Below are 55,945 nucleotides of genomic sequence, written 5' to 3' on the forward strand. Positions count from 1 at the left end.
CGAGCCGTGGAACGGCGGCTACAAGGACGACGTCCAGCAGTTCGGCAAGCAGGACATCCACCTGCTCGGCTGGACCGGTGACTACAACGACGCGGGCAACTTCGTCGGGACGTTCTTCGCCCGGGAGAAGAAGGAATTCGGCTTCGCCAACCCCGAGCTGTTCAAGACGCTGGCGCAGGCCGACGCCTCGCCCGCGGGTGACCAGCACGCCAAGGCGTACCAGCAGGCCAACAAGCAGATCATGGACTTCCTGCCGGCCGTCCCGATCGCCTACCCGTCGCCGGCCATCGTGGTCGACGCCAAGATCAAGGGCGTCGTGGCCAGCCCGCTGACCGACGAGCGTTTCAACAACGTCACCACCGGCTGACCTGCTGCACCACCACTGAGCAGCCGGGCCGAAGGGGGCAGGCACCACCGCGCCTGCCTCCTTCGGCCCACGTTCCCGGGCTGTACCCAAAGGACTACTCGTGCTCCGTTTCATCGTGCGCCGGGTGCTACAAGCGATCCCGACGTTGTTGATCCTGTCCATCCTCGTCTTCGCCTGGCTGCGGTCGCTGCCCGGCGGTCCGGCGGCCGCGTTGCTCGGCGACAAGGCCACCCCGGAGAAGATCGCCGACCTGAACCACGTGCTCGGCCTCGACCAGTCGATTTTCCTGCAGTACTTCAAGTTTCTCGGCCGCGCGATCACCGGTGACTTCGGCAGCTCGCTGGTCTCCGGACAACCGGTGATGTCCGAGATCGGCACGTTCCTGCCCGCCACCATCGAACTCGGCCTGTCCGCGATCATCATCGCGGTGGTGCTCGGCATTCCGTTCGGCTACCTGGCCGCGCGGTTCAAGGGCGGCATCGCGGACAACGTGATCATCGTGCTGACCCTGGTCGGCGTCGCGGTGCCGATCTTCTTCCTCGGCTACATCATGCAGGACCTGCTCTCCGCGCCGCTCGGGCTGCCCTCCCAGGGCAGGCAGGCGCCGGGGATCGACGCCACCGCGGTCACCAACTTCGCCGTCCTCGACGGCGTCCTGACCAGCGAGTGGGACGCGGTCTGGGACGCCATCAAGCACCTGGTCCTGCCTGCCTTCGCACTGGCCACGATCCCGCTCGCGGTGATCACCCGGATCACCCGCGCCTCGGTACTGGACGTGTTCAACGAGGACTTCATCCGCACCGCCAATTCCAAGGGCCTGACCGATTCGGTGGTGCGGCAGCGGCATGTGCTGCGCAATGCGCTGCTGCCGGTGGTCACCACGATCGGCCTGCAGACCGGGGCGCTGCTCGGCGGCGCCGTGCTGACCGAGCGGGTGTTCAACTTCCGCGGCCTCGGTTTCCTGCTGGCCGAAGGGATCGAACGACGGGACTATCCGCGGCTGCAGGCGCTGCTGCTGTTCGGCGCGCTGGTCTACGTGGTGGTGAACATGCTCGTCGACATCTCGTACGGGCTGATCGACCCGAGGGTGCGTGTGCGGTGAACACTCTGCTGAACAAGAAAAAGGAACCGATCGACAAGCTCGCCGCGAGTTCGGTGAGTGGGCGGAGCCTCGGCGCCGAGGCGTTCCGCCGGATGCTGCGCAGCCCGGTGGCCATCACCGGTGGCGTGATCACCCTGCTGTTCCTGCTGCTGGCCATTTTCGCGCCGCTGCTCACCCCGAAGGACCCGCAGACGCGGTATCTGCAGGACCAGGTTCAGCTCGGCCGCGGCATCATTCCCGGCGCACAGCCCGGTTTCCCGCTCGGCGTGGACGATTTCGGCCGCGACTTCCTGTCCCGCCTGCTCGTCGGCGCGCAGCAGACGCTGCTGGTCGGGGTGCTGGCCACGGTGATCGGCGTGCTGCTCGGGGTGATCATCGGCGGTATCGCGGGCGCGTTCGGCGGCTGGGTCGACACCGTCCTCATGCGACTGGTCGACGTGCTGCTCGCGTTTCCCTCGCTGCTGCTGGCGATCTCCATCGCGGCGTTGTTCGCGAAGCCGAGCCAGTGGACGGTGATCCTCGCCGTGTCGATCATCGGCGTGCCGATCTTCGCCCGGCTGCTGCGTGGATCCATGCTGGCGCAACGGGAAGCGGACCACGTGCTGGCCGCGACCTCGCTCGGGGTCAAGCGTGGCACGATCGTGTTCCGGCATATGCTGCCCAACTCGCTCGGCCCGGTGATCGTGCAGGCCACGCTGACCCTGGCCACCGCGATCCTGGAGGCCGCCGCACTGTCCTTCCTCGGCCTCGGCGATCCGGACCCGACCCGGGCGGAGTGGGGGCTGATGCTGGGCAACGCCTCGCGCCAGTTCCTCGACATCCGCCCGGAGCTGGCGTATTACCCGGCCGTCGCGATCATCGTGGTGGCGCTCGGGTTCACGCTGCTCGGCGAGTCCCTGCGCGAAGCCCTCGACCCGAAGAACCGGCGGTGAATCCCGATGGCACTCCTTGAAGTCCGCGACCTGGAGGTCGTGTTCCAGCGCAGGGGCGAGCAGCCGTTCACCGCGGTGGACGGCGTCAGCTTCGACGTCGAGCCCGGTCAGACGGTCGGGCTGGTCGGCGAGTCCGGCTGCGGCAAGTCGGTGACCTCGCTGGCGATCATGCGGCTGCTGGCCAAGCGCGGCAACCGGGTCGGCGGCTCGGTCCGGTTCGAGGGCACCGATCTGCTCACCCTGTCCGACCGGCAGATGCGCGATCGCCGTGGCCGTGATCTCGGCATGGTGTTCCAGGACCCGCTGTCCTCGCTGAACCCGGTCATCCCGATCGGGCTGCAGATCACCGAGGTGCTGGAGCGGCACCGGGACCTGCCCCGCAGGAAGGCCCGGATCGAGGCCACCGAACTGCTGGACAAGGTCGGCATCCCGGACCCCTCGCGGCGGCTTTCCGAGTACCCGCACCAGCTTTCCGGCGGGATGCGGCAGCGCGCGCTGATCGCGATCGCGCTGGCCTGTCGTCCGCGGCTGCTCATCGCCGACGAGCCGACCACCGCGCTCGACGTGACCATTCAGGCGCAGATCCTCGCGCTGCTGCGGGAACTGGTGCGTGACACCGGTACCGCGCTGATCATGATCACGCACGATCTCGGCGTGGTGGCCGGGCTGTGCGACGAGGTGAACGTGCTGTACGGCGGCCGGATCGTGGAGCGCAACCAGCGGCACGAGCTGTTCGCGCAGCCGCGGCACCCCTACACGCACGGCCTGCTCGCCTCGATCCCGCGGCTGGACGAGGGACGCGGCGAGAAGCTGGTGCCGATCCGCGGTTCGGTGGCCGACAACATCCCGTGGCAGGGCGGCTGTGCCTTCGCGCCGCGTTGCCCGAACGCCGTGCCGGCCTGCCGGGAGGGTGCCCCGGAACTCGTTCCGGATCGCACCGGCCTGCTGCGCTGCCACAACCCGGTGGAGCCCGTGGTGGCCGCCGGAGGAGGGACCCGATGACGGTGTCGAATCCGCAGACCCCGGCCGCCTCGTCGCCCGCCGGTGAGGTCCTGCTGGAGGTCACCGACCTCAAGGTGCACTTCCCGATCAAGCGCGGGGTGGTCGTCGACCGGACGGTCGGGCACGTGTTCGCGGTGGACGGGGTGGATCTGGCCATCCGGCGCGGCGAGACCTACGGCCTGGTCGGGGAATCCGGCTGTGGCAAGTCCACCCTCGGCCGCGCGATCCTGCGGTTGACCGAGCCGACCGGCGGCCAGGTCGTCTTCGACGGCACGGACGTGGCCCGGCTCAAGGGCGAGCGGCTGCGCCAGGCCCGGCGGCGGATGCAGATGATCTTCCAGGACCCGATGTCCAGTCTCGACCCGCGTCAGTCGGTCGAGTCGATCCTGCTCGAGGGCATGCACGCGCACGGCCTCGACCGGGACAAGGAAGCCACCGGGCGGCGGTTGCGGGAGCTGCTCGCCGCGGTCGGCCTGCCGGAGTCCGCATTGCGGAAGTACCCGCACGAGTTCTCCGGTGGCCAGCGTCAGCGCATCGGCATCGCGCGGGCGCTGGCGGTGGAACCGGACCTGATCGTGGCCGACGAGCCGGTGTCCGCGTTGGACGTTTCGGTGCAGGCGCAGGTGGTGAACCTGCTGGAGGAGCTGCAGCAGGAGCTGGGCCTGACCTACCTGGTGATCGCGCACGATCTGGCCGTGGTGCGGCACATCTCCGACCGGATCGGCGTGATGTATCTCGGCGCGCTGGTCGAGGAGACCGGTTCGGCGGAGCTGTACGAGAACCCGCTGCACCCCTACACACGGGCGCTGCTGTCCGCGATCCCGGTGCCGGATCCGGTGGTCGAGGACAGCCGCGAGCAGATCCTCCTGGCCGGTGACCTGCCGTCCCCGGCCAACCCGCCGAGCGGCTGCCGCTTCCACACCCGGTGCCCGTGGCGGCAGGCCACCCTGTGCGACACCGACCGTCCGCAGCTGCGCGAGATCGGGGACGGGCACCGAGTGGCCTGTCACTACGCCGAGGACGTCCGCGACGGCCTGATCCAGCCGCACAAGGTCGAACCGGAGCTGGTCGAAGCTTCGGTGAACCCGGACGCCGCCGCGCCGGATGTGGGGTCGGTGACCGAGATCCTCTGACGCCGGGTGGGGAGCCGTCCGGCGCGACGGCTCCCGCTCAGGGCTGGAGGTCGACCGCGGCGCGCATCGTGCCGTCCATGGAGAACGGCGTCGAGTTGTGCTCGTGCACGATGCGCCAGCCGTCGTCGCCGTGGCGCAGGACCAGTGTGCTGCGGCACCACGGCGTGAACGGTTCGCTCGCCCCCTGTGACACGGCGGACACCTTCGCCAGTGCGGTCACCACGGCCAGCTCACCCGAAGTGGTGGTGGCTTCGTCGTGATACGTGTAGGAAACCGGGCTCGCGAACGAGCCGAACCACTGCGTGAGGTACTCCGCGGAGTGCGTAGCGGCGGCGCGAGGTCGAACTTCACCGCGCCGGGGGCGTGGCCGGCCCCCAGCCGTGCCGGGTCCTTCGCCTGCATCGCGGCGGTGCGCTCGGCCAGCAGTTCGCGGATCTCTTGCTCGGACCGGGGTTGCCTTCCGCAAGACATCCGACAAACGCCGTTTTTGTATGTTATGTCCAGAAAAATCTGTCTCAAGATGGACCCCACCCCCGACTGAAGGGTGACGCCGGTCGGTGGCGGTCCCCGGTACGCTGCTCAGTACCGGTATGTAACAGGCGAAAAGCAGGGAGTTTGGCGCACGTGAGTATCGAGCACTGGCTGGAGGCGATTCCGCCCATCTCGGTCTACCTGCTGGTCGGCCTCGTGGTGATGATCGAGAGCCTCGGCGTCCCGCTGCCCGGCGAGATCGTGCTGGTGAGCGCGGCGCTGCTGGCGTCCTCGCACGCCGGTCTGAACCCGCTGTGGATCGGCGGACTGGCCACCGCGGGCGCGATCATCGGCGACAGTATCGGCTATGTGATCGGGCGCAAGGGCGGCAAACGGCTCTTCGCCTGGGCGGGCCGCAAGTTCCCCAAGCATTTCGGCCCGTCCCATATCGCGAACGCCGAACGGATGTTCCAGAAGCGCGGGATGTGGGCGGTGTTCTTCGGCCGCTTCGTCGCGGTCCTGCGCATCCTGGCCGGTCCGCTCGCCGGTTCGCTGAACATGCACTACCCGCGCTTCTTCATCGCGAACGCGCTGGGCGGGATCGTGTGGGCGGGTGGCACCACGGCGTTGATCTACTACCTCGGTGTGGTCGCGGACCAGTGGCTGAAGGGCTTCCAGTGGGCCGCGCTCGGCGTGGCGCTGGTGATCGGCGTGGTGGTCACCATCGTGCTGAAGAAGCGGATGAGCCGCGCGCACCCGGAGGAGCACGAGACCACGGAGAAGAACGACGCGGTCGCCTGAATCGCAAACTGTGAAGGGGCCCTTCACGGACTCTGAGTCTGTGAAGGGCCCCTTCACAGCATTACCTCGGCGGACGCGTTCCCTCGAAAAACCCGGACGTAAGCTGTCCGGGTTTCCGGGGAAGCTGGTGTTCAGCCGACGAAGGGAAGCATCGAGATGAGCGGGGAACTGTCCGGCAAGGTCGCACTGGTGGCCGGTGGCACACGCGGGGCGAGCCGGGCGATCGCGGTCGAGCTCGGCCGGGCCGGGGCGCAGGTCTACGTGACCGGCCGCAGCAGCCGGGCCGGGAAGTCCGAAGTGGACCGTCCGGAGACGATCGAGGGCACGGTGGAGCTGATCGAGGCGGCCGGCGGCAAGGGCACCGCGGTGCGGGTCGATCACCTGGACAGCGCCGAGGTGGCCGCGCTCGCGGCGCGGATCGAGGCCGAGCACGGCCGGCTGGATCTGCTCGTCGACGGGATCTGGGGTGGTGATCCCCAACTGGAGTGGGGCAAACCGGTCTGGGCGCACGCGCTGGACAAGAGCCTGCGGATGATCCGGCTGGCGATCGACGCGCACCTGATCACCAGCCACCACCTGCTGCCGCTGCTGATCCGCCGCCCGGGTGGGCTGGTGGTCGAGCTGACCGACGGCACCGCCGAGTACAACGCCGCCTACCGCAAGGGCACCGCACTTTCCTACTACCTGGCCAAAGCGGCCGCGCATCCGCTGGCGGCCGGGGAGGCGGCGGAGCTGGCGGAGTACGGCTGCCACGCGGTCGCGTTCACGCCGGGCTGGCTGCGTTCGGAAGCGATGCTCGACATTTACGGTGTCACCGAAGAGAACTGGCGTGAGGCGACCGCCCGTCAGCCGCATTTCGCGATCTCCGAGACGCCGACCTTCGCGGGGCGTACGGTTGCTGCGCTGGCCGCTGATCCGGATCGTGGCCGCTGGAGTGGTCAGACTGTCTCAAGTGGACAGTTGGCGGCGGTGTACGGGATTGACGACGTGGATGGCAGCCGCCCGGATGCGTGGCGGTATGTGGTGGAAGTGCAGGACACCGGAAAGCCCGCGGACGTGACCGGCTACCGCTGAGTCACCGGTTCCGCTCGGCCAGCATCCGGCCCACCGCGGCGACCAGCCGTTCGGCGCGCATTACCCGGGTCCCGAAGCTTGGCGCCCAGACTGAAGTCCGTGAAGGGGCCCTTCACGGACTCTGAGTCCGTCAAGGGCCCCTGCACAGCCATACCGCAACCAGAGCATCGGGCGTGGATCAGCGGTGTGCCCGGTTGACCGCGCTGACCACCGCGCGCAGCGAAGCGGCGACGATCGACGGGTCCACGCCCACGCCCCAGAACACGCGGTCGGAGATCGCGCATTCGATGTAGGACGCGGCCCGCGAGTCGTCGCCGGGGCTGAGCGTGTGCTCGCTGTAGTCCAGCAGCCGCAGGTCGTAGCCCACAGTGGACAGTGCGTCGAAGAACGCCGCGATCGGGCCGTTGCCGCGGCCGGTGATCTCGTGTTCGTCGCCCTCGACCCGCACCGTGGCCTCGATGTCGTACTCGCCGCCGCCGTTGTCGGTGACTCGCTGCTTGACCAGCTCCAGCGGGGTGGCGGGGTCCAGGTACTCGGCGGAGAACGCGTGCCACATCGTCGCCGGGGCGACCTCGCCGCCCTCGGTGTCGGTGTAGGCCTGCACCACCTTGGAGAACTCGATCTGCAGCCGCCGCGGCAGGTCCAGCTGGTGCTCGGCCTTCATGATGTAGGCCACGCCACCCTTGCCGGACTGCGAATTCACCCGGATCACGGCCTCGTAGCTGCGGCCGACGTCCTTCGGGTCGATCGGCAGGTACGGCACCTCCCAGGCGAACTCCTCGACCGGCGTGCCCGCCTTGCCCGCGGCGTCCTTCAGTGCGTCCAGGCCCTTGTTGATCGCGTCCTGGTGGCTGCCGGAGAACGCGGTGAACACCAGGTCCCCGCCCCACGGCGAACGCTCGTGCACCGGCAGCTGGTTGCAGTATTCGACGGTCCGCTTGATCTCGTCCATGTCGGAGAAGTCGATCTGCGGGTCGATGCCCTGGCTGTAGAGGTTCATGCCCAGCGCGACCAGATCCACGTTGCCGGTGCGCTCGCCGTTGCCGAACAGGCAGCCCTCGATCCGGTCCGCGCCCGCCTGGTACCCCAGCTCGGCCGCGGCGATGCCGGTGCCGCGGTCGTTGTGCGGGTGCAGCGAGAGAATCACCGAGTCACGGCGGGCCAGGTTTCGGCTCATCCACTCGATCGAGTCGGCGTACACGTTCGGGGTGGCCATCTCGACGGTGGCCGGCAGGTTGAGGATCACCGGCTTTTCCGGCGAGGGCTGCCAGATCCCGGTGACCGCGTCGCAGACCTCGACCGCGTAGGACAGCTCGGTGCCGGTGTAGGACTCCGGCGAGTACTGGAAGCGGAAGTCCGTGTCCGGCTGCTTCGCCGCCAGTTCGGCCACCATTTCCGCACCCTGCGTGGCGATCTTCTTGATGCCTTCGCGCTCCTCGCGGAACACCACGCGGCGCTGCAGGATCGAGGTCGAGTTGTAGATGTGCACGATGGCCCGCGGCGCGCCTTCGAGCGCCTGGAAGGTGCGCTCGATCAGCTCCGGGCGGCACTGGCTCAGCACCTGGATGTGCACGTCCTCCGGGATCGCGCCCTCTTCGATGATCTCGCGGACGAAGTCGAAGTCGGTCTGCGAAGCGGCCGGGAAGCCGACCTCGATCTCCTTGTAGCCCATGCGGACCAGCAGGTCGAAGAACTTGCGCTTGCGCGCGGGCGACATCGGGTCGATCAGCGCCTGGTTGCCGTCGCGCAGGTCGACCGCGCACCACAGCGGGGCACGCTCGATGCGCTTGGCCGGCCAGGTGCGGTCGGGCAGGTCGATGTTCTCCACCAGCTGGTGCCACGGCCGGTAGCGATGCACCGGCATGGACGTGCCGCGCTGGGTGTTCCAGGACGGTTGCCCGGCGGGCGCGGGACGTGAGGGCTTGCGAATACGGCTGGTGGACGTGCGGGGATCGGTGCTCATTGCTGGGAATTCTCCTGAGGAGGGGTGCGGTTGACCGGCACCACGAAGCCCCGCGACGAGGAGCCGGTCCGATCAGGCCCCGTCGCGGCAGCGAAGCAGGAGAGCGCAAGCCACGGGCACACCATAACCATGAGCAGGGCCGATTGGGAAGCCGGTGGTGCGATCGAACTGTGACCTCCCGGTGCACGTCCGGGGGTTACCCGCGGGTAGCGGCAGGCTCGGCGACGTGCCATGCTTCCCGGCATGGGCGAGCACACGGAGGCGGCGCAGAAGGAGGAAACCGAGGCGCGTGCGAAGCGGGCTCCGGTGAACTGGCGCCGCACCCGGGAGCAGGCGTGCGGCTTCCTTGCCTCACTCGTGCGCTGGACCGGCCTGGCCTTCGCCGCGATTCTGGTGCTGCACGTGATCTTCGTGATCGGCTCGGCCAACACGGCCAACGGCATCGTCTCGTTCGTCTCCAGCTGGGCCGGCGGCCTGTCACTCGGCTTCCGCGACCTGTTCACCCCGAGCGACGAGAAGCTGCGTGTCCTGGTGAACTTCGGGATCGCGGCGATCTTCTGGCTGATCGTGTCCGGCCTGCTGGCGAGGATCCTCCGCCGCATCGGTGGCGCGGGCGCCTGAACGGCCAGGGGGCACGGCGGTCACCTGTCCCTTGACCCCCGGGCGGATGCGCGCGTTTCCCTTGGGGGACAAGGAAAGCGTGCTGCATCCGGGCGACGGCCTCGTTGCGGTATGGGTCACCCCTTCGAGGCATTCGGGATTCGCCGGTTCGCAGACCTCGCGCACCATCTGCAGACGCGGCCGGGGCTGGGGCTGCCGGTGATGTGCTGCGCCGGCGGGATCGGGACCGGCACCCTGCTGGAGGCGGCATAACGCGGCGGGCTGGTGATTGGGTGGCGCTACGGCATGCGGGCGGGAAGGAGGTGCCCGGCTAGGATGACGACCGTGGGTTCTCCAGGGCGGCGCCGGATCGACGAGATCGGCGACGAGAGTCGTCGGCGGATTCTTGATGCTGCCGAGGAGCTGTTCGCGGAGCGTGGGTTCGACCGCACGTCGTTCATCGACATCTCCGAGCGTTCCGGCATCAGCCGGGGCAGTATCCCGTGGCATTTCAAGAACAAGGATGGCCTCATGGTGGCCGTCGTCGAACGCGCCATGGACCGGTTCAGGGAGTCGGTGCGTTTCGACGACGCGCTGCCGGAGTTGGCCGAAGTCTTCCAGGACTACGCGAAATGGGTGCGGGGCGGCCAGCCGACGCTGCTGTTCATGATGCTGACCGAGGCGCTGGGCAGCGCCGGCGGTGTCCGCGCCCAGTACCAGGAGTTCTTCGCACGCAGTCGCAAGGGCCTCGAACTGTGGTTGCGGGTTCAGCGGCCCGAGGGCGTCGATCCGGCGTTCGCGGCCAAGCAGGAGCGGGACTTCGCGTCCGCGGTCCATGGGGCGATTCTGGGCATCCACCTCGGGGCGCTGATCGACCCAGACGGGGTGGATCTCGACGGATCGTTGCGCGCGATGGCATGCCTGCTGGGCAGGAACGTCGCGGATGTGTGGCGGGAGCAGCCCGCGCCCGCCAAAGTGCGGGCAGGCGCCGCGAACAAGCGCAACGGTACGGGTTCGCGCAAACGCCGCTCCTGAGTCTTCCCGTCGGTAGCGGCGCCATTCGCGAACGCGTCCGCCCGCGCTTTGGTGCGCCATTCCACCCCGGTTGCGTATTCCCGGTCGGGGTGACAGCGTCACCTCTGTATCATTCAACATAGAGTTGGTGACTTTGTTCGCCACGGAGGTGCCGAGCTGAAGTAGCAGTGATTACGCCGTTGTCGGTCATCCGTGTGGGTGGCGTCACAACGCCGGCGTCCCCCACCCGTCCCCGAAGGCGAACTCCGCCAGCGGCAGCCGCCGCCGGGGCGCCAGCTCCCGTTCCACCCGCTTCGGGTCGTCCAGCACCGAAGCGTTCGCCGCGGACCCCACCGCGATCGCGACCCGCGGTATGGCGTCCTCGGGCAGGCCGAACGACGTGCGCACCGCGTCCGGGGAGAAGCCCGCCATCTGGTGCCCGATCAGACCGAGGTCGACCGCCTGCAGCACGAGGTTTTCGCTGGCCAGGCCCAGTCCGTACTCGGCGTAGGGCACCTCGCCCTTCTCGTTCGCGGTCACCATCACCCCGACCAGCAGGGCGCTGGCGCGAAACGCCCAGGCCTGGTTGCCGGAGTTGAGCGCCGCCAGGATACGGGCGAACGCCTGGTCGCCGCGGCGGCCCACGAGGTAGCGCGCGGGCTGGGTGTTGCCGAAGGACGGCGCCCAGCGCGCGGCCTCCAGCAACGCGGTCAGCTGCGCGTCGGTGATCGTGGCCGTCTCGTCGTAGGCACGGGGGCTCCAGCGCTCGGCAATGGCCGGCGCGACGGGGACGCTCGTCTCGGCAGGTTTACGCACGCTGCGCACGGTAGTCCCCCGGTAGTGCGCTCTATCACTCCGGCGGAAGCTCTCCGAGTATTCCGCTGGCGTCAAGGAAGATTTACTTCCGAACGGCGCTGCCGGGGCGGCCTGCATCACTCGATGGGGTGGCGGGTGGAGGCCGCGCCGGTAGGCTTTGTCCAAATGAAGGGACGCGGGGGCTCCTCGGTGCCCGCCAAGGAGCAGACCCGGCCCGTCAAGGAGGTTCGGGCGTGGCCCTCGTGGTCCAGAAGTACGGCGGGTCGTCGCTGGAAAGTGCCGACCGGATCAAGCGCGTGGCGGAACGCATCGTCGCCACCAAGAAAGCCGGCAACGACGTGGTGGTCGTCTGCTCCGCGATGGGTGACACCACCGACGAGCTGCTCGATCTGGCCCAGCAGGTGAATCCGGCGCCACCGGAACGGGAAATGGACATGCTGCTCACCGCCGGTGAGCGCATTTCGAACGCGCTGGTCGCGATGGCCATTTCCGCGCAGGGCGCGCAGGCCTGGTCGTTCACCGGTTCGCAGGCGGGCGTGGTCACCACGTCGGTGCACGGCAATGCACGCATCATCGACGTCACGCCGAGCCGCGTCACCGAGGCGCTGGAACAGGGTTACGTCGCGCTGGTCGCCGGTTTCCAGGGCGTGGCACAGGACACCAAGGACATCACCACCCTCGGCCGCGGTGGTTCGGACACCACCGCGGTGGCGCTCGCCGCCGCGCTGAACGCGGACGCCTGCGAGATCTATTCCGATGTGGACGGTGTGTACACGGCCGATCCGCGAATCGTGCCGGACGCGCGGAAACTCGACACCATCCCGTATGAGGAGATGCTCGAACTGGCGGCGAGCGGGTCGAAGATCCTGCACCTGCGTTCGGTCGAGTACGCGCGCCGTTACGGTGTGCCGATCCGAGTCCGTTCTTCCTACAGCGACAAACCGGGCACCACGGTGGCCGGATCGATCGAGGAGATCCCCGTGGAACAAGCGCTGATCACCGGTGTGGCACACGACCGCTCGGAGGCCAAGATCACGGTCACCGGGGTGCCGGATCACGCGGGCGCCGCGGGCAAGATCTTCCGCGTGGTCGCGGACGCCGAGATCGACATCGACATGGTGCTGCAGAACGTGTCCAGCACGTCCTCGGGCCGCACCGACATCACCTTCACGCTGTCGAAGGCCAACGGGGCCAAGGCTGTCAAGGAACTGGAACGGACCAAGGCGGAGATCGGCTTCGACTCGGTGCTCTACGACGATCACGTCGGCAAGGTCTCGCTGGTCGGCGCGGGCATGCGGTCGCACCCCGGGGTCACCGCGACGTTCTGCGAGGCGCTGGCCACCGCGGGCGTGAACATCGAGATCATCAACACCTCGGAGATCCGCATCTCGGTGCTGATCCGGGACGCGCAGCTGGACGAGGCGGTGCGGGCGATCCACGAGGCGTTCGAACTCGGCGGCGACGAAGAGGCCGTCGTCTACGCGGGGAGTGGTCGCTGATGGCCGGGCTGCGGATCGGCGTGGTCGGGGCCACCGGCCAGGTCGGCGGCGTAATGCGCAAGCTGCTCGCCGAGCGGGATTTCCCGGTCGAGCAGATCCGGTACTTCGCCTCGGCCCGCTCGGCCGGGAAGGTGCTGCCTTGGCGCGGGCAGGAGATCACGGTGGAGGACACCGAGACCGCCGATCCGTCCGGTGTGGACATTGCGCTGTTCTCCGCCGGTGGCGCCACCTCGCGGGCACAGGCACCGCGGTTCGCCGCGGCGGGCGCGCTGGTGATCGACAATTCCTCGGCCTACCGCGGGGATCCGGACGTGCCGCTGGTGGTCAGCGAGGTCAACCCGGAGGCGATCAAGGAGGCACGCAAGGGGATCGTCGCGAACCCCAACTGCACCACCATGGCCGCGATGCCGGTGCTCAAGCCATTGCACGACGAGGCGGGCCTGCGGCGGCTGATCGCGAGCACCTACCAGGCGGTGTCCGGCAGTGGACTGGCCGGCGTGGACGAACTGGCCGCGCAGGTGAACGCGGTCGCCTCGCGGGCGGCCGGGCTCACCCACGACGGGTCCGCTGTGGACTTTCCGGCGCCGGCCAAGTACGTCGCGCCGATCGCGTTCAACGTGCTGCCGATGGCGGGCTCGGTGGTCGGCGACGGGACCGCGGAGACCGACGAGGAACAGAAGCTGCGCAACGAAAGCCGCAAGATCCTCGGTATTCCGGACCTGCTGGTGTCCGGTACCTGCGTGCGGGTCCCGGTGTTCACCGGGCACGCGTTGTCGGTGAACGTGGAATTCGCCCGGCCGATCTCGCCGGAACGAGCCACCGAACTGCTCGCGCACGCACCGGGCGTGCAGCTGACCGACGTGCCGACGCCGTTGCAGGCCGCCGGTGCCGACCCGAGTTTCGTCGGCCGTATCCGCACCGATGCGAGCGTGCCGGACGGCCGGGGCCTCGCGTTGTTCCTGGCCGCGGACAACCTCCGCAAGGGCGCCGCGCTGAACGCGGTGCAGATCGCCGAATTGGTCGCCCAGAACCGTTGAGCCGAAAACAGAACCGCCCGGCCCCGAGCGCAGCAGGGTCCCGGCAAAGTTGGTCGGGGACCCGTGATCAGCAGAGAGCCGTGGCTGCCGCGTCATCATCGGCGGTACCTGCCCTCTTCATCGATTCGCCCGGCAGCAGGCGAAGCTGAGGTGTTCGAGATACGCGACCACCTCGTGGTGTGCGCCGGACCTGTCTCGGGTCTGTGAAGGGCCCCTTCACAGACCTCCGCGGTCTGCGCATGGCCCCTCACACCGACTTTGCCGACACCCTGCCGAGCGCAGGGGCCGGGCGGTTCTTCACTTCCGCGATTTCGGCTGCCGGGGACGGATCGGCCGCATCCCGAACGCCGCCCGCATTTCCGGCTTCTGCCACGGCCGCAGCACGCTCTGCATCAGGAAGCCCCACAGGATCAGCCCGACCGGCGCACCCGCGGCACCCCCGGAGCCCTTGCTGAGGGTCAAGGAGAGGATCGTGCTGATCAGCAATACCGCCATAAAGGCGCATTCCAGCCAGATGATCGCCATCGCGATCGCGCGTTCGCGCCTGCCGAGCAGCACACTGCACACCACCAGCGCGATGAGCAGCACCGTGTTCACCGAGATGATCACCAGCGGCCAGACGACGCTGCCGGCGTCGTCCGTGCGTGTGGCCAGATATCCGACCAGGACGGCGAGCGCGAGATAGAGCACGGCCTGGCCGGTGATGGCCAGGCGGATCGTCCGGATCCCGCGGTGCACTTCCTGTTCCGCGTTCTCGCCGGACCTGGGCGCGGGCTGGTAGGGGTTCGGCTGGACCACGACGGGGACCACCTCTCTCGGCTGTGACCGGCCAAGGGAACCACAGATGCCACGGGAGGGGTCCCGTATGCGAAAACCCGTTGTCGCCCTCGCTCCGTCCCGGAATGCTGAGGGGGAGAATCCTAGTCAGGAAAGGGAAGTCATGTACACGGCAGTGGGCGGTGCGCGGGTGGAGATCCGGATGTGGGCGGACCCCGCATCGGTAGAGGATCAGGCGATGCGCCAGCTCCGGAATGTGGCGAATCTGCCGTGGGTGCACGGTGTCGCGGTGATGCCGGACGTGCACTACGGGAAGGGCGCCACGGTCGGCAGCGTGATCGCGATGCGCGACGCGGTGTCCCCGGCCGCGGTCGGCGTGGACATCGGCTGCGGGATGAGCGCGGTACGCACCTCGCTGACGGCGGCCGACCTGCCCGAAGACCTCGGCAAGCTGCGTCGGCGGATCGAATCGGCCGTGCCGGTCGGGTTCAGCCTGCACAAGACGCCGGTGAACCCGGCCAAGGTGCACGGCGTGGGCGGCTGGGAGCAGTTCTGGAGTGCGTTCGGCGAGCTGCACGAGGGGGTACAGGGCCTGCACAGCAGGGCCGCGCGGCAGATCGGCAGCCTCGGCGGCGGCAACCACTTCATCGAGGTCTGCCTGGAGCAGGGCGGCGCCGACGAGGGCCGGGTCTGGCTGATGCTGCACTCCGGTTCGCGCAACATCGGCAAGGAGCTGGCGGAGCGGCACATGGCGGTCGCGCGGAAGCTGCCGCACAACCGTGACCTGCCGGACCCGGATCTGGCGGTGTTCGTCGCGGACACCCCGGAGATGACCGCCTACCGGCGAGACCTGTTCTGGGCGCAGGACTACGCGGCCCGCAACCGGGCGACCATGGTCGCGCTGGTGAAGCTCGCGGTCTCCGAAGTACTGCCGGGCACCACGTTCGACGACGCGATCAGCTGCCATCACAACTACGTCGCCGAGGAGCGTTACGAGGGGGCCGACCTGCTGGTCACCCGCAAGGGCGCGATCCGGGCGGGCTCGGGGGACCTCGGCATCATCCCGGGCAGCATGGGCACCGGCTCGTACATCGTGCGCGGGCTCGGCAACACCGCGTCGTTCGAGTCGGCTTCGCACGGCGCGGGCCGGCGGATGTCCCGGACCAAGGCGCGCAAGACCTTCACCGCGGAAGACCTCGCCGCGCAGACCGCGGGAGTGGAATGCCGGAAGGACGCCGGGGTGGTGGACGAGATCCCGGCTGCGTACAAGGACATCGACTCGGTGTTGCGGGCGCAGACGGATCTGGTCGAAGTGGTCGCGCACCTCAAGCAGGTGGTGTGCGTGAAGGGGTGAGCACGTCCTGCGGGCGAACCGGTGCCGGTTCGCCCGCAGGACCGCTACCCTTCCCCGTATGAAGAGGTGGGGAGCGGTCGTCGCATTGGCGATCGGGGGGATGCTGCCGGCCGGGTGCGCGGAGGTGGACTCGGCGATCGATCAGGCGAATTCGGCTGTGGACAAGGTGTCCGCGTGCACCGAGGCACTGGGCCTGACGGACCTGAACCCGCTCGTGGACCCGGCGAAGCTGGAGGCCCGCGCGGAGGACAAGGAACGCCGCCTGCGCACCCTGGCCGGCGACGTGCAGGACCAGGACGTGAAGCACGCGCTGACCGGGATGGCGGACTCGTACCTGCAGGTCCAGAAGGAACGCATCGAGGACGCCGGTGTGGTGGCCCAATGGGCCAAGCACAACCTGGCGAAGCTGGACACCCTGCGCAAGGTCTGCACCTGAGAGGCGCCCGGATCAGCGCCGGGCGCGCACGCTCGCGGCCAGCGCCGGGAGCTTCACGGGGCGGCCGCGCAAGGTCCACAGCAGGCCCAGCGCCGCCAGCAGCAGCCCACCCAGGCCGGCCGCGGCGAAGCCCCACGCCGGGCTTGCGTGGTCGATCGCGAAGCCGACCACCGGGCTGCCCGCGGCGAGCCCGAGCCGGGTGGACGCGTCTTGCAGGCCCATCGCCTCGCCGCGGACGGCGGGCGGGGCGAGCGAGCTGACGGTCTCGGTGGTCGCGGCCAGAGTCGGCGCGCACGCCAGGTTCGTCGGGATCAACGCGAGCATCAGCAGCCACCACGGCTGTTCCCACAGCCCGACCGGGATCACCAGCACCGTCAGCAGCATCACCAGCACACCCTGGGACAGCGAGCGCCGGACCCCGCCGTGCACGATGCCGCCGAGCATCGACGCTGCGCACATCACCACGATGACCAGGCCGGTCCAGCCGCCGTCACCGTGTGAGCGCAGGGAGGCCAGCGTCGCGACCTCCGTGCCGACCAGGCAGAACATCGCGCCCGCAGCGACCAGGAGGGTGGCCACCAGCCGTGCGGAGAGCCACGACCGCAGCGGAGGCCGTGTCACGCCGGCCGGGCCCGGTTCGTCCTCGTCGCGGATCGGCGGGTTCAGCAGGTAGGTCAGCAGCGAGGTGAGCCCGAACAGGACGCCGAGCCCGCTCAGCACGAGCGTCGCGGGCAACGCGGTGATGGCCGCGATCCCCGCCGCCGGGCCGATCATGAAGGTGGCCTCGACCAGGATCGTGTCCAGAGAGTAGGCCGCCCGCCGCTGCTCCGCGGGCACCAGCGCGGTCAGGATCTGCCGGGCCAGCGAACCGGCGGGCATGCACAGCAACCCCTCGGGCAGCGCACACGCCACCAGTACCGGATACGACAGGTGCGGCGCGGCGAACCAGAACGCGGTCGAGGCCGCCCCGCAGGCGGCCACGACCGGACGCAGCCCGTACCGATCGATGCACCGCCCGAGCACCGGCGCCCCGAGCGCGGTACCGAGCGTGGAAGCCGCTCCGACGACGCCCGCTTCGCCGTAGCCGCGGCCGAGATCGCTGACCACGTACAGGGTCAGCGTGACACCGGTCATGGTCAACGGCAGCCGGGCGAAGAACATCAGGATGACGGAGGAACGGACCCCTGGCATGGCCAGGATCCGGCGGTAGGGCTGGAACGGCACGTGCCCCATGAGAGCAAGAGTTGGTACGCTCGTGCAAGTTTTTTTGCCGTGCGGCCGGGCGCGTGACCCGCTCGGCGCAGCCTGACGGCCGGTCCTCTCGGCGAAATTCCGGCCTTTCACTTCGAGATGCACATCCGGCGAACTGCGTGTCCCGGCCGGAACGCGACCCGGAATACTCCCGTTCCGAACCGGAATTTCCCAGCTCGCCGTGGAAATCCGGAGGCCGGAAATCCGAGCCGGATCACCTGAATGTCTGCCGCATTTCCCCTCCGCCAGGTCGGTGCGGGCCCTCGGCCGCGGCTTCCGGGATCGGTCCCCGGTCAGGGTGTCGGCAACGTCGGTGCGAGAGGCCCTTCGCCGACCGCAGAGGTCCGTGTGAGTCCGTGAAGGGCCCCTTCACAGACCCGAGACAGGCCCCGGCGCACTCCGCGAGGTGGTCGCGTATCTCGAACACCTCCGCTTCGCCCCGCTGCCGGGCGTGATCGATCGAGATGGCAGGCGCCGTCGATGATGACGCGTCCGCCACGGCTCACTCTGCTGATCACGGGTCCTCGACCGACTTTGCCGGGACCCTGGTACCCCGGTGGCGGTGCGTGCGTGGGGGACACCCCCACTCGGCCCAGTGGCGACACGCGGTTCTCCGGAGTGACGGGGGTTATCGAGGGCGAACTTGCCCTATGTGAGTGAGTGGGCCGGTTCATTCGGGGCTCTCGGCTACCGCCAGTAATATTCGGCATCGATCCCGATGATCTCCGGGGGGATGCGCAAGTGATCTGCGTTCATCCCTTGCGGGCCTATTCCCGGCAGCCGGATTCGGCACGTAAGGGTTAGGAAAACTCACTAACCGGTGATCGGGTGGTGCCGGGCCGACACGGCGGGTATCGATTTATCCGTCAGGTCCCTAGAGGCCAGGAGGTAGGAATGACAGGCAAGATCGGGCGGATTCTCGCCGTGGTAGCCGCCGGCAGTTTGCTTGCGGTGAGTTCCTCGGGGATCGCTTCCGCGAGCCCGGCGGGTGGCAAGGGCACTTCGTCCACCCAGGCCGTCGCCGCGCAGGTGTTGCAGCTGCGCGACGACCTGACCAAGGTGGCGTACGCCGGCGACGTCGGGCTGACCAGGGGCGATCTGGAGAAACTGAGCCCGGTGCTCGGGGATCTCGCGTCCGGCAAGCGTTACCAGATCCAGTCGGAGACCCAGCAGCTCTCGTCGGCGGCCAAGGAACGCGCGGACGAGTCCAACCGGTTGCTGGCCGACCCGACGGCCACCCCACGGCAGCTGCCGCCGCTGCCCCTGCCGCCGGTCCCGGACCTGCCCGGTCCGTTGAAGATCGTGAGCGACCTGCTCAAAGCCGTGCTCGGTGCGGTGACCGGAATCCTGGGCGGCCTGCTCGGCTCGCTGCCGGTGCCGCCGCTGCCGGTGCCCGCGCTGCCCGTGCCGGTTCCGGGCAAGTAACCCGCGAGCAGCTGGGAACACCCCGTGGACGGTGCCGCCGGAAATCCGGCGCCACTGTTCACGGGGTGTTTTTCGGTCCCGCCAAAGCCTGGCGCAGCGCGCCGGCCAGCTCGGCCACGGCCTCACGGGAACGGGTGCCGATCCCGGTGAAGCTCAGGTACCCGTGGATGAGGTCGGATTGCCTGCTCAAGGCCACCGGAACGCCCGCGGCGCGCAGCTTTTCCGCGTACGCCTCGCCTTCGTCGCGCAGCGGGTCGAACCCCGCGGTGGCCACGTACGCGGGCGGCAGCCCGCTGTGATCGGGCGCGAGGAGCGGCGAAAGTCGCGGGTCCGCCCTGTCGACGCCTTCGGGCACGTAGTGCCCTTGGAACCAGGTGATCCCTGAGTCGGTCAAGAGCAGGTTCTTGCCGAACAGCATGTGCGACCGCCTTCGCGTGGTGAGATCGACGGCCGGGTAGATCAGCATCTGGAAGACCGGCGCCGGACCGCCGCGGCGGGTCGTCTCCAATGCGACGACTGCCGCCAGGTTCCCTCCCGCGCTGTCCCCACCGACGGCGATGCGGTCCGGGTCGGCGCCGAGATCCGCGGCCTTGGCGTGGGCGAAGTCGAACGCGGCTATCGCGTCATTCACCGGAACCGGGAACGGATGCTCCGGCGCCAGCCGATACTCGATCGAAAGCACCCGCACGCCGGCGTGTTTTGCGAGGTAGCGCACCGCGTTGTCGTGCGTTTCCCGGCTGCCGACCACCCAGCCGCCGCCGTGGTAGAAGACCAGCATCCCGGACGGTTCGGCCGGCCCGGCCGGGGTGTAAAAGGTGGCCGGCAGCGCGGCGCCGTCGGAGGGGATCGACACCTCGCGGGTCACGACTCCGTCGAGCCGCTTGCCGTTGATCACCTGCTGCCCGTTTTCCATTTCGGCTCTGGCCGCCTCGATCTCGCGTTCGCCGAGCCGGGTCCCGGACACCTTCTGCAACTTCAGCAGCACCTGCGCGTCGAGTGCGAGTTCTTGGCCGTCGAGGCGCACCGCCCGCCCGGCGAACAGCCTGCGCAACGGCCGGGGCAGGGCGTACACGAGCTGTGCGGCTGCAGCCTGGGCGCGGACGAGGGGCGGCTTTGCCACGGGGCCTCCTGAATGCCGGAACGCCGAGGTTACTACGAGTAGGTTTCCGGTCCGCCGCCTGTGTGATCCAGGACTCCGTCTCGGATACTGGTCCTCCACTTAACTGGAGCAGTTAGCCTGGGAAGGTCAGGCGGCGAGACCACTTTCGGGTGGTTGTGGTGGGAAGGAACGGTGGCCGTGACGTCAGCCAGCCCGGTCCGGGTGCTCGGTATTGGCGGTTCGCTGCGCGACGGCTCGCAGTCGGAGCGGGCGTTGCGGATCGCGCTCGGCGCGGCCGGGGAACTCGGGGTCGAGACCGAGCTGATCCCGGGCCCGCAGCTGGTGCTCCCCTTCTACGACGCGGCCGTCTCCGAGCGGACCGAGCAGGCGGAACGGCTGGTCGAAGCGGTGCGCCGGGCGGATGGGGTGATCGTGGTTTCGCCCGGTTACCACGGTGCGCTGTCGGGGCTGGTCAAGAACGCTCTCGACTACATCGAGGATCTGCGCGAGGACACCCGCCCTTACCTGGACGGCCGCGCGGTCGGCCTGGTCGCCGTCGCCCACGGCTGGCAGGCGGCGGTCACCACGCTCGAACAGCTGCGCACGATCACGCACGCGCTGCGTGGCTGGGCCACTCCGCTGGGCGGCTCGATCAACGCGGCGGAGACCAAGTTCGACGAGGCCGGCGGCGCGTCCGACGAGAAGGCCCTGCGCACGCTGCGGCTCATCGGCACGCAGGTCGCCGAGCATGCGTTGCTGCGCTCGCGCCGAGGGGATCCGCCCACCCGCCGTTCGTAGTGAGAACTGCCATCCCCGGCACTGAATCGTGGGTGCGGGGCGTTGCTCTCGTCGAGACGCTTCGCAGCGAGGCGTTCCGACGAGGAGGTAGGCAACGGATGGCTGACGCGATTTACACCGCAGCGGCGACCGCACGCGGAGAAGGCCGCAACGGCGAGGTGACCTCGTCCGACGGGGTGATCGACGAGTCGTTGGCGATCCCGAAGGAGATGGGTGGTCCCGGCGGGGACAAGACCAACCCGGAGCAGCTGTTCGCGGCCGGCTACTCGGCCTGTTTCCTCAGCGCGCTCCAGTCCGTCGCCCGGCTGGCGAAGGTCAAGCTGCCCGCGGCCACGGTGACCGGTGAGGTCAGCGTGTACAAGCAGGAGGTGGGCTTCCAGCTCGGCGTCCGGCTGAACGTGTCGCTGCCCGGACTGGCGCAGGCCGACGCGGACCAGCTCGTGGCGCAGGCGCACCAGGTCTGCCCGTACTCGAACGCGACCCGCGACAACATCGAGGTGGCGCTGAGCACCACCGTCTGACCCGTTCGGTTCGCGGCACCCCGCACCCGCCTGCGGGGTGCCGCCCGCGGCCAGCCGCAGTAGGTTCACAGCCATGGTGCTGCATCAGGGGAACACACAACGGGCGGACCGGAAACCGGGCACGAATCCGATGTACGCGGGCGCGAATCCGGCGCTCGCCGCGGAGTTCACCATGCCGCACGACAAGCTGCGCGACGATTCGCTGCCGCCGGACACCGCCCTGCAGCTGGTGCGCGACGAGCTGATGCTCGACGGCAACGCGCGGCTCAACCTTGCCACCTTCGTCACCACGTGGATGGAGCCGCAGGCCCGCGAGCTGATGGCGGACTGCGTCGACAAGAACATGATCGACAAGGACGAGTACCCGCAGACCGCCGAGCTGGAGCGGCGCTGCGTGAACATCCTGGCCGACCTCTGGCATGCGCCCGATCCGGCGAACATCATGGGCTGCTCGACCACCGGATCGTCGGAGGCCTGCATGCTGGCCGGGCTCGCGCTCAAGCGGCGCTGGTCGAAGCTCGGCCGCACCGGCAAGCCGAATCTGGTGATGGGCGTGAACGTCCAGGTGTGCTGGGAGAAGTTCTGCGAGTACTGGGAGGTCGAGCCGCGCCTGGCGCCGATGTCGGGCGACCGCTACCACCTTTCCGCCGAGGAAGCGGTGAAACTCTGCGACGAGAACACCATCGGCGTAGTGGCGATCCTCGGTTCCACCTTCGACGGCAGTTACGAACCGGTGGCCGGGATCGCCGCCGCGCTCGACGAGCTGCAGCAGCGCACCGGGTGGGACATCCCGATGCACGTGGACGGCGCGTCCGGCGCGATGATCGCCCCGTTCCTGGACGAGGATCTGGCGTGGGACTTCCGGCTGTCGCGGGTGGCTTCGATCAACACCTCCGGGCACAAGTTCGGCCTGGTCTACCCCGGTGTCGGCTGGGTGGTGTGGCGGGATCGCGCGGCGCTGCCCGAGGAACTGGTGTTCCACGTCAACTACCTCGGTGGCGACATGCCGACTTTCGCGCTGAACTTCTCCCGCCCCGGCGCCGAAGTAGCCGCGCAGTACTACACCTTCGTCCGGCTCGGCCGGGAAGGTTTTCGTGCGGTGCAACAGGCTTCGCGAGACGTGGCCACGTATCTGTCCGCGGCGATCGCCGCGCTGGGGCCGTTCGAGCTGCTCACCCATGGCGACCAGCTACCGGTCTTCGCGTGCACCACCCGGCCGGAAGTGACCGCGTTCGACGTGTTCGACGTTTCCCGCAAGCTGCGTGAGCGTGGCTGGCTGGTGCCTGCCTACACGTTCCCGGAGGACCGGACCGATCTGGCGGTGCTCCGCATCGTGGTACGCAACGGGTTCAGCCACGACCTCGCGGATCTGCTGCTCGCAGATCTCGCCCGGGTGCTGCCCGAGCTGCAGAAGCAGGACCGGCCGGAGCACGACCGTTCCGTCTCCACGGCATTCCACCACTGAGCGTTCCGCCCGGTTCTCGATTGCCGCACCGGGCCTGGGCCGTCCGGGCCGGGGAAGACCCGGACGGCCCAGTGCTCAGCGCAGGCCGAGCGCCCGGAGGGCGAAGCAGACCTCGATCGAGGTCTGCTTGATCGTTTCGGCGATCACCAGCGAGCCGTGGCCCGCGTCGTAGCGGTAGAACTCGTGCGGAGCGGCTCGGGCGCCGAGGCGGTCCAGGTAGTTCTCGATCTGGCGGATCGGGCAGCGGGGATCGTTGTCCCCGGCGAGTACCAGCACCGGGGCGGCCACCGCGTCGACGTAGGTCAGCGGCGAGCATTCCCGGTACACCGCCGGCACCTCGGCCGGGGAGCCGCCGAACAGGGCGCGGTCGAACGAGCGTAGCTGCTCCATCTCGTCCTCGTAGGCGGCCACGTAGTCGGCCACCGGCACCCCGGCCACGCCGGCCGCCCAGCGGGTGGGCTGCGTGCCCAGCGCCAGCAGGGTGAGATAGCCGCCCCAGGACGCGCCGTTCACCACGCATTTGTCCTTATTGGACAGTCCACTGGAGACGGCCCAGTCGTGCACCGCGGCGACGTCCTCCAGCTCGGTCAGGCCGGGGCGGCCTTCGATCGCGTCGCGCCAGGCCGAGCCGTAGCCGGTGGAGCCCCGGTAATTCACCTCGACCACGGCGAACCCGGCGTCCAGCCAGGTCGCGCGGTAGGCGGAGAACCGGTCCTCGTCCGCCGCGTGCGGTCCGCCGTGCAGGGAGAACACCGTGGGCAGCGGCCCGTCCGGCGCCCCGGCGGGGCGGGAGACCAGCGCGTGGATCCGGCCGCCGACGCCCTCCACGAACGCGTCGGCGACCGGCGAGGAGCCCGGGGCCGGTTCGCCGGGTGGCTTCAGCAGCACCGAATCGGCACCGTCGGTGGTCCGCACCCGCACCGCGGCCGGCTCGGCCGCGCTGGACCAGGAGTACTCGATGCTGCCGTCCGGACGCACCCCCGCGCCGCCGATCCGGCCCGGCGGAGTGTCTACAGAGGACAGCTCGCCGGTGTCGAGGTCGTAGCGGTACAGCGAGCTGCGGGCCTCGTGGAAATGCACCACCAGCAGCGCGCGGGCGTCCGGGTACCAGTCGGCGACGACCTCGCCGGGCAGGTCGATCTCCAGCTCGGTCTCGGTGCCCGCCCGCACGTCCCACAGGAGCAGCTCCTCGCGGCCGCGGCGTTCGTGCAGGACCAGCAGCCGCTGGTCGCCGGGCACCGGGGAGAACTCGAGCGCCTGCAGGCCCTTGCCCTCGCCGTCCCACTTGTCCGCGACGGTGGTGAAACCTTCGGTGGACAGCACTCGCAGCGCCGGGTGCCGGGAGTCGCCGTGCTCGGAGTGCGTGATCGCCAGCAGGCTCTCGTCGCGGGACAGCGAGGCGATGCCCGCGTCGTCCTTGTGCTGGTAGAAACGCTCGGTGCGGCCGTCGATTTTCGCGAACAGTGCGCTGCCGTCGTCGGTGGAGACGCCTGCCGCGATCACCCTGGTGCCGATTTCCAGCCCGGCCGGGTAGCCGTCGTGGACGTCCGGCAGCGCTTTGACCGCGGCCGAGCTGTCCCCGTCGAAGGGCTGGCTCCGCCAGGAGCCGAACTCGTCGCCGTCGGTGTCGTCGAACCACCAGATCCGCGAGCCGTCCGGCGACGGGGTGGCGTGCAGGGTGCCGTTGGGGCGGTCGGTGACGCGGCGGTGACCGTCGGTGGCGCGATCCCACGCGTAGACCTCCCACACGCCGCTGGCGTTGGAGACGTAGATGTTCGCGCCGGGGGCGTCGCGGGCCCACTCGGGTACCGAGATGCGGGGTGCGTGGAAACGGGCTCGCCAGCGGTTTTCGGGTTCGGCCTCGTCGAACAGGCGGTCCGGGACCACTGCGGACGGATACTGGTTGCCTGACTGCGTGCTCACCCCTCGATCCTGCCACCTTCTGGCCGTACTGTGTGCGGAGTGCTGGAGGGTTACGTGCCGGGTCACGGTGAGGATGCGTGGTCGATGATGGCCGCGCGCACCGCTGCGGAACGAGCGGCGTTCGCCCGCCCGCTGTTCGCCCCCGGGATGCGCGTGCTGGACCTGGGCTGCGGCCCCGGCTCGATCACCCAGGACCTGGCCCCGGACGCGCACGTCATCGGACTGGACACCTACCCCGCCGTGCTCCCCATTTCGTCCACAGTGGACTACATCGCCGCCAGCGCATACGCCCTGCCCTTCCCCGACGAGTCCGTCGACGCGGTCTTCTCCCACGCCCTCTTCGAGCACCTGGCAGAACCATTGGCCGCACTGGCCGAAATCCGCCGCGTCCTGGTCCCCGGCGGCCGACTCGCACTGTCCACTTCAGACTGGAGCCGGGCCAGGGTCCACCCCCGCAGCGCCAACGTCGACGCCGCCCTGCGCGGCCACTACCTGATCCGCCGCCGCGCCGGCGGAAACCCCTTCGCCGGCCGCACCATCGGCACCCTGGTCGCCGAAGCAGGCTTCACCACCATCACCGAACGCTCCCGCTTCCGCGAAGACCTGCCCTACCGCTCACTGGCCACCTACATCGAATCCCGCCTGGCCGCCGCCCTCGCCACCCCCGCCCACCCCGACCGCGTCCAGCTCACCTACGCCGCCCGCTCCGCCTGGTCCTGGACCCGCACCGCCGGCCCCGGCGATTTCCTCCAATGCTGGCAAGAACTAACCGCCACCCGCTAACCCCACGCAGCACTGCAAAGGCCACCTTCAGAGCCACCGGGGTACCAGGGTCCCGGCAAAGTCGGTGTGAGGGCCCTGCGCAGACTGCGGAGGTCCGTGAAGGGTCTGTGAAGGTCTGTGAAGGGACCCTTCACGGACTCTGAGTCTGTGAAGGGTCCCTTCACAGACTTCGGGACAGGTCTGGCGCACAGCGCGAGGTGGTCGCGCCTCGAATAGCTCCGCATCGTGCGTTGCCGGGCGTGATCGACGAAGAGGGCAGGTGTCGTCGATGATGACGCGGCAGCCACGGCTCTCTCTGCTGATCAGGGGGGCCTCGACCAACTTTGTCGGCCCCCTGGCCCCAGCGTCCGTGAAGGGCCCCTTCACGGACTTAACCAGCCCCCACACCGCAACCGAACTCACCAACCCGCCCACTACCGGGGGTCCAGGGGGCTCGCCCCCTGGCGGGGGTTCGGGGGTCCGACCCCCGAAAAACACCGAGGGGCCCGCGAAATCGGCGCTTCCTGCCGATACACGGACCCCACGGGACCACTCGTCGGGGTGGCGGGATTTGAACCCACGACCTCCTCGACCCGAACGAGGCACGCTACCAAGCTGCGCCACACCCCGAGATACTGCTGTTTAACGGGTCGTGGAGAAGTCTAGCGGACGGGTTTTCCGGTCTTGCGGCGGGCTGGTTTCCGGGGGTCGGTGGTCCCGGATCCGCGGGGGACCAGCGTCAACAGGCTGGCTTCGGGTGGGCAGGCGAAGCGGGCGGGGGCGTAGGGGGAGGTGCCGAGTCCGGCGGAGACGTGTAGCCACATGTCGGCTCCCCAGCGGGAGGCGCCGCGGGCGCGGGTGCGGTCGAGTTCGCAGTTGGTGACGAGTGCGCCGTAGCCGGGGAGGCGGAGCTGGCCGCCGTGGGTGTGCCCGGCGAGGACGAGGTCGTATCCGTCGGCGGCGAAGGTGTCGAGTACGCGGGGTTCGGGCGAGTGGGTGACGCCGAGGCGGACGGCCGCGGTCGCGTCGGCCGGGCCGGCGATGTCGGAGTAGCGGTCGCGGCGCAGGTGCGGGTCGTCGACGCCGGCTGCGAATACTGCCCGTCCGCCGACGTCGACGGTGTGGCGGACGTGGGTGAGGTCGGTCCAGCCGTGTTCGAGGAAGGCCGCGCGCAGGTCGCGCCAGGGCAGCTGGTTGCCGTGGATGCGTTTCTTCTTGCCGAGGGGCATGAGGTAGCGGGCCGGGTTCTTGGGTTTCGGTGCGTAGTAGTCGTTGCTGCCGAAGACGAACAGCCCCGGCCGGTTGAGCAGCGGGCCGAGCGCGCGCAGCACCGAGGGCACCGCGGTCCGGTGCGAGAGGTTGTCCCCGGTGTTCACGACGAGGTCGGGCTCGAGTTCGCCGAGGGCGGCGACCCAGCGTTGCTTGCTCTGGTGTCCGGGCAGCATGTGCAGGTCGGAGACGTGCAGGATGGTGAACGGCCGGGTGCCGGGGGCGAGTACGGGCAGTTCGGCGGTCCGCAGCGTCCAGCGTCGCCGCTCGATTCCGACTGCGTAACCGAGGGTGGCGGTTCCTAGGGCGATGGTCCCTACGGCCAACCGCTTCGCGTTGTCTCCGGACGTCCTGGCATTACCGAGCGTACTCACGACCTGGAGGATACGTGTTCGGACGGGTCGCCCGCTGCGGCCGGTGGTTCACGGTTTTTGACCTGCCCCGCTGGTGCGACGCCCGGCGCTGGGGGAGCGGCCAGGATCAGGGCTCGACGCGGAGGCCGAACGGTGCTGGCCGCAGCCCTGTGGCGTCAGCGCCTGGGAACAATTCCGTTGGTCTCGCCGTCAATTGCTGTTCACGGCCAGGGGAATGGTGGAATGTATGGCCGCGAGGGTTTGTCCGGTGGAAGCGTAACGGCGGCCGCGAAAACATTCCCGGCCGCCTGTCTCTGACCGCTGCAACTGAATTCGGGGTGCGCAGGCTCGATTTTCATCCAGCTCCGCGCACCCCGATTAGCTACCTCAATGCCCCGTGTACTTCGGATCCTCCGGCGGCAATTGTGCGATCGGCTGGTCGCCCAGAATGTTCTTCATCGCCCCGAACCAGGTCTGTGCCGGGGTCACACCACCGAACATGTTGGCGTTGCTACCGCAGGTGGTGACATTGCCGACGCCGTTGAAACACAAGCCGCCGCTGCCGGTGGTGCGGAAGACCATGGCTGCGCCGGCCAATTGCGGAGTGCCGGCGACGAAGGTGGCCGAGCCGTTGTTCTGTGAGGTTCCCGTCTTGCCGATCATCGGGCGGTCCCAGCCCACTGCGGCGGCCGCCTTCGCCGAAGTGCCGCCGGGCTGGTCGTCCTTGCTCATGCCGATCGCGAGGGTGTTCGCGAGGCCTTCCGGGACGACCTGCTCGCATGCTTCTTCCTTGACCGGCACGGTCTTCCCGTCGCGGCCGGTCAAGGATGCCAGTGGCGTCGGTGGACACCAGACGCCGCCGCTGAGCAGGGTCGCCGCCACGTTGCCGAGTTCCAGCCCGCTGGTCGGGCTGAAGCCGAGGGTGAACGCGCCGTAACCGGGGGTCTTGTCGGTCGGCCCGTACGCCTTCGACTGCGGCACGCTCTTCGGGTCCTTCGGATCCACCTCGGCACCGTTGGTGTCGCTGGCCATTGTGTTGCGCATGCCCAGCTTGGTCGCCATGTCGATGACCGGTCCGGTGCCGCCGAGCCGGTCTTCCAGTCCGACGAACGCGGTGTTCGGCGAAGTCGCCAGTGCCTCCTGCAGCGAACTCGAACCGGGGGAGTTCTTGCTCGCGTTGCTCACACAGTACCACTTGGAGTTCAGCGGCGGCCCGGTCGGCGGGCAATGTGAGCCACCACCGGTGAACACGTGTGAGGTGTAACTGCTGCCTACCGGGATGTTGCTGTAAATCCCGGCGATGCCCTGGTTCAGCACCGCCGCCGAGGTGAAGATCTTGTAGCTCGATCCCGCGCCACCGGTGTTGTAGACCCCGGAGGGCAGTGCGAAGGTCGTCTGCCCCTGATCCTGGTCGATGCCGTAATCCCGGTTGGCCGCCAGCGCGACCACCTCGTGCCGGTCCTTTCCGGGTTTGACCAGCGAAAGCGTGTTCGCCACATTCTTCTGTGTCTTGGACACCTGGGTCTCCGCGGAGACCTTGGCCTCGTGGTTGGCCTTTTCGTCCAGCGTGGTCTTGATCGTGTACCCGCCGGTGTAGAGCTGGTCCTTCGACATTCCCGATTTGATCAGGTAATCCTCGACGTATTGGCAGAAGAACCCGTTCTCCGGCCCGGCGCCGGTGCAGTTCGCCGAGGGCTTGGCCGGGGTGTCCGGGGTCACGCCGAGTGGTTCGGCCTTGAACCGGTCCGCGTCCGCCTTGGCCAGCTTCTGGTTGCTGACCATTCGGTCGAGCACCAGGTTGCGCCGCTTGGTGGCCTTGTCCGGGTGGTTCCACGGGTCGTTGACGATCGGGTTGTTCACCAGCCCGGCCAGCAGCGCGGCCTGCGGCACGGTGAGCTTCTCCGGCGTGGTGTCGAAGTAGGCGTGCGCGGCGGCCCCGATGCCGTAGATCTGCCGGGAGAACTCGACCACGTTGAGGTAGCCGGTGAGGATCTGGTCCTTCGACAGCTTCGTCTCGAGGTTGATCGCGATGCGGGCCTCTTTGAGCTTGCGCGAGAGGCTCTGCTCGCGCGCTGTGTCCTGGCCCGCCTTGTCGTCGCGGTAGACGACGTTGATCAGGTAGTTCTTCACGTACTGCTGGGTGATCGTGGACGCGCCCTGCGTGTCACCGCCCGCGGTGTTGGACACCGCGGCACGCAGCGTGCGGGCCCAGTTCACGCCGTGATGCTCGTAGAACGCCTTGTCCTCCGCGGACAGCAGCGCCCAGCGCAGGGAGTCGTTGATCTCATTGGGTGCGACCGGGATGCGGTACTGCTTGTACAGCGTCGCGATCGGCTTGCCCCCGGAGTCGGTGACCGTCGTCACCAAGGGTGGCGGCACGTCGGCAAGATTGGACGAAGTCTGCTCGACTGTCTCGCTTGCCTGGTTCGAGATCACGCCGGCGGCGCCCACCACCGGGAAGAGGATTCCCGCGGTCAGCACCCCCGCGAGCAGGCAGAGGCCGAGGAGCTTGAACAAACCGTCCCTTTTGCGCACAGGGGCCAGGGTACTGAAGGCCCGTGGCGGTTTCGTGACCTCACACCCGCTACTGGCCGGTAAGCAGGGCAAACCGGGCGTCATTCGGGTGTGATCCGGTCGGGTACGGGAAGAGAATTCAAGTTTGGGCTTGGCGAAGGGAACCGTCGCCCCCTACAGTCCGTCAACGTCTCACGTACATGCCGACAGACGGACCAGCACGGGTGGGAGCCGTGGTGGTCCGGACGGCGGCAGCGGCACCGGGGAGGTGCCGTCACCGACGTGCGGCGCAGTGGGAAAACGCTCGCGGGGGTGGGAGCGGGGAGCTTCGCCTTCGCTGGTGCCATACACCAGATGAGGGAGCTGGGGGTATGCAGACCAAAGAGTCGAGCTGGCGGGTCAACGCTTCGTGCCGGGACGCCGATCCGGATGGATTGTTCGTCCGCGGCGCGGAGCAGAACCGGGCCAAATCCGTGTGCATGGGCTGTCCGGTCCGCACGGAATGCCTGGGGGAAGCGCTCGATGGCCGGATCAATTTCGGCGTCTGGGGCGGCATGACGGAACGGGAACGGCGGGCATTGCTGCGCCGTCGCCCGGACGTCGAAAGCTGGACCGGACTGCTCGAAGCGGCCAAACGGGACGCGCTCGCCGCCGCGGCGGGCTAGCCGCGCGTTGCCGGCCTACTCGGATCCCCGTCGCACCCGCGGCGGGGATCCGAGTTGTGCGCGGTAACCGAGCGTGCGTTACGCCGTCGTGCCCAGTGTCGTGCCGATGTCGCGTAGGCCTGCCAGGTCGTGCACGTCGCCGGCGAGGGCGGGCACCTGGACCAGCGGCACCTCCGGATGCGCGCGGGTGAACCGGGCGAGCAGCCGGTTCTCGCGCTCGGCCAGAGCCACGCGATCCGCGTGCAGGCGCAGTACGGCCTCGGCGAGTGGGGCGTTGTGCACCGATTCCGCCGCGGTCAGCGCTTCCGTCGCGGACAGCGGCGCGAGCACCGGATGCGTGCGGTTGGCCACCAGCCCGGCCAGCGGCATCGCCTCACCGGCGAGGCGCTCCACGAAGTAGGAGGCCTCGCGCAGCGCGTCCGGCTCCGGCGCGGCGACCACCAGGAACGACGTCCCGGACGAGCGCAGCAGCTCGGCGGTCTTGCGGGCGCGCTCGCGGAACCCGCCGAACATGCTGTCGAAGGCCTGCATGAACGCCGAGGCGTCGGCCAGCAGCTGGCCGCCGATGATCGTGGACACCGCCTTCGCGAACATCGAGAACCCGGCACTGACCACCTTGCGCAGCCCCCAGCCGCCGGCCTTGGCCGGTCCGGTGAGCAGCCGGATCATCCGGCCGTCGAGTGCGGTGGACAACCGGGTCGGCGCGTCCAGGAAGTCGAGCGCGGACCGGCTCGGCGGCGTGTCGACGATGATCAGGTCCCACTCGTCGGTGGCCGCGAGCTGGCCCAGCTTCTCCATCGCCATGTACTCCTGCGTCCCGGAGAACGAGGTGGAAATGGTCTGGTAGAAGGGGTTCTGCAGCAGCTGCTCGGCGCGTTCCGGGCCGGCGTGCACGCGCACCATGTCGTCGAAGGTGCGCCGCATGTCGAGCATCATCGCCCACAGCTCGCCCTTCGGCTCGAAGCCTTCGACCTGCACCTGTTTCGGGTGATTGCCCAGCTCCCGCAGGCCGAGTGCCTGCGCCAGCCGCCGGGCCGGATCGATGGTCAGCACCACCGTCTGCCGTCCGCGTTCGGCCGCACGCAGGGCCAGCGCCGCGGCGGTGGTGGTCTTGCCGACCCCGCCGGACCCGCAGCACACGATCACCCGGCTTGCCGGGTCGTCGAGCAGGGCGTCCACCTCCAGTTCCGGCATCAGCGCACCCCCTGTTCCTGCAAGGCATCGGCGAGTTCGTAGAGCGCGGCGACGTCGATCCCGTCGGTCAGATCCGGCAGCTCCAGCGTCGGCAGATCGGCCTCCGTGAGCTGCTCGCGGGCCCGCTGCTCGGCGGCCACCCGCACGGCGTGCTCCACGGTCTCCTCGACGAGCGCGTCCAGCGTCTCCTCCGGCAGGTTCAAGCCGGCCGACGCGAGCCCGGACCGCACCCGCACCGCGTCCACCCGGCCGTCCGCGGCCGCGGTCACGGAACGGGCCGGCAGCCGCGGCGGGCGGACCCGGTTGACCAGTACCGCACCCGGGCGGAGATCGGCGCCGTCCAGCTCGGCCACCGCTTCCACGGCCTCCCGGACCGGCATCTCCTCCAGCAGTGTGGTCAGGTGCACCGCGGTCTCCCCGGAGTGCAGCAGCCGGACGACGCCGTCGGCCTGGCCGCGGATCGGGCCGGTCTTGGCGAGATCGGTGAGGGCCTTGGTGACGTCGAGGAACTTCACCACGCGACCGGTCGGCGGAGAGTCCACCACCACCGCGTCGTAGCTGTGCCGGCCGTCGGATTCGGTGCGGCCGACGCACTCCTTGATCTTCCCGGTGAGCAGGACGTCCCGCAGCCCCGGAGCGAGCGTGGTGGCGAACTCGATCGCACCCATCCGGCGCAGCGTGCGGCCGGCGAAACCCAGGTTGTAGAACATCTCGAAGTATTCGAGAAGCGCCGCTTCCACGTCGATGTGCAGCGCCCGCAGCTCGCCGCCGCCGGGGACCGCGGCGATGCGCTGTTCCGCGTACGGCAGAGGTTCGGTGTCGAACAGCTGTGCGATGCCCTGCCTGCCCTCGACCTCGATCAGCAGCACCCGGCGGCCGTCCCTGGCCAGCGCGAGGCCCAGCGCCGCGGCGAGCGTGGTCTTGCCGGTGCCGCCCTTCCCGGTGACGAAATGCAGCCGGGCCCGGGTGAGCTCATCGGTCCAGCCGGCGGGGAGTGTGGTCACACTGTCAACAGTAAACCGGCGTTCAGCTGGCCAGCATCATGACGCCGACCGCAGCCACGACCGCCGCGACGAGGCTCCAGGTCACCACGCCCGGCAGCACGGTAAGGGTGAGCACGGCCACCACGACCAGCGCGGTGGCGGTCACCGTCCCGGCGATCGCGACCCGGCCCGAGTCGTTCACGCGATCGCGGCTCTTCGCCATGATCGCGAGCGTCAACGGCAGCCCCGCTACCGCGAGCGCCACCGTCGCGATGATCCGCCAGGTCTCCACGGCACCACGCTAGCGACCCTTTGCTCGGCCCGTCCGGCCCGTGCCCGGATCGAGGCGAATGTGAGGTGGCCCACACCGGCCACGATCCGTCACCCGTTCACCTGGTCGGGTGGCCGGCTTCGACGGCGGCGGTCCGGACCGGGCTTGCCCGTTTGGTTACGCTCCCGGGTCATGAGCGCGACCAAATGGGAGTACGCCACCATCCCGCTGCTGATCCACGCGACGAAACAGATCCTCGACCAGTGGGGCGAGGACGGTTGGGAGCTGGTCACCGTGCTGCCCAACTCGAGCGGCGAACAGCACGTCGCCTACCTCAAGCGGCCGAAGAGCTGAGGGGGCGGCTGTGACCTGGAGCGAACGGCTCGCCGAACTCGGTCTCGAACTGCCCGGAGTCGCCGCACCGCTGGCCGCTTACGTGCCGGCCGTGCGTAGTGGCTCGCACGTCTACACCTCCGGCCAGCTGCCGTTCGTGGACGGCGTGCTCGCCGCGACCGGCAAGGTCGGCGCGGAGGTCAGCCCCGAGGAAGCCAAGGGGCACGCCCGGATCGCGGCCCTCAACGCGCTGGCCGCGGTGCACGCGCTGGTCGGCATCGATTCGGTGACCCGGATCGTCAAGGTGGTCGGCTTCGTCGCGTCCGCGGACGGCTTCACCGGCCAGCCCGCGGTGGTCAACGGCGCCTCCGAACTGTTCGGCGAGGTGTTCGGCGACGCCGGGGTGCACGCGCGTTCCGCGGTCGGTGTCGCGGAACTCCCGATCGGGTCGCCGGTGGAGGTCGAACTGATCGTGGAGGTGCAGTGATGGACCCCGATATAGAACAGTCTCTGCACGAACTGCTGCTCCGCCTGGCCGGCCGGACACCCGACCAGCTCCTGTGGCGGTTCCGGGACTGGCTCGGCGAGGGCGCCATGGGCACCCTCGCGCGGACCCTGCCCAGGTCTTTGCTCAAGCACAGGATCGATCTGGACCAGACGGAGTACCGGCTGCTCGTGGCCGGTCTGATCCCGCACGGCGCGGACTGGCACCAGGTGAGTTCCACCCTGGGGGTAGACGACGTCGCCGAGACCCGGTACACATTCACGCGGAGTGCACCCGAATGGGTGAACTCGGTCGATTCCGTGTCCGTGCTGCTCCACGCGACCCTGCGTGGGCGCCCGGACGTGGGGGAAGTGCGGCAGAGCTGGCGGCGCCTGGGTGGCGCGGCCGGCGAGGACGGGGCCAAGCGGGTCCTGCTGGTCACCGCGACCGCGGGCCGGCCGAGGCTCACCGGGGAACTGCAGCGGGTTCTGCGGGTCCTGGGTGACGAGGAGCCCAGCGTCGAGGTCCTTCCGCCGCGGTTCGACCCTCCCGGGTACCACCGGGCCGCGCTCGCCGAAGCCGAGCTGGTCTGCGTCGGCGCCGCGGGTGCCGGTCATCGACTAGTCGCCGCGTAACGCTCGAGCCGCCAGGCGAGCTGGGAGGAGCAGAGCAATGGTGGAGGTTCACGACGGCCCGCCGATGGACGGGTTCTCGGTGCCCCTGCGTCTGCACAACTTGTTGCTGGCTGTGGCGGGCCGCATCGATGACAGCGCGCTCACCGAGGCCCGCGAGCTGATCGCCCGCGCGCACATCGACGAGGCCGTGGAACTCACGACGGGCACGTTGATCGCGGGCCGGATCCCGGTGACCTCGAACGAGCAGACCGAGCTTGCGCTCGTGCTGGAAATGAGCCGGTCGGACGCGACGCTGGCCAACGACCTGCTGGTCGAGGACGCGGAGCCGTTGCAGACGCACCGGTTCACCGGTGATCACCAGCCCGAGTTCGGTCTCGCCGAGGCACTCGACCGGACCCTCCAGGTGCTGCCGGACGTCCGTTCGGTGCACGCGGTGTGGCGCAACACCCCGGCCGGCAGCGTGCCGGGCGCGCTGCCGCAACGTGTGGTGCTGGTGGAACTGGGCCCGGAGGGCAACCCGCCCGCCGTCGCCTTCCGCGTGGACACCGCGTTGCGGCGGGCGGGCATCCGCTCGGTGGTCGAGGTGAGCGGGCCCGGCGTCCCGAAGTCCGACTACCACCAGGCCGCAGGCGCCGTCGCGACTCCGGTGTGGGTCACCGGCAGCACGCACTCGGCCCCGGATTACCGCCCGGAACCGAGCACCCCGCCGCGGGCGCCGGTGTCCCCGCCGCCGGTAGCCGAACCGGTGGCGGAAACGCCGAGCAGGCACGGCATCCGCCCGGCCGCGGAAGCGTCCGTCCCGCCGGCCCCCATCGCCCCGGTGGTGCCGATCGTGCAGAACCCGCCGCCCGCCGAGCCCGACCGCCCGGCCGTGCGCCCGGAGACCCGCGCCGAGCGCACCTCGGACCTGACCTCGGCCGAGGTCGCCCAGCTGCGGCAGGCACTGGCCGAGGACCCGGAAAAGGGCCGCGAGATCGCAGCCGGCAAGCCGAGCATGCACGAGGTCGTGGAGCTGCCCGCGCTGGACCTGGACGACCCCAGCCTCTCCGAACGGGATCGCGCCCTGCTCCGGGAACTCCACGAGGAACTGGCCGAACGCGAACGAGCCGAAGCCGCCCGTCTGCGCCTCAACGGCGCATCCCGCTCCGGCGGCGACCAGCGGTGGTCGGGTTCCTGAGCCGTCGGTTGCAGGCTGAACCGGCTGTTGCGCGTTCGGCCTGAACTTGGGTCTTTGCGCGTGTTTCAAGGTTGGAAGCTGGATGGCGGACCAGGGTGCGGAGTCTCGGCGATCGGCGTGGGTCCCGGCTGTGAGCAGACGATCGTGCGGCACGAGTTCGCCTAGCTTCCGTTTCCAATGCTGTGAAGAGGCCCTTCAAAGCATTGGTCTGGACGGGGCGCGTCAGCCGAGGGCGCGGCCATTCGGGTGTTTGGGTACCGCACCCCCGTGATGGCGGCTGGCAGTGGTCGCGTTTCCTTGCCCTTGCCCTTGCCCTTGCCCTTGCCCTTGCCCTTGCCCTTGCCCGTGCCCGTGCCCGTGCCCGTGCCCGTGCCCGTGCCCGTGCCCGTGCCCGTGCCCGTGCCCGTGCCTGCTGCTCGCGATCCTGCCTGCGGCCCGCGACCCCGCCTGCTGCCGGTGGCCTGTGACCCCATGACCCTGCCTGCAGCCCGTGGCCTGTGGCTCGTTCGGTCCGCAGGCCGGTGTGGGCCGCCCGGCCGTTTGTCCGGTGCCGGGCCGTGATGTGCGTCTGGTGGTCGGCGTTCCGTACTGGTTGCGAGGTATGTTGCCCGGGTGGATCGGCCGCGTGAGTTCGTCTTCGACATCCCTGCCCGCCCGGGCATCGCGATCCGGGACAACGCCGATGGCTCGCCGGTGCGGCCGAAGGATGCCGCGACGGTGATTCTGCTCCGCGACGCCGCGGATGGGCTGGAGGTTTTCCTGCAGCACCGCGTGCGCGGGATGGCGTTCGCCGGCGGGATGACCGTGTTTCCCGGCGGTGGTGTCGATCCGCGGGATGCCGACGCGTCCGTCGCTTGGGCCGGGCCGTCGCCGTCGTGGTGGGGCGAGCAGTTCGCGTGCGACGAGGGGCTCGCCCGTGCGCTGGTGTGCGGCGCGGTGCGGGAGACTTTCGAGGAGTCCGGCGTGCTGCTGGCCGGGACCGAGGACGCCGTGGTCGCCGACGTCGCTCCGTATCGCGAAGCGCGGAAAGCCTTGGAGCGCAGGGAAATCTCGCTCGCCGGGTTTCTCGCTGAGGCGGGCCTGACGCTGCGTGCGGACCTGCTGCGTCCGTACGCCCACTGGGTCACGCCGCGGGAAGAGCCGCGTCGTTACGACACCCGATTCTTCGTCGCGAAGCTCCCGGAGGGCCAACGTGCGGACGGCGCGACGTCCGAGGCCGACGCCGTGGGCTGGCAGCGTCCGGCCGCCGCGATCGCGGACGCGCGCGAAGGCCGCCGCGGGTTGATGCCGCCGACCTGGCTCACCTTGAACGAGCTGGAGGAGTTCGCCACCTCGGACGCCGCACTCGCACAAGCGCGCGAGATCGTGAAGACGGTCCCGAAACTGGTCCCCGACGGGGACCTGATCCGCGTCATCCTCGATCCGACGGAGGACTGAATGACCGCCCCCGCCTACGGCGTGCTGCGCCGGGTTTCCGAGACGGCGTCGGTGCTGCTGGAGAACAACCCGTCCACCATGACGCTGGAGGGCACGAACAGCTGGGTGCTGCGTGCCCCGGAGGCGTCCGCGGGGGTGGTGGTCGTCGACCCGGGCTATCACGATCTGGACCACCTGGAGCGGCTGGCGGATGTCGGCGCGGTCGAGCTGATCCTGCTCACGCACCACCACCCCGACCACATCGAGGGCGCACCCTGGCTGGCCGAACGGACCGGCGCACCGGTCCGCGCGTTCGACGCGTCCCTGTGCCTCGGCGCGGACCCCTTCGCCGACGGCGACGTAGTGTCCGGCGGCGGCCTGGAATTCCGCGTACTGCACACCCCCGGGCACACCGACGACTCGGTCTCCTTGCACGTCGCGAACCAGATCCTGACCGGTGACACCATCCTCGGCCGCGGCACGACGGTTCTGCACGACCTCGGCGATTACCTCCGTTCGCTGCGCCGTCTGATCGACTTGCCCGCGGGTACCCCCGGCCTGCCCGGACACGGCCCGGAGCTGCCGGATCTGCCCGCCACCGCCCGGGAGTACCTCGCCCACCGGGAACAGAGGCTGGACCAGGTGCGTTCGGCCTTGCAGGTGCTTGGCGCGGACGCGACACCACGACAGGTCGTGGAGATCGTCTACGCGGACGTCGACCAATCGCTCTGGCCGCCCGCCGAGGCGAGCGTGCAAGCCCAGCTGGCATACCTGCGTGCTTCGGAGGACGAACGATGACCAACGTCGAGGTCGAGTTCTACTGGCGGCCGGGCTGCCCCTTCAGCGAAGCATTGCACTCGCAACTGGTGGAGAGCGGCTTGGCCCTCCGGGAGATCAATATCTGGGCAGAGCCCGGTGCCGCCGAACGAGTTCGCGAAGTGGCCAACGGCAACGAAACCGTACCGACCGTGATCGTCGGCTCGTCGGCCCTGGTGAACCCGACCGTCGATGAGGTCCACGCCGCGGTGCGCGGGGAATCCGCAGCCTGACCACTCGTTCCTGATCACCCCTTCCGGACCGCGGGCGCCCAGCCGCCCGACTACCGACGACCCGGCGACGGTCGGCGGTGCCAGCGGTGTCGGACCGGCCGGACTGGCGTGCCGCACGGACCGGGCCTGCACCAATCCCCCTGCGTCCATCGAGCTCGCGCCAGCCAGACCGCGCCAGCCAGGCTGCGCCAACCGGCTGCGAGCCAATCCGGCCCCACCCCGGTCGGCCCCGCCCAGATCCACGCCCGTCGATGCAGCCACGTCGACCCGTCCACGGGCCGTGCCGCGTCGGTCCTGCCACACCGACCGGCCGTGCTGGACCGCGCCATCGTCGTTCGTCGGGCGATTCGGCACCCGTCCGGCCCGATTCGGGGCACGACACAATCCGCACTCGGCCATACAGCGGCGGAGCGTCTCCGGCAACCCGCCCGAGCACCACGGGGACAGCGAGGACCCTTGACGACCGCGGTGACATCGCTTCACTCCGTGTCCGCAACCTCCTTCCTCGGCAGGGCAACGCCCGGCGACGTCACCTCGGCAGCATCGGCATCAGGTAGTACGTGAGGCCCACCTCCCTTCCTCGGCCGCGGTGAGGACGCAGGCCCGTCGCCCCGGCTGGATGGCCAGCCGGATCCGCTCACTGGTGAACGGGGCCAGGGCGTCCAGCAGGCGGCGGGCGTGGAAGGTGGGTGAGCTCCGGCCACCGCAAACGTTTGCCTTCAGGGTTTCCTCCGCCTCCCCGGGTGTCCTGGCGGGCGCTCGCGCGGCGGAGGTGGGCGTCCCCGACTTCGAGGGTGAGGATCCGGCGGTCGGCCGAATAGACCCCGACCCGCCGGACGGCGGCGGCGAGATCGCCGGCGTTCAGCTCCACCTCGGTGTCGACGGTGTTCGAGGGGATCGAGTCCTCGGACAGGAACCCGGCGTCGAGTACCGCGGTGGTGACGACACCGCCCGCCCAGCTGAGCACGAATCGTCCGGCGTCGGCGTGCAGCCCGAGAGTGCCGCGGCCGTGCCGGGTGGCCTCGGTCAGCGAGGCAGCCGGGACGAGGACGTCGGTCGGATCCCGTACCGCGTGCAACGGCAGCCGGGCCACGGCCATCCGGTATCGATCCGCTGCGGCCAGCCGCAGCTCCTCGCCGGCGGACTGCACCCGTACGCCGGTGAACAACAGCAACGGGTCGTCCCGCGCGGCGGTGCCCGCCACCGTGCGTACCGCGGAGGCCAGCACCGCACTATCCACTTCGGACAGTTTGGGTGGTGGGCCGGTGTCCTGGTGAAGATCCCGGTCCTGCAGCGGCAGCGCGAATCGCGCACCCTCCGTCCGTATCACCAGCCGGCTGCCTTCGACGACCAGCCGGGTCTGGTCGACGTCGAGCATCCGCAGCGTTTCGGCGAACGGCGCGGCCGGTACCAGCACCTCACCGTCGGTGTGCGTGGTCGCGGGACTGGTGAATCGCACGGCCAGCTCGTGGTCTCCGCCGGAGACCACGAGACCGCTTGCGCTCGCCCGCAAGCGCAGCCGAGCCTGCCGCGCGAGGAGTCGTACCGCGGCGTTCGTGACCGCTGCCAGCGGCCGCACGAGGGAGGTCAGATCCATGCCGGCCAAGCTAGCGACAGCCACCGACAAAAGCTCGCGCCCGTTTTCGGAAATGCGTGCTGACCTGCGGAAAATTGACCGGAGCGAAAGGGACCAATACTCCGCTCAGCCTCCGGTGGCGACCAGTTCGCCGCTGGGCGAACCGGCCGCCGCCGACGTCGGCCGCACCGTCTCGCGCAGAAGCCACACGAGCACGGACAGGGCCACCCCGGCCACCCCACCGGCAAGGAACGCGACACCGATCCCAAAGTGCTCGACCAGGTATCCGCTCATCGACTGCCCGGCAGCGAGCCCCAGCGTGACCGCAGTCAGTACCCAGCCGAACGCTTCGGCCGCCGTGCCCGGCGGTGCCACGGCCTCGATCACCGCGGAGTGCGTAGTCGACTGCGGCGTGATCATCGCCCCCGCCAGCAGCATCACCAATGCCAGCGCCCACAACGACGACGGCAGCGCGAGCAACGCCACGAACGCACCGAAGCCGCTCAACAGGACCGGCAGTCGCAAGTTGAGTGCCCGTGGCCACGGGCGCAAGCTGTACGTCACGCCGAAGGCGACTGAGCTGATTGACCACGCAGACAGCAGTAGTCCGCTGAAGGACGTATGCCCGGCTTCTGTCGCTGCGGCGGGCACGGCGACCTCGACGAAGCCGATCACGAGGCCGAAGCCCAACGCCGCCAGCGCGAGCGTGCGCATGCCCGACCCGGCCAGCGCGCCGAGCAAGGGCTTCTTCGCGTGCGGAGCGCGACCCCACGCGCGTACGACAGGGCTCAACGCGAACAGTATCGCCCCGATGACCATCGTCGCGGCCCCGACGACCATGCCGGTGCCCGGCCACGGAGCGGTGATCAACAGGCCCGCGATGCCCGGCCCGAGGATGAAGAAGACCTCCATGCTGATGGCTTCGTAGGACAGCGCGGCGTTACGCGCCTGCCCTGCCGGTAGCAGCTTCGTCCAGAGCGCGCGCGAGGCGGAGCCGACCATCGGTTCCGACAGTCCCGTCGCGGCAGACAGCGCTACCAATACGAAGGTGGACGCGTGCGCCTCGATCGCGACGGCGAGCGCAGTCATCGACAGCGTCAGCAACGCGGCTACAACCAGCAGGGGGCGCGTCGGCCCGAAGCGGTCGATCAGTCGTCCCTGGATCACCGCGCCGAGCGAGACGCCTGCGAGGGCGCTGGCGGAAACCAGCCCTGCGTCGGCGAACGAGCCGGTCTCGCGCTGTACGTAAAGCAGCGCCGAGATACCGACCATCGCGATCGGCAGCCGGGCCAGCGCCGAGGCTACGGCCGGACCTCGTGCGCCGGGTGCGGTCAGGGCGGCACGGTAGTCAGCGAGCGTGGTGCGGCCTTCGAGGTGAGCAGACTGGGACACACGTACCAGTCTGCCATAAACTGGTACGTTGGTACCAGTAAAGTGCCGGTCACGTGCGTCACCTTTGTGCCTGACGTGTGAAGTCTGCGCGCGACTCGTGTCCTGTCGTGCAGGAAGAAATGGCGTCGGTGCTGCGAGGCGAATCACTGAGGCGACCGTCGGGTGTGCAGGTGATCGCGGTTGATTCGGAACTCGGCCGGGACCGTGTGCCGATTGGGGATTTTGTTCCGTAAGAACAGCTTTTGGCATAGGCGGATGTGGCGATCGAGGTGGCTGCGCGCACATCCGGTGCTCGGCTCGTTGTCGTTCTGTCGGCGGAAAAACTCGTGACGGGCCCGCTGTCGCGGAGTACCGTGAAGGTTCTCGGACGTAGTCCAGCCGCATCGTCGGCCGGCGATGCTCAGCTCTCTCTGCAGGGCTTGAAACGCCGGTTGTGGGGGCGGCTGGTCTCGATCCGGTAACGGCAGATGGATTTTCGATGAACTGGTGCAACTAATCCGCGGAGTCGGCGTCCTTGAGGGTGAATGGCCTTGAATTCGTGGGTAGCGGCCATGATGGTTGTACAACAGCACAGCACCCAGCTCCCTCCGGCATAAGGGTCGGGGCCTGGTCCGGAGGGCGGGGAGCGCGGGTCGTCGGGGGATGATCCGCGCACAGGCAAGGAGCCGGTGCGCCACGTCGGGGGTGGCGCCCGGCTCCTTGTCATTTTCCGCTCCGGGAGCCGGAGTGCGGGAAGGACACGGTGGGGCCGGGCAGATGCCGCACGTGTGGGGGACGAGGTCTCCGCGATCGGGGAAATCTCGGGTGTGGTCGTCACTGTGCGGGTTCGGCGGGGTGCCGGTGAGAAGGCGCAGGGCGTGGGGGAAATGCCGGGGCTGGGATGTCGGGGCAGGGAAATGTGGGGGCTGGGGATGTGGGGCGCGGAGCCCGGCTGAAGGCAGCGGCCGGGTGAGGAGAGTCTCTTGGGGGCTGATCCGGACGGTGGGGGCTGGCGTGCTCCACCTAAAAGAACCCGGACCGGGACTTGATCGGTGGGGGCGGCTGATCAGGACGGTGTGGGCAGGGCGGGACCGGTAGGTCTGGCAGCACGAAGCTGCGCGGCATGAGTGTCGGCCGACGCCCTCTGCTGCAACGGGATGCGCGTCGTTGGCCAGCGGGCCGTGTGCAGGGAAGTCGGCAGGGAGGACATGGCCGGTGTTGACGGCTGAGCGTGTCGGCTGGTGAGGAGAATGGTGGTCGGCTGTGTCTTTGGTGAGGCCGGGGTCGGTAGTCGAGTGCAGTGCCGTCGGTGCGGGGAGGAAGCCCGGGGCTGGCGGCTGAGCGCAGTGCAGTGCGGTCGGCTGGAGGAAGTGGTTCGAGTTGGCATAGGCCGAGCCTGGTGCCGTGGGAGGAAGCGTCCAAAGTCGACGGCCAAGCACGGTGTCGTCCGCATGATTCGCCGACAGGATCGCAGGGCGAAACCTCGGAGTTCACTGATGGTTACCGCCAATGTGGCGAGCGGCCCGGTGATGTCCAGAGGTGACCCGCATGGCGAGTACGCAAAGTGACGGTTGTTGCCGGTCAATACCGGAGTGCCCGGGCAACCCCGCCGAGTACGGGCAGCTTTGCCTTTGCCCGGGCGAACGTCTCCGCCGGGCAAACGTCGCCCCGTGCGGCCTCGCTCCGGGCGAACCCCGCGCCGAGCAGACGCCCGCCAGGCCAAACGCTGTGCTGGGCAAGTCCGTCAGGTATCCGCGGGAGACCCCGCCCCGGACCCCAGGATCCTTGCCGGGCGCGGCCCCCACGGGAGCCCTTCTGGGCGTGACGCCGGGAACCAGCCCGGCAACCGCGGGAAACCAGCCGGGCGCCAGGGGAAAACCCAGCCGGGCGAACCCAGCCGGGCGCCGGGGGGAAACCCAGCCGGCGCCGGGGGGAAACCCAGCCGGGCGCCGGGAAACCCAGCTGGGGAACATCCTCGGGAAACCCAGCCGGGAGCACCCACAGGAAACCAGCCAGACACCCGCCGGGACCCCGAAGGGCCCGCCCCAGACAAGCCAAAGGCCACCCCCACCCGCACGAGACGGTGGGAGTGGCCTTCGGGGAATACGTCAGCGGGCGCGGCGGGCCAGCCGCTCCGGGTCCAGGATCAGTACGCTCTTGCCTTCCAGCCGGAGCCAGCCGCGGTGGGCGAAGTCGGCGAGTGCCTTGTTCACGGTCTCGCGGGAGGCGCCCACGTACTGGGCGATCTCCTCCTGGGTGAGGTCGTGCGTCACGCGCAGCAGGCCGGCTTCCTGGCTGCCGAAGCGCTGGGCCAGCTGCAGCAGCGCGCGGGCCACGCGGCCGGGCACGTCCGTGAAGATCAGCTCGGCGACCATGTTGTTCGTGCGGCGCAGGCGGCGGGCCACCACGCGCAGCAGCTGCTCGGCGATCTCCGGGCGGGTCGAGATCCACTGGCGCAGCGCCGGGCGGTCCATCGTGACCGCGCGGACCTCGGTGACCGTCGTCGCGCTCGAGGTGCGGGGGCCGGGGTCGAAAATGGACAGCTCGCCGAACATGTCGGACGGGCCGAAGATGCCGAGCAGGTTCTCCCGGCCGTCCGGCGACTTGCGGCCGATCTTCACCTTGCCGGACTGGATGATGTACAGCTTGTCGCCCGGTTCGCCCTCGTTGAAGATGACGTGGCCGCGGGGGAACTCCACGGATTCCAAGGTCTGGGCCAGCGCCTCCGCCGCTGCCGGCTCCACACCCTGGAAAATGCCCGCACGGGCCAGGGTTTCGTCCACCTCGGGTGCCTCCTCGTCGAGAAACGAGCACTGCCTCCGCACACCGGAGGCAGTGTCGCCGATCACTTTCGCGTCAGTCTAGGGTCTACCGGCAAGATCGCCCGTCGGCTCGCCGAGCGAAGCCGGCGGCCGGGGATGACCTCGTCCGACTGAGCAGCCTAACTCCGCACGCGCCGCGCGCGTAGCCTGGCTGCCCGTCCGCCCAGCCGACGTAGCCTGAACAGCTCCAGTGCCCGGCCGATCCCGTGCCCGTAGAGCGCCCGGACCTCGTTCGGCTGCGCCTTCTCCAGGAACTCCTCGACCTCGTTCTCCTGCACCGCGACATGCTTGAGCCGAGTCTCCACCCGCTCCATGAAAAGCGCGAAGAACATGATCACCAGGGGGACCAAGATCACGAACCAGACGGTCATGCGACACATCCGTCAAACACAGTCATGGACTCCAGATCCTCGCTCATGGCGGACGTGCGCCAAGGTGGTGTTCTGGCGGGTCGGCCGCCCACCATCGGGTGCTCCGACCGGCTCGTCCGACCCGCCCGTAGGCTATCGGGGTGCCACCAGCTGCCCCGAACGCCCCCCGCAAGGGTGGCGCCGAAAGCCGGCTTGCCCTCGTAAGACGCGCCCGGCGGATGAAACGTTGCCTGGACGAGGTATATCCGGACGCGAAAGCCGAGCTGGATTTCACGAATCCGCTGGAACTGCTGGTCGCGGTGGTGCTGTCCGCGCAGACCACGGACGTGCGGGTGAACCTGGTCACGCCGGCATTGTTCGCGAAGTACCGCACCGCCGCCGGCTACGCCGCGGCTGACCGCGCCGAGCTGGAGGAGTTCCTGCGCCCGACCGGGTTCTTCCGGGCCAAGGCCAGCTCGCTGCTGGGGCTCGGCGCGGCGCTCGTCGAGCGGTTCGACGGCGAGGTGCCGCGCAAGCTGGAGCAACTGGTCACCCTCCCGGGCGTGGGCCGCAAGACCGCGAACGTGGTGCTCGGCAACGCCTTCGACGTGCCGGGCATCACAGTGGACACCCACTTCGGCCGGCTCGTGCGCCGGTGGGGCTGGACCACCGAGGAGGACCCGGTCAAGGTCGAGCACGCGGTCGGCGAGCTGATTCCACGCAAGGAGTGGACGATGCTGTCCCACCGCGTGATCTTCCACGGCCGCCGGGTCTGCCACGCACGCAAACCGGCATGCGGGGCCTGTCCGCTGCGCAAGGACTGCCCGTCGTTCGGTGCTGGGCCGACGGAGTTCGAAATCGCCGCGAAGCTGGTCAAGGGCGAGGAGCGCGACCACATTCTCGAGTTGGCGGCGCGCGGGTGACCACTGCCACGAAGTGGGCCTTGGGCGTCGCGGTACTCGCTGTCGCTGCGTTGGTCGCGGTGCTGACCCTGCGTGGCGACGGCAAGTCCGCGCCGGCCGCGACCGGGGATCTCGCGGCGGTACGGGCGCAGGCGAAACTGAGTCCTTGCCCGCCTCCCAGCGGAAAGCCGGTCGCTCAGGCTCAGGGCATCCAGGCCGACTGCCTCGGCGATGGCGCGCGCGTCGACGTCGCCAAGGTGCTCGGCGGTGCGCCCACGTTGGTCAACGTGTGGGCCTCGTGGTGCCAGCCGTGCCGTACGGAGCTGCCGGTGTTGCAGCGCTACGCGGACGAGCCGGGCGCGGTACGCGTACTCGGCGTACAGGTCGCGAGTCCCGCTGAAGACGGCCTCGGCCTCCTGACGAAGCTTGGCGTGCACCTGCCGTCGCTCTATGACGGTGGTGGCCAGACCGGTCCGATCCGCGCCGCGTTGAAGGTGCCGTCGGCGTTGCCCGCTTCGTACCTCGTCACCGCGGATGGACAGGTCCGGTTCATCGCCACTCCACGGTTGTTCGACAGCACCGAGCAGGTGCGTGCCGCTGTGAAGGACTCCTCGTGACCGGACCGCTCGTCGAACCCGAGGCCGTACCGGCTTGGCTGCGGCCCCTGGTGAAGGTGTCCGCGGACGTGGACAGCCGCACGTTCACCCGGTTCAGCCCGCCCGAGGATCTGCTCACCCGGGCCGCCGCGGTGCTCATCCTGTTCGGCGAACGGCCGGACGGGCCGGACGTGCTGCTCATCCGCCGGGCCGAGACGCTCGGCTCGCACGCTGGCCAGGTGGCCTTCCCCGGCGGCGGCGCCGAAGACGGCGACGGTGGGCCGGTCGGTACGGCGCTGCGTGAGGCGGAGGAGGAGACCGGCGTCGACCCGTCCGGCGTGCTGCCGGTCGCGGTGCTGCCGGAGCTGTACGTGCCGGTCTCGCGGTTCGCCGTCACGCCGGTGCTGGCGTATTGGCACGAGCCTTCGCCGGTACGCGCGGTCGATCCGGGCGAGACCGCTGCGGTCGCCCGAGTGTCGCTGGCTGACCTGGCCGACCCGGCCAACCGGTTCCGCGTGAGCCGGGAGGGTACGTCGTGGAAGGGGCCGGCCTTCGACGTCGACGGCCTGTTCGTGTGGGGTTTCACCGCCGGGCTGCTGTCGGTGCTGCTTTCCCTCGGTGGCTGGGAACGGGAGTGGGAGACCGGCGACGTACGGGACCTTGACGTAGCGTGGGCCGAACACCATGCCCGGCATACGGCACTGGGCGGCGCGGGCGAGGAGGGACGCCGGTGAACTGGGTCGACGTCGTGGTGCTGGTGCTCGCACTGGTGGCGGCCGTGTCCGGCGCGTTCCAGGGCGTGATCGTGGCGCTGCCCGCGCTGATCGGTGTCGGGCTCGGCGCGGTGGGCGGGGTGAAACTCGCGCCGTTCGTGATCGAGCTGTTCGACAACCCGGTGGCGAAGGTCGCGTTCGCGTTCGCCGTGGTGGTGTTCCTGATCGTGCTAGGCGAGACGCTCGGTGTGTGGGCTGGGCGGAAGCTGCGGAACAAGATCAACCCGGACCGGCTGTCCGCGATCGACAAGACGCTCGGCGCGATCGTGCAGGGCGCGGCGGTGTTCATCGTGGCGTGGCTGGTGGCGAACCCGCTCACCACGGTGTCCGCGGTGCCGGGACTGGCGAAGTCGATCAACTCCTCGGTGGTGCTCGGCAAGGTCAACGACCTGATGCCGTCGGAAGCGCAGGGGTTGCCGAGCGATCTGCGCAAGCTGCTGGACGCGTCCGGGTTCCCGTCCGTGCTGGCGCCGTTCGAGAAGGCGCCCGCGGTGGACACGCCGCCGCCGGACACCTCGTCCGCCAACGTTTCCGCGGTCGCGCGCCGGGTGCACCCGAGCGTGGTCAAGATCCGCGGCAGCGCGCCGTCGTGCTCGCGTTCGCTGGAGGGCAGTGGCTTCGTGATCGCGCCGCAGCGCGTGATGACGAACGCGCACGTGGTCGCCGGGACCGACGAAGTCGGTATCGAGTCCAGTGAGGGCGATTACCGGGCACGGGTCGTGTACTTCGATCCTGGGGTGGACATCGCCGTGCTGGCAGTACCCGGGTTGCGCGCGCCGGTGCTGCCGTTCGCTCCGGAGACCGCGAAGGCGGGCGACAACGCTGTAGTGCTCGGTTACCCGCTCGACGGCCCGTACACCTCGACTGCGGCCCGGATCCGGCAGCGGATCAACTTGCGTGGCCCGGACATCTACGACGCCAACACCGTGCAGCGCGATGTGTTCACCGTCCGTGGCACCGTCCGCAGCGGAAACTCCGGCGGCCCGATGATCACGCCGGACGGAGAGGTGATCGGGGTCGTGTTCGGTGCGGCGGTCGAGGATCAGGACACCGGGTTCACGCTGACCGCCGAGCAGGTCCGCGCGGAGGTCGACGCGGCCCCGTCGCAGACCAGCCGGGTGGCCACCGGCGCCTGCGCTGCTTGAGTCCCGGGAAATGCCGTGAAGGGGCCCTTCACGGACTCTGAATCCGTGAAGGGGCCCTTCACAGCTTTGCGGTCGGCGGTCAGCGCACGAAGTCGATGAGGGATTCGGTGACCCGCTCCGGGACTTCCAGGTGCGGGAAGTGCCCGACCTCCGGCCAGATCTGCGGGGCCTGGTGCGGCCCCGCCCAGTGCACCGACGTCAGCGCGGTTTCCGGGAGGATGCAGGTGTCCTCCGCGCCGTGCAGTTGCAGCAACGGGGCGGTCACCCGGCGCCCGACCGCCTCGGTGAATCGGCGGCCGTCGCCGCGGAACTGCGCGCGGAAGGCCCAGCGGTAGTACTCCAACGCGGAATGCGCGACCCCGGGTACGAGCATTGCCTGCCGGAACGCGGGCACGGTCTCGGCGAACTCCCGGGTGTCGCGCCAGCGTGCGCCGGACCAGTCGGAGAAGAGCGTCTCGACGTTGGCCGCGCTGTCTCGGACGAGCCATTTCTCCGGCGCCATCGGGACCTGGAAACGGAACAGGTGCCCGGTCGCCCGTGCTTGTCCGCGTGCGGGGCGCAAAGCCGAGCGTTTCACCGCGGACTTGAGCGCCAGCGGATGCGCGCCGCCCACGGACGTCACCGAGGCGACCAGCCGCGGGTGCAACGCCGCGACGGTCCACGCGAGCATTCCGCCCCAGGCGTGTCCGACGAGGTGTGCCCGGCGGGCGCCGAGGGCCTTGATCAGGCCACCGACGTCGCCGGCCAGCGTCCACGCGTCGTAGCCGCGCGGTGGTTTGTCCGAGTCGCCGTAGCCGCGCAGGTCCACCGCGACCGCGCGGAAGCCTGCCTCGGCCATCGCGGGCAGCTGGTGGTGCCAGGCCCACCAGTACTCGGCGAAGCCGTGCAGGAACAGCACCAGCGGTCCCTCGCCGCACTCTGCGACGTGCAGCCGGATGCCGTTCGCCGAGACGTCGCGGTGCACCCATGGGCCTTCGGCCCGCACGATCGACGGGTCCGGGGTCAGCTCCAGCACCTGCTCCGCCTCAGCCCGCCCGGCCGCGGTCAGGCTTGGGTGGCGGGCAGGTCGTCTTCGGCGGCCTTACGCGGCTTGAGTGCCGCGGCGGTCTCCTTGACACTGCCGATAGTGCGTTCCGGGGCGCGTAGCTTCTTCACCTTGCGCCAGCCGAGGAACGCGGTCAGCGCCGTGGTCAGCAGCATCAGGCCGAATACGGTGAGGAACGCGGGCCAGCGGACACCCCACCAGTCGGACAGGATCTCCGCGACGAACAGGAACAGGAAGTAGGAACTGTAGAGCCCCACCGCGAGCGCGATGAGGAAGAAGACCGCGCCCTTGAGCGCCTTCTTCATCTCGGCGACCAGCTCCGACTTCGCCAGTTCCACCTCGGCCCGGACCAGCGTCGACAGGTGCTGGGTGGCGTCGCCGACCAGCCTGCCGATGGATTGCTCGCTCGCCGCGGCCTCCTCATCGCTGGACAGGGGCAGGTACGGCACGGCCCCCACGCCGTCGGGGCTGGTGCGCTCGTGTTTGGGGCTGCTCACCGGGTCATCGTGCCACGTGGTCGTTCTCCGGGCGCGACGGACCGGCGGGAGTGTCGTGATCAGTCCACCGGCGCGTGCGCCCGGCTGCGCCGCAGCAGCAGCGCGGCCGAGCCCAGCGAAGCCACCACCGATCCGATCAGCACCGCCGCCTTGGCCAGCTCGCTGGTCTCTTCGGGCAGCGCCAGTTCGGCTATCAGCAGGCTCACCGTGAACCCGACGCCGCCCAGCAGCGCCAGCGCGCTCAGGTCGCGCCAGCCCATGCCGCGGGGCTTCTCCGCTATCCGCAGCTTCACCGCCAGCATGCTCGCGCCGAGGATGCCCACGAACTTCCCGCCGACGAGTCCGAAAAGGACGGCCAGCGGCAACGCCGTGGTGAACACCTGCGCCAGTGCGTCGCCGTTCACCGAAATCCCCGCGGCGAACAAGGCGAACATCGGTACCGCGACCGCGGCCGACCACGGCTGCAGCCGGTGTTCCAGCCGGACCGCGGGAGCTTCGTCCTCGCCCTCGTCCGGGCGGACCCGGGTGAGCAGGCCGAGCAGGACGCCGGCGATCGTCGCGTGCACCCCGGCGGAATGCACCGCGACCCAGGTGACCAGCGCGAGCGGGACGTACAGCCAGGACGCGCGCACGTGTTTGTGCTGGAGGAACGCGTACAGCGCGAGCGCGAGCACCGCGACTCCGGCGGCGATCAGGTCGAACCCGCTGGTGAAGACGATCGCGATGATCAGGATGGCGCCGAGATCGTCCACCACGGCCAGGGAAAGCAGGAACACCCGCGCGCTGCTGGGCAGGTTCGACGCGGTCAGCGCGAGTACGCCGAGCGCGAACGCGATGTCGGTGGCCACCGGGATCGCCCAGGCCCGGTCCATGCCCGGCGTGCCTGCCCCGATCGTGATCGCGACCAGCGCGGGCACCAGCATTCCGCCGGCCGCGGCGAGCACCGGCAGGATCGCCTGCTTGAGCCGGGACAGCTCGCCCACCACGAGTTCCCGCTTGAGTTCCAGCCCGGCGACGAAGAAGAACAGCGCGAGCAGCCCGTCCTTCGCCCAGTCGCCGACGGTGAGGTTCAAGTGCAGGAACTCCGGGCCGAGCCGGACGTCGCGCAGCGCTTCGTAAGTACCGCGCAGCGGCGAGTTCGCCCAGACGAGCGCCACCGCGGTGGCGGCGAGCAGGATCAGCCCGCCGGTGGTCTCGGTGCGCAGGTAGCGGGTGAACTCGGCGACGGCGCGGCGCGGTGCGATCATGGGCAAACCTCCGGGAGGGGTCGACGAAACCTCTTGCCGACCAGGCTTCCCGGCACACCGATAGGCCATTCTACCGGCCGGTACGCCGCAGCGCAGTGGCCTGCGTTACCGAACGTGAAACGGATAGGTCATCCACCGGGACACCGGGCCGAGCCGAAGGGCCTCCTGTTCCGCTGCCCATGCTGCTCGACGGTCTGCGCCGAACGGCTGAGCAAGTCACCTGCCGACGCCGGTTCCTCGTTCACCTGTTCTCCTTCTAGCATGCGAAACAAACACGACAACGTTGTCCCAGCGCAAGGAACGAGACAGGTGTGAGCAGCTCTACCGAAGTCCAGCAGGACACGAGGTTCTTCGGTCACCCGCGGGGACTGGCGAACCTCTTCGGCGTCGAGATGTGGGAGCGCTTCTCCTACTACGGGATGCAGGGCATCCTCGCCATCTACCTTTACTACCAGGCGAGCCAGGGTGGGCTCGGAATCGACCAGAGTGCCGCGGTCGGCATCGTCGGCGCCTACGGCGGCACGGTGTATCTGTCCACTGTGGTCGGCGCCTGGATCGCGGACCGGCTGCTCGGCTCCGAACGGACCTTGTTCTACAGCGCGATCATCGTGATGATCGGGCACATCGCGCTGGCCGTGCTGCCCGGGATGGCCGGCGTCGGAGTCGGCCTCGCCTGCGTGGCGCTCGGTTCCGGTGGGCTGAAGGGCAACGCCACCTCGGTGGTCGGCACGCTCTACGCCGAAGGCGACGAACGGCGCGACGCCGGCTTCACGATCTTCTACATGGGCGTCAACCTCGGCGGGTTCATCGGCCCGCTGCTGACCGGGCTCGCCCAGCAGAACCTCGGATTCCACTTCGGCTTCGGGCTCGCCGCGATCGGCATGGCGCTCGGCCTGATCCAGTACACGCTCGGCCGCAAGAATCTCGGCGAAAAGGCCTCCGAGGTGCCGAATCCGCTGCCCTCCTCGCAGCGGATGGTCCCGATCGTGGTCGCCGTGGTGCTCGTCGCCGCGATCGTCGTACTGATCACCTCCGGGGTGATCACCGCGGAGAACCTCGCCGATGTGGTGATCTACATCGTGGTGGTGATCTCGGTGGGGTACTTCGTGGTCATCCTGACCAGCAAGAAGATCACCGCCGACGAGCGCAGCCGGGTGTTCTCGTTCATCCCGATGTACCTCGCCAGTGCCGCGTTCTTCTCCCTCTACCAGCAGCAGTCGACGGTCGTGGCGATCTACAGCGACCAGCGGCTGGACCGGAACCTGTTCGGCTGGGAGATGCCGGTGTCCTGGGTCAACTCGATCAACCCGGTGTTCGTCATCGTGTTCGCCCCGATCGTCGCGGCGATCTGGACCAAGCTCGGCCCGCGGCAGCCGTCCACGCCGATGAAGTTCGTGTTCGGCACGGTGCTGATGGGCTTGGCGTTCCTGCTGTTCCTGCCGATGACCGGGACCGGCGAGAACGGCAGCCCGCTGATCGCGCTGGCCGGCATCCTGTTCGTGTTCACCGCCGGTGAGCTGATGCTCTCGCCGGTCGGGCTGTCGCTGTCCACGAAGCTCGCGCCGGAGAAGTTCCGTACGCAGATGGTGGCGCTGAACTTCCTGTCCGTGTCACTGGGTACGGCGCTGTCGGGCAAGCTCGCGGAGTCCTACGACGTGCACAACGAAACGCCGTACTTCAGCATCATCGGCGGTGTCGCGGTCGCGGTCGGGCTGCTGTTGTTCGCCTGCCTTCCGTTCGTGCGCAAGCTGATGAAGGGCGTGCACTAACCGACGGTGGTGCCGAAGGCCACGCCGACGAAGTAAGTGACGAGCATGGTGAGGGCGCCGACACCCACGTTGCGGACGATCGCCCGCCCTGCCTTCGCGTTGCCGAGTCTCGCGCTGACGAACCCGGTCAGCGCGAGGCCTGCCACCACCGCCAGCGCGCAGGCCCACACGCGCACGCTGACCGTCGTCCAGGCGATCGCCAGCAACGGCAGCAGCGCGCCGGCCGTGAACGCGACGAGCGAAGCCCACGCGGCCTGCCATGGACTGGTCAGGTTGTCCGGATCGATGCCGAGCTCCGCCTCGGCGTGCGCCTGCAGGGCGTCCTTGCGGGTCAGTTCCCGCGCCACTTGCCCGGCCAGCTCGGGGGAGAGGCCCTTCTCCTGGTAGATCTGCGCCAGCTCGTGTTCCTCGGCCTCGGGCATGGTTTTCAGTTCGTGCTTCTCCAGCCGCAGCAGGGCTTGTTCGGTGTCCCGCTGGGTACTCACGCTCACGTATTCCCCACCGGCCATGGAAAACGCGCCGGCGACCAGCCCGGCAATTCCCGCGGTGAGGATCGCGGTACTGCTCGTGGTGGCCCCGGCGACCCCGACCACGATGCCGGCCACCGACACGATCCCGTCGTTCGCCCCGAGAACTCCGGCGCGCAACCAGTTCAGCTTGCCGCCGAGGTCCTCGTGCGGCTCGTGGGGATCGTGCTCGCCGAGCTGCCGCTGCGTTTCGGTCACAATGGCCAGTGAAGCACGAAGATTGTGCTCACGCGATACTCGGCGGAATTATTGCCAGGGGGAGTTAAGAAAGGCAAACCTCACTGTGTGATGCCTTTCCTGAGCTGATCTTATTGTGGCGAGTGGAATTGTGGTTTCGGCTCGCCGAGGGTATGAGAAACGCCCGGCGGTACCGGACCGCCGGGCGTTCCCTCGTCGGATGGTTCAGACGTCCAGCTCGGCGAGCGCCGCCTTGGCCGCTTCGAGCTCGGCCTCCAGCTGCGCCACCTTCGCCGCCTGCGCCGCACGGGCGGCGTTGATGACCTCGTCGATCGGGCCGGACAGGTCCTCGTGCAGCTCCTTCGCCGCCCGCGACACCGCGGCGGCCGGGATTTCCAGGCCCTTCGCGACCCACTTGCTGCCGTTCTTCAGCTCGGCCTGCCACTCCCCGTCGGCGGTGCCGGTAACGGTGAGCGTGAGCTCCACGGTGCGGGTCTTCTTCGCCGTCGACGGCGTGGCCTTCGGACGGCCGCGCTTCGGCTTGGGCGATTCGACGACGGGCTGGTCGGGCGGGGTGTCCCCGGACTCGCCGGTGGAGTCCTGCTCCGCGGGCGACGGTGCGGCGACCGGCTCGGTGACCTGCGGAGCTTCGGCGGCCGGCGACGCCGCCGCCGTCCCGGCCGCAGCGGTTTCGTCCTGCGTCACGGCTTCCACGGACATTCGTGTCGTCTCCTTGCCCGGTTCTGGGGTGGGTACGCGGGCATCGTAGAACATGCGTTCGATGGCCGCGCACGGGGGTGTGGACGCAAGGAAGGGGCGCTCCCGGCCGGGCGCGCCCCTTCCCTGCGGGAAGAATCTACTACTCCTCCTTGCCGGTGTTCAGGCCTGCGGAGATGAGGTCCATGACGCTGGAGTCGGCGAGGGTGGTGACGTCGCCGATGGTGCGGTTTTCGGCGACGTCGCGCAGGAGGCGGCGCATGATTTTGCCGGAGCGGGTTTTGGGGAGTTCGGCGACGATGAGGATTTGGCGGGGTTTGGCGATGGGGCCGATTTCTTTGGCGACGTGGTTGCGGAGTTCCTGGACCGCCTCCTCCCCGTCACCGTCGGTGGTGTGGGTGGCACGGAGGATGACGAACGCGACGATGCCTTGCCCGGTGGTGGGGTCGGTCGCGCCGACCACGGCGGCTTCGGCGACGGTGGGATGCGACACCAGAGCGGACTCGACCTCGGTGGTGGAGATGCGGTGCCCGGACACGTTCATCACGTCATCGACCCGGCCCAGCAGCCAGATGTCGCCGTCCGCGTCGTATTTCGCGCCGTCCCCGGCGAAGTAGAAGCCCTGCTCGGCGAACCGGGACCAGTAGGTCTCGCGGAACCGTTCGTCGTCGCCCCACACGCCACGCAGCATCGAGGGCCAGGGTTTGTCCAGCACGAGGTAGCCACCCCCGCCGGGCGGGACCTCGGCGCCGGTGTCGTCCACGACTTTCGCCGAAATCCCCGGCAACGCCCGCTGCGCCGACCCGGGTTTCGTCGCGGTCACCCCCGGCAACGGCGAGATCATGATCGCGCCGGTCTCGGTCTGCCACCACGTGTCCACAATCGGGGTCCGGGATGCGCCGATCGTGTCCCGGTACCAGATCCACGCCTCCGGGTTGATCGGCTCACCCACACTCCCCAGCACCCGCAACGAGGACAGATCATATTTCGCGGGAATGTCGGCACCCCACTTCATGAACGTCCGGATCAACGTCGGCGCCGTATAATAAATCGACACCTTGTATTTCTGGATGATCTCCCAGTGCCGGCCCTCGTGCGGCGTGTTCGGGGTCCCCTCATACACCACCTGCGTCACCCGGTTCGCCAACGGCCCGTACACGATATAGGAATGCCCGGTGATCCACCCGATATCCGCGGTACACCAATACACATCCACGCCCGGCTTGTGATCGAACACCACATGATGCGTATACGCCGCCTGCGTCAAATACCCACCCGACGTGTGCAGAATCCCCTTCGGCCGCCCCGTCGTCCCCGATGTATACAAAATAAACAACGGATGCTCACTGTCAAACGCCTCCGGCCGATGCTCGGCCGGCTGCCCGTCGACCAGGTCGTGCCACCACACGTCCCGCCCCGCCACCCACGGCGTCGCTCCCTCCAGCGCGTCTCCCGTGCGGCGGACCACGATCACCTTCTCCACCGACTCCGCACCCGCCAGCGCCTCATCCACATTCGCCTTCATCGGCGCCGCCTTACCCCGCCGATACTGTCCATCCGAGGTGATCACCACCTTCGCGGCCGCGTCATCCACCCGCGCCCGCAACGCCGTCGGCGAAAACCCCCCGAACACCACCGAATGCAGCGCGCCGATCCGGGCGCACGCCAGCATCGCGACAATCGCCTCCGGCACCATCTGCAACTGGATCGCGACCACATCCCCCGCGACCACCCCCAGCGACACCAACGCATTCGCCGCCCGCGACACATCATCCTTCAACTGCGCATACGTGATATCCCGCGTGTCACCCGGCTCACCCACCCAGTGAATCGCGACCTGATCCCCGAACCCCGCCTCCACATGCCGATCCACACAGTTATACGCCACATTCAACCGGCCCCCCGCAAACCACTTCGCCAACGGCGCCCCCGACCAATCCAGCACCCGCGACCACTCGGTGTCCCAGGACAACCGCCGCGCCTGCTCCGCCCAGAACCCTTCCCGGTCCTCCTCAGCCGCCCCATACACATCCGGCCCCACGTTCGCCGCATCCGCGAACTCCGCACCCGGCGGAAAAGAACGACTCTCCGTCAGCAAATTATCCAACGCTGGGGACTGCTCGGTCATGATGGAAGGCCTCCTGTAGTGCGAACCCCGCGGCTTACGGCACGTTAGCGACGTTAGCCCGCCTACGACAAGGTTGCAGCGACGTTGCCCTCGGCCGAGCCGAGCCGGGCCAGCAGGCGGGCGCGCGCACCGGGCCACTCGGCGTCGGTCAGCGAGTACACGACGGTGTCGCGTGAGCTGCCGTCCGGCCGGAGCCGGTGTGCCCGGAGCAATCCTTCGCGCTGGGCGCCGAGCCGTTCGATGGCCCGCTGCGAACGCAGGTTGCGCACGTCGGTCTCCCAGGCTGTCCGCTGGGCGCCCCAGCTCTCGAAAGCGTTGCGCAGCAAGAGGAGCTTGGC

At 69.2% G+C, this 55,945-nt stretch carries 55 protein-coding genes and 1 tRNA gene (2 of these 56 cut by a window edge); 32 read left to right on the forward strand and 24 right to left on the reverse strand.

The annotated features are described in order from the left end of the window. The 5 genes from ATK36_RS18875 to ATK36_RS18895 all read left to right on the forward strand — a co-directional run. On the forward strand, window positions 1–367 hold the 3' end of the coding sequence (locus ATK36_RS18875) for an ABC transporter substrate-binding protein (protein ID WP_170069802.1). Its footprint begins 1,310 nt before the window's first position; 367 of the gene's 1,677 nt are visible here — the last part of the coding sequence; its start codon lies beyond the left edge, outside the window; the stop codon is at window positions 365–367. A 100-nt stretch (window positions 368–467) separates the two neighbouring features. After that, on the forward strand, window positions 468–1,469 hold the full coding sequence (locus tag ATK36_RS18880) for an ABC transporter permease (RefSeq protein WP_098512753.1): 1,002 nt from the start codon (window positions 468–470) through the stop codon (window positions 1,467–1,469). Further along, a complete protein-coding gene (locus tag ATK36_RS18885; protein ID WP_098512754.1) occupies window positions 1,466–2,401 on the forward strand; it encodes an ABC transporter permease in 936 nt (311 codons plus the stop codon). The genes ATK36_RS18880 and ATK36_RS18885 overlap by 4 nt, the downstream gene beginning before the upstream one ends. Window positions 2,402–2,407: 6 nt before the next feature. After that, the gene (locus tag ATK36_RS18890; RefSeq protein ID WP_098512755.1) at window positions 2,408–3,403 is read left to right on the forward strand and encodes an ABC transporter ATP-binding protein; all 996 of its coding nucleotides are present in this window, start codon (window positions 2,408–2,410) and stop codon (window positions 3,401–3,403) included. Further along, window positions 3,400–4,536: an ABC transporter ATP-binding protein gene (locus ATK36_RS18895; protein ID WP_098512756.1), complete on the forward strand. Its 1,137-nt coding sequence runs from the start codon at window positions 3,400–3,402 to the stop codon at window positions 4,534–4,536. Before ATK36_RS18890 ends, ATK36_RS18895 begins: the two co-directional genes overlap by 4 nt. Before the next feature lie 37 nt (window positions 4,537–4,573). Here the strand turns inward: ATK36_RS18895 and ATK36_RS18900 are convergent, their stop codons facing one another. Beyond that, window positions 4,574–5,014: a nuclear transport factor 2 family protein gene (locus ATK36_RS18900; RefSeq protein WP_342752037.1), complete on the reverse strand. Its 441-nt coding sequence runs from the start codon at window positions 5,012–5,014 to the stop codon at window positions 4,574–4,576. Between the two features lie 146 nt (window positions 5,015–5,160). On the opposite strand from ATK36_RS18900, the gene ATK36_RS18905 reads away from it, so the two are divergent. Continuing rightward, complete coding sequence (locus ATK36_RS18905) at window positions 5,161–5,808, forward strand: DedA family protein (RefSeq protein ID WP_098512757.1); 648 nt, start codon at window positions 5,161–5,163, stop codon at window positions 5,806–5,808. 156 nt (window positions 5,809–5,964) lie between these two features. Further along, window positions 5,965–6,882, forward strand: a complete 918-nt coding sequence (locus tag ATK36_RS18910) for an SDR family oxidoreductase (RefSeq protein WP_098512758.1) — start codon at window positions 5,965–5,967, stop codon at window positions 6,880–6,882. 178 nt (window positions 6,883–7,060) lie between these two features. Here the strand turns inward: ATK36_RS18910 and leuA are convergent, their stop codons facing one another. Further along, window positions 7,061–8,845, reverse strand: coding sequence for a 2-isopropylmalate synthase (leuA, locus tag ATK36_RS18915; RefSeq protein ID WP_170069803.1), 1,785 nt, complete (start codon window positions 8,843–8,845; stop codon window positions 7,061–7,063). 243 nt (window positions 8,846–9,088) lie between these two features. Between leuA and ATK36_RS18920 the strand changes: the two genes are divergently transcribed. The 3 genes from ATK36_RS18920 (at window position 9,089) to ATK36_RS18930 (ending at window position 10,480) form a co-directional block, all read left to right on the forward strand. After that, window positions 9,089–9,466 carry a hypothetical protein gene (locus tag ATK36_RS18920; RefSeq protein ID WP_098512760.1) on the forward strand — a complete coding sequence of 126 codons (378 nt, stop codon included), beginning with the start codon at window positions 9,089–9,091 and terminating at the stop codon, window positions 9,464–9,466. Window positions 9,467–9,577: 111 nt separating this feature from the next. Beyond that, window positions 9,578–9,718 (forward strand): 3-oxoadipyl-CoA thiolase, encoded by a 141-nt coding sequence (locus ATK36_RS18925; RefSeq protein ID WP_098512761.1) that lies wholly within the window; start codon window positions 9,578–9,580, stop codon window positions 9,716–9,718. Between the two features lie 63 nt (window positions 9,719–9,781). After that, window positions 9,782–10,480: a TetR/AcrR family transcriptional regulator gene (locus ATK36_RS18930; protein ID WP_170069804.1), complete on the forward strand. Its 699-nt coding sequence runs from the start codon at window positions 9,782–9,784 to the stop codon at window positions 10,478–10,480. Between the two features lie 204 nt (window positions 10,481–10,684). Here ATK36_RS18930 and ATK36_RS18935 read toward each other — a convergent pair whose 3' ends face one another. Next, a complete protein-coding gene (locus ATK36_RS18935) occupies window positions 10,685–11,275 on the reverse strand; it encodes a nitroreductase family protein (RefSeq protein WP_211291902.1) in 591 nt (196 codons plus the stop codon). 233 nt (window positions 11,276–11,508) lie between these two features. Between ATK36_RS18935 and ATK36_RS18940 the strand changes: the two genes are divergently transcribed. Both ATK36_RS18940 and ATK36_RS18945 read left to right on the forward strand, forming a co-directional pair. Then, window positions 11,509–12,774: an aspartate kinase gene (locus ATK36_RS18940; RefSeq protein ID WP_098512764.1), complete on the forward strand. Its 1,266-nt coding sequence runs from the start codon at window positions 11,509–11,511 to the stop codon at window positions 12,772–12,774. After that, window positions 12,774–13,811, forward strand: a complete 1,038-nt coding sequence (locus tag ATK36_RS18945) for an aspartate-semialdehyde dehydrogenase (RefSeq protein WP_211291903.1) — start codon at window positions 12,774–12,776, stop codon at window positions 13,809–13,811. Before ATK36_RS18940 ends, ATK36_RS18945 begins: the two co-directional genes overlap by 1 nt. Window positions 13,812–14,108: 297 nt before the next feature. Here ATK36_RS18945 and ATK36_RS18950 read toward each other — a convergent pair whose 3' ends face one another. Further along, window positions 14,109–14,609 (reverse strand): hypothetical protein, encoded by a 501-nt coding sequence (locus ATK36_RS18950; protein WP_098512766.1) that lies wholly within the window; start codon window positions 14,607–14,609, stop codon window positions 14,109–14,111. A 142-nt stretch (window positions 14,610–14,751) separates the two neighbouring features. Here ATK36_RS18950 and ATK36_RS18955 point away from each other — a divergent pair, with 142 nt between their 5' ends. Beyond that, window positions 14,752–15,942 (forward strand): RtcB family protein, encoded by a 1,191-nt coding sequence (locus tag ATK36_RS18955; protein ID WP_098512767.1) that lies wholly within the window; start codon window positions 14,752–14,754, stop codon window positions 15,940–15,942. 58 nt (window positions 15,943–16,000) lie between these two features. Next, window positions 16,001–16,378 carry a hypothetical protein gene (locus tag ATK36_RS18960; RefSeq protein ID WP_098512768.1) on the forward strand — a complete coding sequence of 126 codons (378 nt, stop codon included), beginning with the start codon at window positions 16,001–16,003 and terminating at the stop codon, window positions 16,376–16,378. Window positions 16,379–16,390: 12 nt separating this feature from the next. On the opposite strand, the gene ATK36_RS18965 is transcribed toward ATK36_RS18960, so the two are convergent. After that, window positions 16,391–17,602, reverse strand: coding sequence for an MFS transporter (locus ATK36_RS18965; RefSeq protein ID WP_386998520.1), 1,212 nt, complete (start codon window positions 17,600–17,602; stop codon window positions 16,391–16,393). A 921-nt stretch (window positions 17,603–18,523) separates the two neighbouring features. Between ATK36_RS18965 and ATK36_RS18970 the strand changes: the two genes are divergently transcribed. Continuing rightward, window positions 18,524–19,054, forward strand: coding sequence for a hypothetical protein (locus ATK36_RS18970; protein WP_098512769.1), 531 nt, complete (start codon window positions 18,524–18,526; stop codon window positions 19,052–19,054). Between the two features lie 58 nt (window positions 19,055–19,112). On the opposite strand, the gene ATK36_RS18975 is transcribed toward ATK36_RS18970, so the two are convergent. Further along, window positions 19,113–20,174 carry an alpha/beta hydrolase gene (locus ATK36_RS18975; protein ID WP_098512770.1) on the reverse strand — a complete coding sequence of 354 codons (1,062 nt, stop codon included), beginning with the start codon at window positions 20,172–20,174 and terminating at the stop codon, window positions 19,113–19,115. Window positions 20,175–20,351: 177 nt separating this feature from the next. Here ATK36_RS18975 and ATK36_RS18980 point away from each other — a divergent pair, with 177 nt between their 5' ends. The 3 genes from ATK36_RS18980 (at window position 20,352) to gad (ending at window position 22,937) form a co-directional block, all read left to right on the forward strand. Then, window positions 20,352–20,951 (forward strand): NADPH-dependent FMN reductase, encoded by a 600-nt coding sequence (locus ATK36_RS18980; protein ID WP_211291904.1) that lies wholly within the window; start codon window positions 20,352–20,354, stop codon window positions 20,949–20,951. A gap of 98 nt (window positions 20,952–21,049) precedes the next feature. Beyond that, on the forward strand, window positions 21,050–21,472 hold the full coding sequence (locus ATK36_RS18985) for an organic hydroperoxide resistance protein (protein WP_098512771.1): 423 nt from the start codon (window positions 21,050–21,052) through the stop codon (window positions 21,470–21,472). Between the two features lie 73 nt (window positions 21,473–21,545). Beyond that, complete coding sequence (gad, locus tag ATK36_RS18990) at window positions 21,546–22,937, forward strand: glutamate decarboxylase (protein WP_098512772.1); 1,392 nt, start codon at window positions 21,546–21,548, stop codon at window positions 22,935–22,937. A 75-nt stretch (window positions 22,938–23,012) separates the two neighbouring features. Here the strand turns inward: gad and ATK36_RS18995 are convergent, their stop codons facing one another. Next, window positions 23,013–24,860 carry a S9 family peptidase gene (locus tag ATK36_RS18995; RefSeq protein ID WP_098512773.1) on the reverse strand — a complete coding sequence of 616 codons (1,848 nt, stop codon included), beginning with the start codon at window positions 24,858–24,860 and terminating at the stop codon, window positions 23,013–23,015. Window positions 24,861–24,899: 39 nt separating this feature from the next. On the opposite strand from ATK36_RS18995, the gene ATK36_RS19000 reads away from it, so the two are divergent. Then, window positions 24,900–25,643, forward strand: coding sequence for a methyltransferase domain-containing protein (locus tag ATK36_RS19000; RefSeq protein WP_098512774.1), 744 nt, complete (start codon window positions 24,900–24,902; stop codon window positions 25,641–25,643). Window positions 25,644–26,178: 535 nt separating this feature from the next. On the opposite strand, the gene ATK36_RS19005 is transcribed toward ATK36_RS19000, so the two are convergent. From ATK36_RS19005 to ATK36_RS19015, 3 genes are all read right to left on the reverse strand, one after another. Beyond that, window positions 26,179–26,252, reverse strand: a tRNA-Pro gene (locus ATK36_RS19005). A gap of 32 nt (window positions 26,253–26,284) precedes the next feature. Then, entirely contained in the window at window positions 26,285–27,265 is a 981-nt protein-coding gene (locus ATK36_RS19010) for a metallophosphoesterase (RefSeq protein WP_211291905.1), read from the reverse strand. 366 nt (window positions 27,266–27,631) lie between these two features. Beyond that, window positions 27,632–29,779 (reverse strand): transglycosylase domain-containing protein, encoded by a 2,148-nt coding sequence (locus ATK36_RS19015; RefSeq protein WP_098512775.1) that lies wholly within the window; start codon window positions 29,777–29,779, stop codon window positions 27,632–27,634. Window positions 29,780–30,129: 350 nt separating this feature from the next. On the opposite strand from ATK36_RS19015, the gene ATK36_RS19020 reads away from it, so the two are divergent. Continuing rightward, on the forward strand, window positions 30,130–30,423 hold the full coding sequence (locus ATK36_RS19020; protein ID WP_098512776.1) for a WhiB family transcriptional regulator: 294 nt from the start codon (window positions 30,130–30,132) through the stop codon (window positions 30,421–30,423). A gap of 78 nt (window positions 30,424–30,501) precedes the next feature. On the opposite strand, the gene bagB is transcribed toward ATK36_RS19020, so the two are convergent. The 3 genes from bagB to ATK36_RS19035 are packed head-to-tail and all read right to left on the reverse strand — an operon-like array spanning window position 30,502 to window position 32,892. Next, a complete protein-coding gene (gene bagB / locus ATK36_RS19025; protein WP_098512777.1) occupies window positions 30,502–31,617 on the reverse strand; it encodes an ATPase BagB in 1,116 nt (371 codons plus the stop codon). Beyond that, entirely contained in the window at window positions 31,617–32,621 is a 1,005-nt protein-coding gene (gene bagA, locus ATK36_RS19030; RefSeq protein ID WP_098512778.1) for an ATPase BagA, read from the reverse strand. Before bagA ends, bagB begins: the two co-directional genes overlap by 1 nt. A 22-nt stretch (window positions 32,622–32,643) precedes the next feature. Continuing rightward, window positions 32,644–32,892, reverse strand: a complete 249-nt coding sequence (locus ATK36_RS19035; protein WP_098512779.1) for a hypothetical protein — start codon at window positions 32,890–32,892, stop codon at window positions 32,644–32,646. 171 nt (window positions 32,893–33,063) lie between these two features. Between ATK36_RS19035 and sp36 the strand changes: the two genes are divergently transcribed. The 7 genes from sp36 to ATK36_RS19075 all read left to right on the forward strand — a co-directional run bounded on the left by sp36 (window position 33,064) and on the right by ATK36_RS19075 (window position 37,965). After that, window positions 33,064–33,225: a Sp36 family protein gene (sp36, locus tag ATK36_RS19040; protein WP_098512780.1), complete on the forward strand. Its 162-nt coding sequence runs from the start codon at window positions 33,064–33,066 to the stop codon at window positions 33,223–33,225. Between the two features lie 10 nt (window positions 33,226–33,235). After that, on the forward strand, window positions 33,236–33,691 hold the full coding sequence (locus tag ATK36_RS19045; RefSeq protein ID WP_098512781.1) for a RidA family protein: 456 nt from the start codon (window positions 33,236–33,238) through the stop codon (window positions 33,689–33,691). Next, complete coding sequence (locus ATK36_RS19050; protein WP_098512782.1) at window positions 33,691–34,323, forward strand: hypothetical protein; 633 nt, start codon at window positions 33,691–33,693, stop codon at window positions 34,321–34,323. Before ATK36_RS19045 ends, ATK36_RS19050 begins: the two co-directional genes overlap by 1 nt. 37 nt (window positions 34,324–34,360) lie before the next feature. After that, entirely contained in the window at window positions 34,361–35,500 is a 1,140-nt protein-coding gene (locus ATK36_RS19055) for a hypothetical protein (protein ID WP_098512783.1), read from the forward strand. 612 nt (window positions 35,501–36,112) lie between these two features. Further along, on the forward strand, window positions 36,113–36,937 hold the full coding sequence (locus ATK36_RS19065; RefSeq protein WP_098512784.1) for an NUDIX hydrolase: 825 nt from the start codon (window positions 36,113–36,115) through the stop codon (window positions 36,935–36,937). Continuing rightward, window positions 36,938–37,714: an MBL fold metallo-hydrolase gene (locus ATK36_RS19070; protein ID WP_098512785.1), complete on the forward strand. Its 777-nt coding sequence runs from the start codon at window positions 36,938–36,940 to the stop codon at window positions 37,712–37,714. Continuing rightward, window positions 37,711–37,965, forward strand: a complete 255-nt coding sequence (locus tag ATK36_RS19075) for a glutaredoxin family protein (protein ID WP_098512786.1) — start codon at window positions 37,711–37,713, stop codon at window positions 37,963–37,965. The genes ATK36_RS19070 and ATK36_RS19075 overlap by 4 nt, the downstream gene beginning before the upstream one ends. Before the next feature lie 637 nt (window positions 37,966–38,602). On the opposite strand, the gene ATK36_RS19080 is transcribed toward ATK36_RS19075, so the two are convergent. The 4 genes from ATK36_RS19080 to ATK36_RS19095 all read right to left on the reverse strand — a co-directional run bounded on the left by ATK36_RS19080 (window position 38,603) and on the right by ATK36_RS19095 (window position 44,105). Further along, window positions 38,603–39,562 carry a DNA polymerase III subunit beta gene (locus ATK36_RS19080; protein WP_245914892.1) on the reverse strand — a complete coding sequence of 320 codons (960 nt, stop codon included), beginning with the start codon at window positions 39,560–39,562 and terminating at the stop codon, window positions 38,603–38,605. 105 nt (window positions 39,563–39,667) lie between these two features. After that, window positions 39,668–40,933, reverse strand: a complete 1,266-nt coding sequence (locus tag ATK36_RS19085) for an MFS transporter (protein ID WP_098512787.1) — start codon at window positions 40,931–40,933, stop codon at window positions 39,668–39,670. A gap of 2,087 nt (window positions 40,934–43,020) precedes the next feature. Next, entirely contained in the window at window positions 43,021–43,695 is a 675-nt protein-coding gene (locus ATK36_RS19090) for a Crp/Fnr family transcriptional regulator (RefSeq protein ID WP_003081747.1), read from the reverse strand. A gap of 158 nt (window positions 43,696–43,853) precedes the next feature. Continuing rightward, the gene (locus ATK36_RS19095) at window positions 43,854–44,105 is read right to left on the reverse strand and encodes a hypothetical protein (RefSeq protein ID WP_098512788.1); all 252 of its coding nucleotides are present in this window, start codon (window positions 44,103–44,105) and stop codon (window positions 43,854–43,856) included. A 218-nt stretch (window positions 44,106–44,323) separates the two neighbouring features. Between ATK36_RS19095 and nth the strand changes: the two genes are divergently transcribed. Genes nth through ATK36_RS19115 form a run of 4 tightly spaced genes read left to right on the forward strand, consistent with a single transcriptional unit; the run spans window position 44,324 to window position 47,500 of the window. Further along, a complete protein-coding gene (gene nth / locus ATK36_RS19100; protein ID WP_098512789.1) occupies window positions 44,324–45,007 on the forward strand; it encodes an endonuclease III in 684 nt (227 codons plus the stop codon). After that, on the forward strand, window positions 45,004–45,603 hold the full coding sequence (locus ATK36_RS19105) for a TlpA family protein disulfide reductase (RefSeq protein WP_098512790.1): 600 nt from the start codon (window positions 45,004–45,006) through the stop codon (window positions 45,601–45,603). Before nth ends, ATK36_RS19105 begins: the two co-directional genes overlap by 4 nt. Beyond that, window positions 45,600–46,316: an NUDIX hydrolase gene (locus ATK36_RS19110; protein ID WP_098512791.1), complete on the forward strand. Its 717-nt coding sequence runs from the start codon at window positions 45,600–45,602 to the stop codon at window positions 46,314–46,316. The genes ATK36_RS19105 and ATK36_RS19110 overlap by 4 nt, the downstream gene beginning before the upstream one ends. Further along, window positions 46,313–47,500: a MarP family serine protease gene (locus tag ATK36_RS19115; RefSeq protein WP_098512792.1), complete on the forward strand. Its 1,188-nt coding sequence runs from the start codon at window positions 46,313–46,315 to the stop codon at window positions 47,498–47,500. The genes ATK36_RS19110 and ATK36_RS19115 overlap by 4 nt, the downstream gene beginning before the upstream one ends. Before the next feature lie 79 nt (window positions 47,501–47,579). On the opposite strand, the gene ATK36_RS19120 is transcribed toward ATK36_RS19115, so the two are convergent. From ATK36_RS19120 to nhaA, 3 genes are read right to left on the reverse strand one after another with little or no spacing between them, the layout of a single operon-like run. Next, a complete protein-coding gene (locus ATK36_RS19120) occupies window positions 47,580–48,512 on the reverse strand; it encodes an alpha/beta fold hydrolase (RefSeq protein WP_098515001.1) in 933 nt (310 codons plus the stop codon). A gap of 32 nt (window positions 48,513–48,544) precedes the next feature. Beyond that, window positions 48,545–49,042 carry a phage holin family protein gene (locus ATK36_RS19125; protein WP_098512793.1) on the reverse strand — a complete coding sequence of 166 codons (498 nt, stop codon included), beginning with the start codon at window positions 49,040–49,042 and terminating at the stop codon, window positions 48,545–48,547. A 59-nt stretch (window positions 49,043–49,101) separates the two neighbouring features. Further along, on the reverse strand, window positions 49,102–50,289 hold the full coding sequence (gene nhaA / locus ATK36_RS19130; protein WP_098512794.1) for a Na+/H+ antiporter NhaA: 1,188 nt from the start codon (window positions 50,287–50,289) through the stop codon (window positions 49,102–49,104). A 311-nt stretch (window positions 50,290–50,600) separates the two neighbouring features. Here nhaA and ATK36_RS19135 point away from each other — a divergent pair, with 311 nt between their 5' ends. Continuing rightward, on the forward strand, window positions 50,601–52,058 hold the full coding sequence (locus ATK36_RS19135) for a peptide MFS transporter (protein WP_098512795.1): 1,458 nt from the start codon (window positions 50,601–50,603) through the stop codon (window positions 52,056–52,058). Here the strand turns inward: ATK36_RS19135 and ATK36_RS19140 are convergent. From ATK36_RS19140 to ATK36_RS19155, 4 genes are all read right to left on the reverse strand, one after another. Continuing rightward, a complete protein-coding gene (locus tag ATK36_RS19140; protein WP_098512796.1) occupies window positions 52,055–52,783 on the reverse strand; it encodes a VIT1/CCC1 transporter family protein in 729 nt (242 codons plus the stop codon). The two genes, ATK36_RS19135 and ATK36_RS19140, sit on opposite strands and share 4 nt — an antisense overlap. Window positions 52,784–52,987: 204 nt before the next feature. Then, complete coding sequence (locus tag ATK36_RS19145; protein ID WP_098512797.1) at window positions 52,988–53,482, reverse strand: DUF6319 family protein; 495 nt, start codon at window positions 53,480–53,482, stop codon at window positions 52,988–52,990. Between the two features lie 139 nt (window positions 53,483–53,621). Further along, complete coding sequence (gene acs / locus ATK36_RS19150) at window positions 53,622–55,607, reverse strand: acetate--CoA ligase (protein WP_098512798.1); 1,986 nt, start codon at window positions 55,605–55,607, stop codon at window positions 53,622–53,624. 62 nt (window positions 55,608–55,669) lie between these two features. After that, window positions 55,670–55,945: the 3' end of a GNAT family N-acetyltransferase gene (locus ATK36_RS19155; RefSeq protein ID WP_098515002.1), read on the reverse strand. Its footprint extends 339 nt past the window's final position; only the last 276 of its 615 coding nucleotides appear in the window; its start codon lies beyond the right edge, outside the window; its stop codon occupies window positions 55,670–55,672.

This window comes from Amycolatopsis sulphurea, assembly GCF_002564045.1.
Classification (GTDB): Bacteria; Actinomycetota; Actinomycetes; order Mycobacteriales; family Pseudonocardiaceae; genus Amycolatopsis; species Amycolatopsis sulphurea.

What these genes read in the sequence shown, in the direction of transcription:
- ATK36_RS18890 (WP_098512755.1), top strand. Translation starts at nt 2,408, where the DNA reads ATGGCACTCCTTGAAGTCCGCGACCTGGAGGTCGTGTTCCAGCGCAGG.
- ATK36_RS18895 (WP_098512756.1), top strand. Translation starts at nt 3,400, where the DNA reads ATGACGGTGTCGAATCCGCAGACCCCGGCCGCCTCGTCGCCCGCCGGT.
- ATK36_RS18910 (WP_098512758.1), top strand. Translation starts at nt 5,965, where the DNA reads ATGAGCGGGGAACTGTCCGGCAAGGTCGCACTGGTGGCCGGTGGCACA.
- leuA (WP_170069803.1), bottom strand. Translation starts at nt 8,845, where the DNA reads ATGAGCACCGATCCCCGCACGTCCACCAGCCGTATTCGCAAGCCCTCA.
- ATK36_RS18920 (WP_098512760.1), top strand. Translation starts at nt 9,089, where the DNA reads ATGGGCGAGCACACGGAGGCGGCGCAGAAGGAGGAAACCGAGGCGCGT.
- ATK36_RS18925 (WP_098512761.1), top strand. Translation starts at nt 9,578, where the DNA reads ATGGGTCACCCCTTCGAGGCATTCGGGATTCGCCGGTTCGCAGACCTC.
- ATK36_RS18930 (WP_170069804.1), top strand. Translation starts at nt 9,782, where the DNA reads ATGACGACCGTGGGTTCTCCAGGGCGGCGCCGGATCGACGAGATCGGC.
- ATK36_RS18945 (WP_211291903.1), top strand. Translation starts at nt 12,774, where the DNA reads ATGGCCGGGCTGCGGATCGGCGTGGTCGGGGCCACCGGCCAGGTCGGC.
- ATK36_RS18955 (WP_098512767.1), top strand. Translation starts at nt 14,752, where the DNA reads ATGTACACGGCAGTGGGCGGTGCGCGGGTGGAGATCCGGATGTGGGCG.
- ATK36_RS18960 (WP_098512768.1), top strand. Translation starts at nt 16,001, where the DNA reads ATGAAGAGGTGGGGAGCGGTCGTCGCATTGGCGATCGGGGGGATGCTG.
- ATK36_RS18970 (WP_098512769.1), top strand. Translation starts at nt 18,524, where the DNA reads ATGACAGGCAAGATCGGGCGGATTCTCGCCGTGGTAGCCGCCGGCAGT.
- ATK36_RS18985 (WP_098512771.1), top strand. Translation starts at nt 21,050, where the DNA reads ATGGCTGACGCGATTTACACCGCAGCGGCGACCGCACGCGGAGAAGGC.
- gad (WP_098512772.1), top strand. Translation starts at nt 21,546, where the DNA reads ATGGTGCTGCATCAGGGGAACACACAACGGGCGGACCGGAAACCGGGC.
- ATK36_RS19020 (WP_098512776.1), top strand. Translation starts at nt 30,130, where the DNA reads ATGCAGACCAAAGAGTCGAGCTGGCGGGTCAACGCTTCGTGCCGGGAC.
- bagB (WP_098512777.1), bottom strand. Translation starts at nt 31,617, where the DNA reads ATGCCGGAACTGGAGGTGGACGCCCTGCTCGACGACCCGGCAAGCCGG.
- sp36 (WP_098512780.1), top strand. Translation starts at nt 33,064, where the DNA reads ATGAGCGCGACCAAATGGGAGTACGCCACCATCCCGCTGCTGATCCAC.
- ATK36_RS19050 (WP_098512782.1), top strand. Translation starts at nt 33,691, where the DNA reads ATGGACCCCGATATAGAACAGTCTCTGCACGAACTGCTGCTCCGCCTG.
- ATK36_RS19055 (WP_098512783.1), top strand. Translation starts at nt 34,361, where the DNA reads ATGGTGGAGGTTCACGACGGCCCGCCGATGGACGGGTTCTCGGTGCCC.
- ATK36_RS19070 (WP_098512785.1), top strand. Translation starts at nt 36,938, where the DNA reads ATGACCGCCCCCGCCTACGGCGTGCTGCGCCGGGTTTCCGAGACGGCG.
- ATK36_RS19075 (WP_098512786.1), top strand. Translation starts at nt 37,711, where the DNA reads ATGACCAACGTCGAGGTCGAGTTCTACTGGCGGCCGGGCTGCCCCTTC.
- ATK36_RS19080 (WP_245914892.1), bottom strand. Translation starts at nt 39,562, where the DNA reads ATGGATCTGACCTCCCTCGTGCGGCCGCTGGCAGCGGTCACGAACGCC.
- ATK36_RS19095 (WP_098512788.1), bottom strand. Translation starts at nt 44,105, where the DNA reads ATGACCGTCTGGTTCGTGATCTTGGTCCCCCTGGTGATCATGTTCTTC.
- nth (WP_098512789.1), top strand. Translation starts at nt 44,324, where the DNA reads ATGAAACGTTGCCTGGACGAGGTATATCCGGACGCGAAAGCCGAGCTG.
- nhaA (WP_098512794.1), bottom strand. Translation starts at nt 50,289, where the DNA reads ATGATCGCACCGCGCCGCGCCGTCGCCGAGTTCACCCGCTACCTGCGC.
- ATK36_RS19145 (WP_098512797.1), bottom strand. Translation starts at nt 53,482, where the DNA reads ATGTCCGTGGAAGCCGTGACGCAGGACGAAACCGCTGCGGCCGGGACG.
- acs (WP_098512798.1), bottom strand. Translation starts at nt 55,607, where the DNA reads ATGACCGAGCAGTCCCCAGCGTTGGATAATTTGCTGACGGAGAGTCGT.